At 66.6% G+C, this 55,815-nt stretch carries 51 protein-coding genes; 30 read left to right on the top strand and 21 right to left on the bottom strand.

Annotation, left to right across the window (positions count from 1 at the left end):
- The first annotated feature begins 39 nt into the window (after positions 1–39).
- From ACYZGB_RS00255 to ACYZGB_RS00240, 4 genes are all read left to right on the top strand, one after another.
- Positions 40–1,647, top strand: a complete 1,608-nt coding sequence (locus ACYZGB_RS00255) for a Re/Si-specific NAD(P)(+) transhydrogenase subunit alpha (RefSeq protein WP_462386109.1) — start codon at positions 40–42, stop codon at positions 1,645–1,647.
- A 34-nt stretch (positions 1,648–1,681) separates the two neighbouring features.
- A complete protein-coding gene (gene pntB / locus ACYZGB_RS00250) occupies positions 1,682–3,094 on the top strand; it encodes a Re/Si-specific NAD(P)(+) transhydrogenase subunit beta (RefSeq protein WP_063461708.1) in 1,413 nt (470 codons plus the stop codon).
- Between the two features lie 96 nt (positions 3,095–3,190).
- Positions 3,191–4,870, top strand: coding sequence for a long-chain-fatty-acid--CoA ligase (locus ACYZGB_RS00245; protein ID WP_462386108.1), 1,680 nt, complete (start codon positions 3,191–3,193; stop codon positions 4,868–4,870).
- A gap of 133 nt (positions 4,871–5,003) precedes the next feature.
- A complete protein-coding gene (locus tag ACYZGB_RS00240) occupies positions 5,004–5,759 on the top strand; it encodes a 5'-methylthioadenosine/adenosylhomocysteine nucleosidase (RefSeq protein WP_462386107.1) in 756 nt (251 codons plus the stop codon).
- A 203-nt stretch (positions 5,760–5,962) separates the two neighbouring features.
- Here the strand turns inward: ACYZGB_RS00240 and corA are convergent, their stop codons facing one another.
- The 5 genes from corA to ACYZGB_RS00215 all read right to left on the bottom strand — a co-directional run bounded on the left by corA (position 5,963) and on the right by ACYZGB_RS00215 (position 10,227).
- Positions 5,963–6,949 (bottom strand): magnesium/cobalt transporter CorA, encoded by a 987-nt coding sequence (gene corA / locus ACYZGB_RS00235; RefSeq protein WP_063461711.1) that lies wholly within the window; start codon positions 6,947–6,949, stop codon positions 5,963–5,965.
- A gap of 185 nt (positions 6,950–7,134) precedes the next feature.
- Positions 7,135–7,908: a uracil-DNA glycosylase family protein gene (locus tag ACYZGB_RS00230; RefSeq protein WP_462386106.1), complete on the bottom strand. Its 774-nt coding sequence runs from the start codon at positions 7,906–7,908 to the stop codon at positions 7,135–7,137.
- Positions 7,909–7,954: 46 nt separating this feature from the next.
- Entirely contained in the window at positions 7,955–8,458 is a 504-nt protein-coding gene (gene rimI / locus ACYZGB_RS00225) for a ribosomal protein S18-alanine N-acetyltransferase (RefSeq protein WP_462386105.1), read from the bottom strand.
- Positions 8,455–9,192: a tRNA (adenosine(37)-N6)-threonylcarbamoyltransferase complex dimerization subunit type 1 TsaB gene (tsaB, locus tag ACYZGB_RS00220; protein WP_462386103.1), complete on the bottom strand. Its 738-nt coding sequence runs from the start codon at positions 9,190–9,192 to the stop codon at positions 8,455–8,457. Before tsaB ends, rimI begins: the two co-directional genes overlap by 4 nt.
- Before the next feature lie 39 nt (positions 9,193–9,231).
- Positions 9,232–10,227 carry a DMT family transporter gene (locus tag ACYZGB_RS00215; RefSeq protein WP_462386101.1) on the bottom strand — a complete coding sequence of 332 codons (996 nt, stop codon included), beginning with the start codon at positions 10,225–10,227 and terminating at the stop codon, positions 9,232–9,234.
- Between the two features lie 90 nt (positions 10,228–10,317).
- Here ACYZGB_RS00215 and dacB point away from each other — a divergent pair, with 90 nt between their 5' ends.
- The 3 genes from dacB to ACYZGB_RS00200 all read left to right on the top strand — a co-directional run bounded on the left by dacB (position 10,318) and on the right by ACYZGB_RS00200 (position 13,529).
- Positions 10,318–11,784: a D-alanyl-D-alanine carboxypeptidase/D-alanyl-D-alanine endopeptidase gene (dacB, locus tag ACYZGB_RS00210; RefSeq protein ID WP_462386100.1), complete on the top strand. Its 1,467-nt coding sequence runs from the start codon at positions 10,318–10,320 to the stop codon at positions 11,782–11,784.
- A 44-nt stretch (positions 11,785–11,828) separates the two neighbouring features.
- Positions 11,829–12,098, top strand: coding sequence for a SemiSWEET transporter (locus ACYZGB_RS00205; protein ID WP_063461717.1), 270 nt, complete (start codon positions 11,829–11,831; stop codon positions 12,096–12,098).
- Positions 12,099–12,230: 132 nt separating this feature from the next.
- Positions 12,231–13,529, top strand: a complete 1,299-nt coding sequence (locus ACYZGB_RS00200; RefSeq protein WP_462386099.1) for a lipase family protein — start codon at positions 12,231–12,233, stop codon at positions 13,527–13,529.
- A 124-nt stretch (positions 13,530–13,653) separates the two neighbouring features.
- Here ACYZGB_RS00200 and ACYZGB_RS00195 read toward each other — a convergent pair whose 3' ends face one another.
- From ACYZGB_RS00195 to purE, 4 genes are all read right to left on the bottom strand, one after another.
- Positions 13,654–14,607, bottom strand: a complete 954-nt coding sequence (locus ACYZGB_RS00195) for an SGNH/GDSL hydrolase family protein (protein WP_462386098.1) — start codon at positions 14,605–14,607, stop codon at positions 13,654–13,656.
- A gap of 75 nt (positions 14,608–14,682) precedes the next feature.
- Positions 14,683–15,699 carry an L-threonylcarbamoyladenylate synthase gene (locus tag ACYZGB_RS00190; RefSeq protein WP_462386097.1) on the bottom strand — a complete coding sequence of 339 codons (1,017 nt, stop codon included), beginning with the start codon at positions 15,697–15,699 and terminating at the stop codon, positions 14,683–14,685.
- A gap of 2 nt (positions 15,700–15,701) precedes the next feature.
- Positions 15,702–16,871: a 5-(carboxyamino)imidazole ribonucleotide synthase gene (locus ACYZGB_RS00185; RefSeq protein ID WP_462386096.1), complete on the bottom strand. Its 1,170-nt coding sequence runs from the start codon at positions 16,869–16,871 to the stop codon at positions 15,702–15,704.
- Complete coding sequence (purE, locus tag ACYZGB_RS00180; RefSeq protein ID WP_063461753.1) at positions 16,868–17,362, bottom strand: 5-(carboxyamino)imidazole ribonucleotide mutase; 495 nt, start codon at positions 17,360–17,362, stop codon at positions 16,868–16,870. Before purE ends, ACYZGB_RS00185 begins: the two co-directional genes overlap by 4 nt.
- A gap of 163 nt (positions 17,363–17,525) precedes the next feature.
- On the opposite strand from purE, the gene trxA reads away from it, so the two are divergent.
- Both trxA and ACYZGB_RS00170 read left to right on the top strand, forming a co-directional pair.
- Positions 17,526–18,434 (top strand): thioredoxin, encoded by a 909-nt coding sequence (trxA, locus tag ACYZGB_RS00175; protein WP_462386095.1) that lies wholly within the window; start codon positions 17,526–17,528, stop codon positions 18,432–18,434.
- A 10-nt stretch (positions 18,435–18,444) separates the two neighbouring features.
- Positions 18,445–19,320 (top strand): META domain-containing protein, encoded by an 876-nt coding sequence (locus tag ACYZGB_RS00170; protein ID WP_462386093.1) that lies wholly within the window; start codon positions 18,445–18,447, stop codon positions 19,318–19,320.
- Between the two features lie 48 nt (positions 19,321–19,368).
- Here the strand turns inward: ACYZGB_RS00170 and ACYZGB_RS00165 are convergent, their stop codons facing one another.
- The gene (locus ACYZGB_RS00165) at positions 19,369–20,292 is read right to left on the bottom strand and encodes a phosphoribosylaminoimidazolesuccinocarboxamide synthase (RefSeq protein WP_462386092.1); all 924 of its coding nucleotides are present in this window, start codon (positions 20,290–20,292) and stop codon (positions 19,369–19,371) included.
- A 263-nt stretch (positions 20,293–20,555) separates the two neighbouring features.
- On the opposite strand from ACYZGB_RS00165, the gene ACYZGB_RS00160 reads away from it, so the two are divergent.
- The 4 genes from ACYZGB_RS00160 to hprK all read left to right on the top strand — a co-directional run bounded on the left by ACYZGB_RS00160 (position 20,556) and on the right by hprK (position 23,956).
- Positions 20,556–21,788, top strand: a complete 1,233-nt coding sequence (locus ACYZGB_RS00160) for an MFS transporter (protein WP_462386090.1) — start codon at positions 20,556–20,558, stop codon at positions 21,786–21,788.
- A 237-nt stretch (positions 21,789–22,025) separates the two neighbouring features.
- The gene (hpf, locus tag ACYZGB_RS00155) at positions 22,026–22,361 is read left to right on the top strand and encodes a ribosome hibernation-promoting factor, HPF/YfiA family (protein WP_063461723.1); all 336 of its coding nucleotides are present in this window, start codon (positions 22,026–22,028) and stop codon (positions 22,359–22,361) included.
- 114 nt (positions 22,362–22,475) lie between these two features.
- Positions 22,476–22,943: a PTS sugar transporter subunit IIA gene (locus tag ACYZGB_RS00150; RefSeq protein ID WP_137749207.1), complete on the top strand. Its 468-nt coding sequence runs from the start codon at positions 22,476–22,478 to the stop codon at positions 22,941–22,943.
- A gap of 56 nt (positions 22,944–22,999) precedes the next feature.
- Positions 23,000–23,956 (top strand): HPr(Ser) kinase/phosphatase, encoded by a 957-nt coding sequence (gene hprK / locus ACYZGB_RS00145; protein ID WP_063461725.1) that lies wholly within the window; start codon positions 23,000–23,002, stop codon positions 23,954–23,956.
- Positions 23,957–24,127: 171 nt separating this feature from the next.
- Here the strand turns inward: hprK and fur are convergent, their stop codons facing one another.
- Complete coding sequence (gene fur, locus ACYZGB_RS00140) at positions 24,128–24,547, bottom strand: ferric iron uptake transcriptional regulator (protein ID WP_462386089.1); 420 nt, start codon at positions 24,545–24,547, stop codon at positions 24,128–24,130.
- Between the two features lie 88 nt (positions 24,548–24,635).
- Between fur and ACYZGB_RS00135 the strand changes: the two genes are divergently transcribed.
- The 6 genes from ACYZGB_RS00135 to ACYZGB_RS00110 all read left to right on the top strand — a co-directional run bounded on the left by ACYZGB_RS00135 (position 24,636) and on the right by ACYZGB_RS00110 (position 30,660).
- On the top strand, positions 24,636–25,205 hold the full coding sequence (locus ACYZGB_RS00135) for an outer membrane protein assembly factor BamE (RefSeq protein ID WP_462386088.1): 570 nt from the start codon (positions 24,636–24,638) through the stop codon (positions 25,203–25,205).
- A gap of 65 nt (positions 25,206–25,270) precedes the next feature.
- Positions 25,271–26,107: a 4-hydroxy-tetrahydrodipicolinate reductase gene (gene dapB, locus ACYZGB_RS00130; RefSeq protein ID WP_462386087.1), complete on the top strand. Its 837-nt coding sequence runs from the start codon at positions 25,271–25,273 to the stop codon at positions 26,105–26,107.
- Positions 26,108–26,120: 13 nt separating this feature from the next.
- Entirely contained in the window at positions 26,121–26,912 is a 792-nt protein-coding gene (locus ACYZGB_RS00125) for a MotA/TolQ/ExbB proton channel family protein (protein WP_462386086.1), read from the top strand.
- A complete protein-coding gene (locus tag ACYZGB_RS00120) occupies positions 26,909–27,361 on the top strand; it encodes an ExbD/TolR family protein (RefSeq protein ID WP_462386085.1) in 453 nt (150 codons plus the stop codon). The genes ACYZGB_RS00125 and ACYZGB_RS00120 overlap by 4 nt, the downstream gene beginning before the upstream one ends.
- A 97-nt stretch (positions 27,362–27,458) precedes the next feature.
- Entirely contained in the window at positions 27,459–30,152 is a 2,694-nt protein-coding gene (leuS, locus tag ACYZGB_RS00115) for a leucine--tRNA ligase (protein ID WP_462386084.1), read from the top strand.
- Between the two features lie 4 nt (positions 30,153–30,156).
- Positions 30,157–30,660, top strand: coding sequence for an LPS-assembly lipoprotein LptE (locus ACYZGB_RS00110; protein ID WP_063461731.1), 504 nt, complete (start codon positions 30,157–30,159; stop codon positions 30,658–30,660).
- Positions 30,661–30,753: 93 nt separating this feature from the next.
- Here ACYZGB_RS00110 and ACYZGB_RS00105 read toward each other — a convergent pair whose 3' ends face one another.
- The 8 genes from ACYZGB_RS00105 to ACYZGB_RS00070 form a co-directional block, all read right to left on the bottom strand.
- Positions 30,754–32,241 (bottom strand): N-acyl-D-amino-acid deacylase family protein, encoded by a 1,488-nt coding sequence (locus tag ACYZGB_RS00105; RefSeq protein ID WP_462386082.1) that lies wholly within the window; start codon positions 32,239–32,241, stop codon positions 30,754–30,756.
- Position 32,242: 1 nt separating this feature from the next.
- Entirely contained in the window at positions 32,243–33,205 is a 963-nt protein-coding gene (locus tag ACYZGB_RS00100) for a MurR/RpiR family transcriptional regulator (RefSeq protein WP_462386080.1), read from the bottom strand.
- Positions 33,206–33,207: 2 nt separating this feature from the next.
- Positions 33,208–34,494 (bottom strand): amino acid deaminase, encoded by a 1,287-nt coding sequence (locus tag ACYZGB_RS00095; protein ID WP_462386079.1) that lies wholly within the window; start codon positions 34,492–34,494, stop codon positions 33,208–33,210.
- A complete protein-coding gene (locus tag ACYZGB_RS00090) occupies positions 34,491–35,513 on the bottom strand; it encodes an ABC transporter ATP-binding protein (protein WP_462386078.1) in 1,023 nt (340 codons plus the stop codon). The genes ACYZGB_RS00095 and ACYZGB_RS00090 overlap by 4 nt, the downstream gene beginning before the upstream one ends.
- Positions 35,510–36,577, bottom strand: coding sequence for an ABC transporter ATP-binding protein (locus tag ACYZGB_RS00085; protein WP_462386077.1), 1,068 nt, complete (start codon positions 36,575–36,577; stop codon positions 35,510–35,512). The genes ACYZGB_RS00090 and ACYZGB_RS00085 overlap by 4 nt, the downstream gene beginning before the upstream one ends.
- A complete protein-coding gene (locus tag ACYZGB_RS00080; protein WP_291472781.1) occupies positions 36,574–37,437 on the bottom strand; it encodes an ABC transporter permease in 864 nt (287 codons plus the stop codon). Before ACYZGB_RS00080 ends, ACYZGB_RS00085 begins: the two co-directional genes overlap by 4 nt.
- A complete protein-coding gene (locus ACYZGB_RS00075; protein ID WP_462386076.1) occupies positions 37,434–38,381 on the bottom strand; it encodes an ABC transporter permease in 948 nt (315 codons plus the stop codon). Before ACYZGB_RS00075 ends, ACYZGB_RS00080 begins: the two co-directional genes overlap by 4 nt.
- A gap of 143 nt (positions 38,382–38,524) precedes the next feature.
- Positions 38,525–40,135, bottom strand: coding sequence for an ABC transporter substrate-binding protein (locus tag ACYZGB_RS00070; RefSeq protein WP_462386075.1), 1,611 nt, complete (start codon positions 40,133–40,135; stop codon positions 38,525–38,527).
- Between the two features lie 116 nt (positions 40,136–40,251).
- Here ACYZGB_RS00070 and ACYZGB_RS00065 point away from each other — a divergent pair, with 116 nt between their 5' ends.
- Positions 40,252–40,641 (top strand): RidA family protein, encoded by a 390-nt coding sequence (locus tag ACYZGB_RS00065; protein ID WP_462386073.1) that lies wholly within the window; start codon positions 40,252–40,254, stop codon positions 40,639–40,641.
- Positions 40,642–40,644: 3 nt separating this feature from the next.
- A complete protein-coding gene (locus ACYZGB_RS00060; RefSeq protein ID WP_462386071.1) occupies positions 40,645–41,604 on the top strand; it encodes a sugar kinase in 960 nt (319 codons plus the stop codon).
- A 158-nt stretch (positions 41,605–41,762) separates the two neighbouring features.
- Here the strand turns inward: ACYZGB_RS00060 and rocF are convergent, their stop codons facing one another.
- On the bottom strand, positions 41,763–42,716 hold the full coding sequence (gene rocF, locus ACYZGB_RS00055) for an arginase (protein WP_462386069.1): 954 nt from the start codon (positions 42,714–42,716) through the stop codon (positions 41,763–41,765).
- Between the two features lie 200 nt (positions 42,717–42,916).
- Here rocF and holA point away from each other — a divergent pair, with 200 nt between their 5' ends.
- Together holA and ACYZGB_RS00045 are read left to right on the top strand one after the other, a co-directional pair.
- A complete protein-coding gene (gene holA / locus ACYZGB_RS00050; protein ID WP_462386068.1) occupies positions 42,917–43,972 on the top strand; it encodes a DNA polymerase III subunit delta in 1,056 nt (351 codons plus the stop codon).
- A 222-nt stretch (positions 43,973–44,194) separates the two neighbouring features.
- Positions 44,195–44,602: a hypothetical protein gene (locus tag ACYZGB_RS00045; RefSeq protein ID WP_462386067.1), complete on the top strand. Its 408-nt coding sequence runs from the start codon at positions 44,195–44,197 to the stop codon at positions 44,600–44,602.
- Here ACYZGB_RS00045 and ACYZGB_RS00040 read toward each other — a convergent pair.
- Entirely contained in the window at positions 44,597–44,890 is a 294-nt protein-coding gene (locus ACYZGB_RS00040) for a hypothetical protein (RefSeq protein ID WP_462386065.1), read from the bottom strand. The genes ACYZGB_RS00045 and ACYZGB_RS00040 overlap by 6 nt on opposite strands.
- Positions 44,891–44,953: 63 nt before the next feature.
- Between ACYZGB_RS00040 and ACYZGB_RS00035 the strand changes: the two genes are divergently transcribed.
- From ACYZGB_RS00035 to gshB, 7 genes are all read left to right on the top strand, one after another.
- Positions 44,954–46,234 carry a glutamate-5-semialdehyde dehydrogenase gene (locus tag ACYZGB_RS00035; protein WP_462386063.1) on the top strand — a complete coding sequence of 427 codons (1,281 nt, stop codon included), beginning with the start codon at positions 44,954–44,956 and terminating at the stop codon, positions 46,232–46,234.
- Between the two features lie 61 nt (positions 46,235–46,295).
- Positions 46,296–47,759: a Trk system potassium transporter TrkA gene (trkA, locus tag ACYZGB_RS00030; protein WP_462386062.1), complete on the top strand. Its 1,464-nt coding sequence runs from the start codon at positions 46,296–46,298 to the stop codon at positions 47,757–47,759.
- 175 nt (positions 47,760–47,934) lie between these two features.
- The gene (locus ACYZGB_RS00025) at positions 47,935–49,401 is read left to right on the top strand and encodes a TrkH family potassium uptake protein (RefSeq protein WP_462386060.1); all 1,467 of its coding nucleotides are present in this window, start codon (positions 47,935–47,937) and stop codon (positions 49,399–49,401) included.
- An 88-nt stretch (positions 49,402–49,489) separates the two neighbouring features.
- Complete coding sequence (gene gshA, locus ACYZGB_RS00020; protein WP_094291813.1) at positions 49,490–50,785, top strand: glutamate--cysteine ligase; 1,296 nt, start codon at positions 49,490–49,492, stop codon at positions 50,783–50,785.
- A gap of 340 nt (positions 50,786–51,125) precedes the next feature.
- The gene (locus ACYZGB_RS00015) at positions 51,126–52,994 is read left to right on the top strand and encodes a potassium transporter Kup (RefSeq protein WP_462386057.1); all 1,869 of its coding nucleotides are present in this window, start codon (positions 51,126–51,128) and stop codon (positions 52,992–52,994) included.
- Between the two features lie 141 nt (positions 52,995–53,135).
- Positions 53,136–54,323: a benzoate/H(+) symporter BenE family transporter gene (locus ACYZGB_RS00010; protein WP_462386055.1), complete on the top strand. Its 1,188-nt coding sequence runs from the start codon at positions 53,136–53,138 to the stop codon at positions 54,321–54,323.
- A 52-nt stretch (positions 54,324–54,375) separates the two neighbouring features.
- Positions 54,376–55,332: a glutathione synthase gene (gene gshB, locus ACYZGB_RS00005; RefSeq protein WP_462386053.1), complete on the top strand. Its 957-nt coding sequence runs from the start codon at positions 54,376–54,378 to the stop codon at positions 55,330–55,332.
- The last annotated feature ends 483 nt before the right edge of the window (positions 55,333–55,815 follow it).

Raw genomic sequence — 55,815 nt, 5'->3', positions numbered from 1 at the left:
CTGGAACACAACGATTTCATAACTTCGAGGAGACCTCCCATGCAGACCAGCCCCGTCCCGCAGCCGCAGCGCATAGGCATCCCCAGGGAAACCTTCCCTGGCGAAAAGCGTGTGGCCACCGTGCCCGATGTGGTCGAAAAGCTGGTCAAGCTGGGCTTCACGGTGGCCGTGGAGTCGGGGGCCGGGGAGGCCGCCAACTTCAGCGATGACGCCTACCGCGCCGCAGGGGCGGAGGTGGTGAACGGTGCTGCCGCACTGTGGGCCGGGTCGGACATCGTCTTCAAGGTGCGCCCACCCAGCAGCGACGAAGTGGTGCTGATGCGCGAGGGTTCCACCCTCATCGACTTCATCTGGCCCGCGCAGAACCCGGATCTGATGCAGCAACTGGCGGCGAAAAAGACCACGGTGCTGGCCATCGACTGCCTGCCGCGCACGCTCTCGCGCGCCCAGAAGATGGACGCGCTCACGTCCACCGCAGGCGTCAGCGGCTACCGCGCCGTCATCGAGGCGGCCAACGCCTTTGGCCGGTTCTTCAACGGCCAGATCACGGCCGCAGGCAAGGTGCCACCGGCCAAGGTGTTCATCGCAGGCGCTGGCGTGGCGGGCCTGGCGGCCATCGGCACCGCAGCCAACCTGGGCGCCATCGTGCGGGCCAACGACACGCGCGCCGAGGTGGCCGACCAGGTCAAGTCGCTGGGTGGCGAGTTCGTCAAGGTGGACTATGAGGAGGAAGGTTCGGGCGGCGGCGGCTATGCCAAGGTCATGAGCGAAGGCTTCCAGGCTGCGCAGCGCAAGATGTATGCGGAGCAGGCCAAGGACGCGGACATCATCATCACCACCGCACTGATCCCTGGCAAACCCGCCCCCAAGCTCATCACCGCTGAAATGGTGCAGAGCATGAAGCCCGGCAGCGTGATCGTGGACATGGCCGCCGAGCAGGGCGGCAACTGCGAGCTGACCGTGCCCGGCGAGGCCGTGGTGCGCCACGGCGTGACCATTGTGGGCTACACCGACCTGGCTTCGCGCCTGGCCAAGCAGTCGTCCACGCTGTATGCCACCAACCTGCTGCGCCTGACGGAGGAGCTGTGCAAGGCCAAGGACGGCGTGGCCGTGGTCAACATGGAGGACGATGCGATCCGTGGCCTCACCGTGGTCAAGGACGGCGCCATCACCTGGCCCGCCCCACCGCTCAAGCAGACACCCGCCCCTGCGCCCAAGGCCGCTGCGGCGCCTGTGGAGCAGAAGAAGGGGGGGCATGGCCATGGCAGCAGCGCGCCGCTGCCCGCCAAGACATTGGCGATCCTTTTTGCCGTAGCCGCCGTGGCTTTCTGGTTCATCGGCACCTATGCGCCTGCTGCGTTCCTGGGCCACTTCACCGTGTTCGTGCTGGCCTGCTTCATCGGCTACATGGTGGTGTGGAACGTGACGCCCGCGCTGCACACGCCGCTGATGAGCGTGACCAACGCCATCTCCAGCATCATCGCCATCGGTGCGCTGGTGCAGATCGCACCGCCCGAAGCGGGTGTGAACGGGCGGCCTGACGGGCTCATCCTCTGGCTGGCCTTTGCAGGCACCGTGCTCACGGCCATCAACATGTTCGGCGGCTTTGCGGTCACGCGCCGCATGCTGGCCATGTTCCGCAAGTAACTCCACCACAACAAGAACACAAGGAGCACAGAACATGTCCCAAAGTCTCGCCACCGTTGCCTACCTGGGCGCGGCCATTTTGTTCATCCTGAGCCTGGGCGGGCTCTCCAACCCCGAAACCTCGCGCCGGGGCAATCTGTTCGGTATGGTCGGCATGGCGCTGGCCGTGCTGGCCACCGTGTTTGGCCCACGTGTCAGCGCCTCCGGCATGGCCTGGATCGTGGGCGCGCTGGTGATTGGCGGCGGCATTGGCCTGTATGCGGCCAAGGTCGTCAAGATGACCCAGATGCCCGAGCTGGTCGCACTCATGCACAGCCTGGTGGGCCTGGCCGCCTGCTTGGTGGGGTTTGCGAGTTACGTCGATACCTCGATCCAGCTGCAAGGGGCCGAAAAGATCATCCACGAGGTGGAGATCTACGTCGGCATCCTGATCGGCGCGGTCACGTTCAGCGGCTCGCTGATCGCCTTTGGCAAGCTCAACGGCAAGATCGGCGGCAAGCCGCTGCTGCTGCCCGGCCGCCACTGGATGAATCTGGCCGCGCTGCTGATCGTGATCTGGTTCGGCCGTGAGTTTTTGCGCGCCGAAACGGTGGAGCAGGGCATGTTGCCGCTCACGGTGATGACGGTGATTGCGCTGCTGTTCGGCATCCACATGGTGATGGCCATCGGCGGCGCCGACATGCCGGTGGTGGTGTCCATGCTCAACAGCTATTCGGGCTGGGCGGCGGCGGCCACGGGCTTCATGCTCAGCAACGACCTGCTTATCGTGACCGGTGCGCTGGTGGGCTCTTCGGGCGCCATCCTGTCCTACATCATGTGCAACGCGATGAACCGCAACTTCATCAGCGTGATTGCCGGAGGGTTTGGCTCCGGCGGTGGCGCCCCCGCCAAGAAGGGCGATGCTGCCGAGCCGCAGGGCGAGGTGGTGCCGGTGGCGGCCACGGAAACGGCCGAGCTGCTGCGCGATGCCAAGAGCGTGATCATCGTTCCCGGCTACGGCATGGCCGTGGCCCAGGCGCAGCACACGGTCAACGAGATCGTGAAGACCCTGCGCGAGAAGGGCACGAACGTGCGGTTTGCGATCCACCCGGTGGCAGGCCGCATGCCCGGCCACATGAACGTGCTGCTGGCCGAGGCCAAGGTGCCCTACGACATCGTGATGGAGATGGACGAGATCAACGAAGACTTCCCCGAAGCCGACGTGGCCATGGTCATTGGCGCCAACGACATCGTGAACCCCGCCGCGCAGGACGACCCCACCAGCCCGATTGCCGGCATGCCGGTGCTCGAAGTGTGGAAGGCCAAGACCTCGATCGTGATGAAGCGCTCCATGGCCTCGGGGTATGCGGGGGTGGACAACCCTCTGTTCTACAAGGACAACAACCGCATGCTCTTCGGCGATGCCAAGAAAATGCTCGACGAAGTGCTCGCCGCGCTCAAGGGCTGACGGGCATAATTCACCAGTGGAAAAAAGCACGACCGTGCTGAAAATGGCGGCACGGTCCAATCACCGCCACTAAAAACTTACCAGGAGACAAAACACATGACCGACCGCCCATGGCTGGCCGCCTATCCGCAAGGGGTTCCCGCCGACATCGACACCTCGCAGTACACCTCCCTTGTCGCCCTCATGGACGAGGCGTTCAAGAAGTACGCCGACCGTGTGGCCTACAGCTTCATGGGCAAGGAGGTCACCTACGGCCAGACCGACTCGCTCTCCAGCGCGTTTGCGGCCTATCTGCAGAGCCTGGGCCTGGTCAAGGGCGACCGCGTGGCCATCATGATGCCCAACGTGCCGCAGTACCCCGTTGCCGTGGCCGCCGTGCTGCGCGCAGGGTTTGTGGTGGTCAACGTGAACCCGCTGTACACCCCGCGCGAGCTGGAGCACCAGCTCAAGGACTCGGGCGCCAAGGCGATCGTCATCATCGAGAACTTCGCCGCTACGCTGGAGCAGTGCATTGCGCACACGCCCGTCAAGCATGTGGTGCTGTGCGCCATGGGCGACCAGCTGGGCCTGCTCAAGGGCGCGCTGGTCAACTACGTGGTGCGCAACGTCAAGAAGATGGTGCCCGCCTACAACCTGCCGGGGGCCGTGCGCTTCAACCAGGCCGTGGCCCAGGGCACGCGCAGCACGCTCAAGAAGCCCGACATCAAGCCCGACGACATCGCGCTGCTGCAGTACACCGGCGGCACCACGGGCGTGAGCAAGGGTGCGGTGCTGCTGCACCGCAACATCCTCGCCAACGTGCTGCAGTCCGAGGCCTGGAATTCGCCCGTGATGAGCAAGGTGCCAGCAGGCGAGCAGCCCACGGCCGTGTGCGCGCTGCCGCTGTACCACATCTTCGCGTTCACCGTGAACATGATGCTGAGCATGCGCACGGGCGGCAAGACCATCCTGATCCCCAACCCGCGCGACCTGCCTGCGGTGCTCAAGGAACTGTCCAAGCACACCTTCCACAGCTTCCCGGCCGTGAACACGCTGTTCAACGGCCTGGCCAATCACCCCGACTTCAACACCGTCAACTGGAAGAACCTCAAGGTCTCGGTGGGCGGTGGCATGGCGGTGCAGGGTGCCGTGGCCAAGCTCTGGCTGGAGAAGACCGGCTGCCCCATCTGCGAAGGCTACGGCCTGTCGGAAACCAGCCCCTCGACCAGCTGCAACCCCGTGACGGCGACCGAGTACACCGGCACCATCGGTGTGCCGATCCCGGGCACCTACATGAAGCTCATCGACGATGAGGGCCGCGAGATCACCACGCTGGGCGAGCCGGGCGAAATTGCCATCAAGGGCCCGCAGGTGATGGCGGGCTACTGGCAGCGCCCCGACGAGACGGCCAAGGTCATGACCGACGACGGCTACTTCAAGTCTGGCGACATTGGCATCATGGATGCGCGCGGCTTCTTCAAGATCGTGGACCGCAAGAAGGACATGGTGCTGGTCAGCGGCTTCAACGTGTACCCGAATGAGGTCGAAGAGGTGGTCGCCAACTGCCCCGGCGTGCTCGAATGCGCCGTGGTGGGCGTGCCCGACGAGAAGACCGGCGAGGCCGTGAAGCTTGTCATCGTGAAGAAAGACCCGGCGCTCACCGAAGCCCAGGTCAAGGAGTTCTGCCGCCGCGAACTCACAGGCTACAAGCAGCCCAAGGTGATCGAGTTCCGCACCGAGCTGCCCAAGACCCCCGTGGGCAAGATCCTGCGGCGCGAGCTGCGCGACAAGAAGTAACCCCGGGCGTGGCGGCGCGCGGGCTTTTGCGCGCCACAATCCCCAGGCGGCTTCGGCCGCCTTTTTTCATGGCCGCGCCACGAGCGGCTGCTGCTGTGCGCCCCGGTGCCATGGCAAGTTTGAGGGTTTTTGTATGAGTACCGCCATCCTGAGTGCATTGACCGAAGAGCAAAGCTCCCTGGTCGAGCACCTTGCCCACCCGCAGCGCGTGATGCACGCAGGCCGCGCCTTCTGGCGGGGCGAGCTGCACGACCGGCCGGTGGTGCTGGCGTTGTCGGGCATCGGCAAGGTGGCGGCCGCCACCACGGCCACGGCGCTGATCGAGCATTTTGGTGTGGCACGCATCGTGTTCACCGGGGTGGCCGGGGGGGTGGGGGACGGGGTGAACGTGGGCGACGTGGTGGTGGCGCAGGACTACATCCAGCACGACATGGACGCCTCGCCCCTGTTCCCGCGCTGGGAGTTGCCGGGCTATGCGCGCAGCCGCCTGCCTTGCGACCCGGCCTTGACTGCTCTGCTTTTGGAAGCGGCAAAGGCATGTGTAGCGGGCGGTAGCAGCCCATTTGACTTGAAAAAATCGCCCGGTCAGGTGTCCCACCGCGTGCACCACGGCCTGGTGGCCAGCGGCGACCGCTTTGTCTCGGCCGCTGCCGAATCCACCCAGCTGCGCGAAGCGCTGCGAGGCGCCGGGCACGATGTGCTGGCCGTGGAAATGGAAGGCGCTGCCGTGGCCCAGGTCTGCCAGGACTACGGCCTGCCCTTCGCCGCCGTGCGCACCATCTCCGACCGCGCCGACGACACCGCCCATGGCGACTTCGCACTGTTCGTGCAGACCGTGGCCAGCCGCTATGCCGAACACATGGTGCAGACGTTGCTTCAAAAGCTATAAATTCGATAGCTTAAAAGGCAATATGGACGCGCGCAGAGGCCGATTTTTGCTCAAGTTTTCAGCAAACAATCCGCCTGCGGTGTCCGTCGTAGCAGCACCAGGCCAAGGGCGCGCCCCATACCAGCGCCACCGAGGAACCGGCTTTGCCGGGCCTCGGGTGGCGTCCCCCCTCGGGGGGGAAGGCGCGCAGCGCCACAGGGGGGCTACTTCAACCAGCCGCGCTTGCGGAAGTACCACATGGGCCCCAGCGCACTGGCCAGCATCAGCCCCAGCGCATACGGGTAGCCCAGCGACCAGTCCAGCTCAGGCATGAACTTGAAGTTCATGCCGTACACGCTGGCAATCAGCGTGGGCGGCAGCAGTGCCACGCTGGCCACCGAGAAGATCTTGATGATCTTGTTCTGGTTGATGTTGATGAAACCGACCGTGGCGTCCATCAGGAAGTTGATCTTGTCGAACAAAAACGCCGTGTGGTTGTCCAGCGATTCGATGTCGCGCAGGATCTGGCGGGCCTCCTCGAACTGCTCGGCGTTGAGCATCTTGGAGCGCATCATGAAGCTCACGGCGCGGCGCGTGTCCATCACGTTGCGGCGGATGCGGCCGTTCAAGTCTTCCTGGCGTGCAATGGCGGCCAGCACCTCGCCCGCACGGGCATCGGTCACGTCGCCGGCCAGCACCTGGGTGCTGACCTTTTCCAGCTCGTCGTAGATGCCTTCGAGCGTGTCGGCCGAATACTCGGCGTCGGCGTCGAACAGCTTGAGCAGCACTTCCTTGGCGTCCTCGATGAGGCCGGGCGCGCGGCGCGCGCGCATGCGCAGCAGGCGGAACACGGGCACGTCTTCGTCGTGGATGGAGAACAGCACGCCCCGGCTCTTGAGGTTGGTGTTGTGCTGGTTCAGGATGAAGGCCACGCGCACTGAGCGTGGGTCTTCGTCGTCGTCGATCAAAAAGTCGCTGCGGATGTGCAGCTCGCCGTTGTCTTCTTCGTAGAAGCGGGCGGATTCCTCGATGTCCTCGTCCATCGCATCCTCGGGGATGGACAGTCCGTAGTGCTGTTTGATCCAGCGTTTTTCTTCGAGCGTGGGGGCTTCCAGGTCCACCCAGATCGGCTGGAACTTGGTCAGCTCTTCCAGGGACTCGATTTCTTCCTGGAACAGCCGGCCATTGGCGAGCGTAAAGATGTTGAGCATGGGCTCACTCCCTTGTGTGTGGCAACTGCGGTGTGGGGGTCTGGGTTGCTTTCAACCCCCACCGGCGGGCCGGGGAGCTGAAAGCTACCAACTCGGGTAGGTTTCCAAGGAGCTGTCTCCGTCAAAAATGGACAAGTCGCGGATTATGGCACTGGCAGGGCGCCGGGCGGCCACGCCAGGCGGGATCACGCGCCGCGAGCGCCACGCACCAGGGCCAGTGCGTGGCACAGATCGGCCCAAGCGGCGGCCTTGGTGTCTTGTGAACGCAGCAAAAAGGCCGGGTCGTAGGTCACCACCGCAGGGCAGCCCGCCAGCTGGTGCGGGCCCGCCCGCAGGCGGCCCAGCGGCTCGGTGCGGCCCAGCGCCGCGCGGGCAGCGACATGGCCCAGCACCAGCACCATGGCGGGCCGCAGCGTGGCCACGGCATCGGCCAGGGTGGCGGGGATGTGGGTGCTGGCTTCGGTGCCGGGCGCGGGCCGCTCCAGTGCTGCGAAGTACACGCGCGGGTGCTTGTGCAGCTGCATGGCGCGCAGCATGTTGTCGAGCAGGCGCCCGGCATCGCCGCCCAGTGGGTCGGCGGGGGTCGGGCTCTCCGCCACGATCAGCCAGCCGCTGCCCAGGTCCGCCGGCGTCTGCGCCGGGTCGGCCGTGGGATACAGCGCCCGGGGGGCATGCAGCAGCAACGCCGGGGCGCCCGGGCCTGCGGCAGGCGCGGCCAGTTGGCTGGCGGGTGGTGTGCGTGGTGTGGTGGCGGGCTGGGGCGGTGTGCTGCGGGGCGCTGCCACCACGGGGGCCGGGGCGGGCAGGGGGGCTGCCTGGGGGGCGGCCGGGTGGCGGGCCTCCACAGGGGCGACAGCGGGGGCCGGTGAGGCGGAGGCGGTTGCCGGTGGCGGGCCCCACACGGTGACCCCCATTTCTTGCAGCATGGCGCGCTGGCGCGCATCGAGGTGGAGGCTCATACAGGCAGGCAATCGGTGGGTTCTTGGCGGTTGGGTCAGCGGGCAGTCATAGCCCCAGGCTCATGACCACGGCGTCCTCGCGCTGGCCATGGTCTGCCGGGTAGTAGCGTTTGCGGTCGCCCACGCGGCGGAAGCCGTGGGTCTGGTAGATGGCCTGGGCGCGCAGGTTGCTTGCACGCACCTCCAGCCACAGCCACTGCGCGCCACGCCCGCGTGACCACAGGGCCAGTGCATCGAGCAGCACACGTGCCCAGCCCTGGCGCTGGAACTCGGGGGTGACGGTGATGTTGAGCAGGTGCACCTCGTCCACCCCCATCATGGCCACGAAGTAGCCCAGCAGGTGGTCTCCCGCCATCAGCACCTGCGCCTGGTAGCCCGATGCCAGGGCGTCGGTGAAGTTGCCACGCGTCCAGGGGTGCGAGTAGGCGCGCTGCTCCACCGCCAGCACGGCGTCGAGCCGGTCCAGCGTGAGCGCTTCAAAACGCGCCTCGGGGCGTGCCGAGGCCGTGTCGCCTGCAGCCGAGGAGGAAGGGGTGGGCAAGGCGCTCATGCGGGGCTCGGGGGCGTGGCCACGGCCTGGGCGGCGCGCAGCGCGGCGCGTTCGGCGGTGGTTTGTGCCACTTTATCGCGGATGTAGCGCGGCAGCGCATCGCTGGCGGGCACGGCCGCCCCGGCGGCGATCAGCGCGGGCGCCAGGCGCAGCATCGCGGTGGCGGTGGGCAGGGCGGCGACATGGCGGGCGCCCGCCGCCAGCCGCTCGCCATAGGGCGCTTGGGCATTGCCCGCCACCGTCCAGCCTGCGGGCACCTGCACGGATTCAGGTTTGCCCAGGCCAAAGTCGGCGTCGGCCACCCATTGGCCACTGGCCGCCTGCAATCCCGGCACATATTGGCAGCGCGTGTGGTAGACCTCATCCATGCGCGCATCGAGCACGGCCACCACCTGGGTGCAGCCATGCTGTTGGCGGGCTTCCTCGGCCACGGCGAGCAGGGTGTCCACCGGCAGCACGGGCACGCCCTGGCCGCCGTGCGCACCGAAGGCCAGCCCCTGGGCCACGGCGCAGGCGGTGCGCAGGCCGGTGAACGAGCCGGGGCCCCGCCCGAAGGCGATCACATCCAGCGTGTCGAACGACAGGCCCGCCTGCTCCATCAGAGAGCGCAAGGCAGGAATCAGCGTGGCCGAGGCCTGCGCGCCGCCAGGCCCCTGGTGTTGCCAGACGCCGTCGCCGTGCTGTACGGCGATGGAGAGGGTGTCGGTGCTGGTGTCGAAGGCGAGCAGGTTCATGGGCCGGGGGGTGTCTTGTGCATGTGCGGGAACGTGGTTTCAGGGAACGGCGCGGCGCGGGGCGGCGTTGGCCGGGGCAGCCGGGGCCGGGCTGGCGCGCAGCACGCCCACAAGGATACCGGCGGTCACCAGCAGCAGCCCGGCGACAAGGCTCCAGTGCATGGGCTCGCCCAGAAACAGCACGGCGCCCATGGCAGACAGCCCGGGCACCAGCGCCGTGATCATGGTGGAGCGCACCGGCCCGAAGTGCTGGATCATGCGCGTGAACGCAATGCCCGAGATCACCACCGAGCCCCCGCCCTGGAATGCCATCTGGAAGGCGATCTCGGTCCACGGCGCCTGGGCCAGGTGGCTGGTGACCGCGCCCAGCGCAATCAGCACGGCGTAGGCGGGCACATACACCATGCATGCAAACGCGGTGATGGCGATGGTGGCCTGTACTGCATCCACCGCATGGCGCCGCGCCAGCACGCTGTAGGTGGCCCAACAGGCTGCGGCCAGCATGAACAGTAGGTCTCCTTTCCAGACATCACCGCCCGAAAAGGCCGCCAGCAGGCTGCGCCCTCCCACCAGCAGGTCGCCTGCCACGATCAGCGCTAGCCCGGCGGCGCGCAGGGGCGTGATGTGGTCGCGCAGCAGCCAGGCGGCCAGCAGCGCCGTCCACAGCGGCAGGCTGCCGGGCATGAGCACCGAGGCATGGGTGGCCGGTGCATGGAAGAACCCCGCATAGGCCAGCAGCGCATAGAGCAGGCCGCCAAACAGCCCCAGCAGGGCCGTGGTGCGCAGCGAAAGGGGCGAGATGCCCGCCAGGCTGGAGGGCGGGGCGGATGCCCCCAAAGCCTGCACGCGCCGCCGCACCATCCACCAGCCCCAGGGCAGCAGCACCAGGCTGGCGCCGGTGATGCGCAGCAGGGCAATGTCAAACGGCGTGAGCGTGCGCTGGGCCGAGGCGCGGGCAATGACGATGAAGCCCGTCCAGATGGTGACCGTCACAACGGCTGCCAGCAGGCCCACGGCGCGAGGAGAAAAAGGCATGGGGGGATTATCGGTGGGCGCTGGGGGCGGTGCTGGCGGCGCTCGTGGCGGGGCGCGTGGGCGGCCGGTAGCGGGAGATAGACTTCCGCCATGCTGTCTGTTCCTGTTGTCTGGCGCTGTACCGCGCCGCGTGGTGTGTTGCTTGGGGCCATGTTGTGGCTGGCGTTGGCAGGAGGCGCGGGCGCCCAGGCACCGGCGCCTTCGCCCAGCCCCTTGCCCGCAGAGGTGGAGGCCGCCCTGGCCCGGGCCCGGCTGCCCCGCGAGGCGCTGTCGGTGCTGGTGGTCGATGCCCAGGGCAGCGCACGCACTGCCCCCCGCCTTGCGCACCGTGCCCAGGTGCCCGTCAATCCGGCATCGGTGATGAAGCTGGTGACCACTTACGCCGCGCTGGAGCAGCTGGGCCCGGCCTATGTGTGGAACACCCCGGTCTATCTGCAGGGCACGGTGCAGGACGGCAGCCTGCGTGGCAATGTCTACATCCAGGGCCAGGGTGACCCCAAGCTGGTCATGGAGCGCCTGTGGCTGCTGATGCGGCGCTTGCAGGGCCAGGGCATCCAGGTCATCGTGGGCGACATCGTGCTGGACCGCACGGCGTTCGACCTGCCCGAGCAGGACCCGGCGCGTTTTGATGGCGAGCCGCTGCGCCCCTACAACGCAGCGCCTGATGCCTTGCTGCTTAACTTCAAGTCGTCGGTCATGACCTTTGTGCCCGACGCCGCCACCGGGCTGGCACGCATCCAGTACGACCCGCCGCTGGCTGGGGTGCAGCGCCAGGCCACGGTGGCGCTGGCCGCACCGGGCACCGAATGTGGCGACTGGCGGGGCGCCCTGCGGGCCGAACTGTCCGACCCTGCCAAAGTGGGTTTTCAGGGCGTGTACCCGGCTGCGTGCGGCGAGCGCGCGTGGCCCGTGGCCGCGGCCGACCCGCGCGGTTTTGCGGCGCGTGCGGTGGAGGGCATGTGGCGTGAGCTGGGCGGCAAGCTCACGGGCACGGTGCGCGACGGCAAGGTGCCTGCGGGCCTCAAGCCCGCGTTTGTTGTTACCTCCCCCGCATTGGCCGAGGTGGTGCGCGATGTGAACAAGTACAGCAACAACGTGATGGCGCAGCAGGTGTTCCTGACCCTGGCGCTGCAGAAGAACGGTGTGGCGACCTACGACAGTGCGCGTGAGGCGCTGCGCCAGTGGTGGCAGGGCCGCCTGGGCGACGTGGAGCAGCCCCAGGTGGACAACGGGGCAGGCCTGAGCCGCGATGCCCGCCTGACGGCCCAGGCGCTGGCCCGCATGCTGCAGGTGGCCTGGGCATCCCCGTCCATGCCCGAGCTGCTGGCCTCGCTGCCCATCTCGGGGGTGGATGGCACGCTGCGCCGCAGTCAGAGCCGCGCGGGCACCGCCCACCTCAAGACGGGCAGCCTGCGCGATGTGATGGCCATCGCTGGCTATGTCCACGCAGCCAGCGGACGCCGCTATGTGCTGGTGGCGGTCGTCAACCATGCCAGCGCGGGCGCCGCGCGGCCCGTGCTCGACAGCCTCATCGACTGGACCGCGCGCGACCAGTGACTGGACAACCCAACCCTCGGCGCAGCCCGGCTGCCCCGCCCACCATGCAACTCCCAGAACTCATTGGCTATCTGGCCGCCACCCTCACCACCTGCAGCTTCGTGCCCCAGGCACTGCAGACCTTTCGCACACGGGACGTGAGCGGCATCTCCCTGGGCATGTACAGCGTGTTCACGGCCGGGGTGGCCCTGTGGCTGGTCTACGGGCTGGCCCTGGCCGCCTGGCCCATTGTGGTCGCCAACGCCATCACGCTGGCGCTGGCCGGCACCATTTTGGGCATGAAGGTGCGTTACGGCGTGCGCGGCGCAGGTTGACCAGGGCGGCCGCCCGGCGGCGGCTGTCGCGCAGGTGTCATTGGGCCCGGTTTCACGCGTTATCCCCTATGGATGCTGCAGCGCAGGTGCGCGCACGATGCATCGTTTTTCACTGACCCGAGGGACCCATCCATGAACTACTTCCGTCTTACCTGTGTTGCCGCCGCTGCGCTTGTGCTTGTTGCCTGCGGGGGCTCCGACGACCCGGTGCGTGGCGCACTGATTGACCCGCCCGCCACGGTGACCACGCTAACCGCTGCGCAGATCGACGCGAGCACGTCCAGCGCAGGGCTGCAGGCCCTCACCGGCAAGGCCAAGTGCGATGTGAAGGTGGTGGCGCTGAACTACGCCACCGTGGGCGCCAAGAGCGGTGAAAACACCAACGCATCGGGCGTGATGCTGGTGCCCGGCGGCAGCTGCACCACGGCAGCGCCGCTGGTGGCCTATGCCAAGGGCACCGATGTGCAGAAGCCCCGCACGCTGGCCAACCCGCAAGACACCGAAACCTTCCTGCTGGCCGCCATGTACGCAGCCCAGGGCTATGCCGTGGTGGCCACCGACTACCTGGGTTTTGCCAAGTCCACTTACAGCTACCACCCTTACCTGCATGCCGACTCCGAAGCCACCTCTGTGATCGACTCGGTGCGTGCCGCGCGCAACGCAGCGGGCACCGTGGGGGCCAATCTGTCGGGCAAGGTCATGTTCACGGGGTACTCGCAAGGCGGGCATTCGTCGATGGCGGCCCACCGTGCCGCCGAGCGTGACTACGGCGCGGAGTTCAACGTGGTGGCGGGCGCCCACCTGGCGGGCCCCTACAACCTGTCGGGTTCGCTGCGTATTCCCGATGCGATTGCGGGCGTGCAGTTCTTTGTGCCCTACCTCGTGACCTCGTGGCAGAAGGTCTATGGCAATGTGTACACCGACGTGAAGCAGGTCTTCAAGGCGCCGTACTCGGGCTATATCGAGAACCTGCTGCCCAACCCCACGATGAACTACACCACACTGCTCACCTCGGGCACTCTGCCTGCGGGCACGCCCAATCAGGCGCGTGACGCGCTGTTCCAGTCCGACTTCATCACGGGCTCGCAGACCAGCACCACCCACCCGCTGTACCTGGCGGCCAAGAAGAACGACCTGCTCGGCTGGAGCCCCAAGGCGCGTGTGCTGCTGTGCGGCGGTGCGGGCGACCCCACGGTGCCCCCCGCCGTACACCAGGCCGTCATGAAGGCCGACTTCGACAGCCGGGGCCTGACCAACGTGAGTTCGGTGGACGTGGACGCCGCCATCCAGGCCACCTTCGGCCCCGGCGGCAAGGCGCCCACCGACCCCACCTCGGCAGCATTCGCCACCTATTACGGCGCCTACCACGGCACCTACGAGCCACCGTTCTGCCACGCACAGGCCCGTGCCGTGTTCGACACGGTCAAGTAAACCGCCTGGGGCCCCCTGGACCCTGTGCCCCTGTGGTGCAAAGCAAAAAGCCGACCCGAGGGTCGGCTTTTTTGTGGCTGCAGTCCTGGCACATCCGCGCGCGGCGGCCAGGAATCCAGTCCTGTTACCAGCGTGCGCGCAGGCGGTCGTAGGCGTAGGTGCCGAACTGGCGCTGGGCCGACGGGGTCAGGTACACGGAGTCGGCAAACACGTAGGCGGCCTGGTTGGCGCCCGACAGCAGCGTGGAGCTGTTGCACAGGGCGGAGTTGACCTTGCCTGCGCCGATGCCGATGCCGTTGTTCGCGTCCACCGAGGTGCACACGGCCGTGGTGGCGTTGTTGAAGCCGTAGTTGCCGGGCACGCTGGTGTACAGGTTCACGTAGTAGGCCGAGTCCACGTACAGCACGTTGGCGCCCAGGTCCACGATGCCCACCAGCAGGCCATCGTTGAAGCGGCTGCTCGCGTCGGTCAGCAGGGCTTCGCGGCCAATCGATTTGGCCCAGGGACTCTTGCTCAGGTCGTACGTGCCGGTCACCACCACATACTTGGCACCGGCCGCCACCAAGCGGCGCACCTGGGCGGCCAGGTCTTCACCCGCCTTGCGCGCGGCGGCCACCATGGCGGCCTCGGTCTGCGTGCCTGCGGTCACGGCGGCCATGCCGGCGATGACGTCGCTGACACCACCGCTCACGATCACCACGTCGGTGTTGGCAAAGCTTCCGCCCGCCAGGAAGGTGTCGATCTGCTCGGTGATGGTGCGGGTGCTGGCGTTGCCTGCGGCGTCGGGCTTGGCGCTGACGCGGGCGTTGCCCGTGGCGTAGCTGGTGCCGCCTGCGGATGCAGGGGTGAGGGTCTTGCCGTAGTTGGCGACCACCTGCAGGGTCCAGTTGTTGACGCTGCCGTCGTTGACGGTGTAGCGCGAGCCGTTTTGTCCCACATCACTCATGGCATCGCCAAACGCGATGAAGCGCTGGGGCGTGATGGCCGATTCAGTGGTGCTGGAACCGCAGGCCGCGAGCAACGCGGCCGATGCACATGCGGCGACCATGACGGTGCGGCGCATCCAATTTGCTGCCATGTATTTCTCCAGAAAAGTGGGGGGTAGTTTAACGACGCAAAGTCAACGCATGTAAAGCAGCGTCTGCGTGGCCGATCAGGCCGCCGCCGCGCGCTGCAGGCGGTCGCGAACCCCCTCCCAATCCGGGCTGGCAGGGGGGGTCTCGATCCAGATCAGTTTCACGCCCTCGTCGTCAAAGCCGCGCAGCACGGCAAACAGCTGCTGGGCGGTGGCGGCGGCATCGTCGGGCATGCGCCGCAGTACGAGCCGGGACGAGTGCGAGCGCAGCGCAGAGCGGGCATAAACGGCGATGTGGGCTGCGTCGGCGCCCAGCAGGTCCAGGCTGGTCTGCAGGGCCTTGGCGTCCATGAGCCGCACCTTGGCGGCGGGGGCGTAGTGGGCCTCCAGCGTGCCGGAAGCGCGGGGGGTGAGGGCGGGCAGGTCTTCCTTGGACAGCGGCGCAATGCCGCAGGCCGCAGCGATCTGCGCGCGCGTGATCGCGCCGGGGCGCAGCAGCACGGGCACGCCGCGGGTGCAGTCCACGATGGTGCTTTCAATGCCCACGCCACAGGGGCCGCCGTCCAGCACCAGCAGGTCGGTGCCTAGCTCGTCCTGTACATGCTGGGCGGTGGTGGGGCTCACACGGCCAAAGCGGTTGGCGCTGGGGGCGGCAACGCCCCACACGGGCGGCCCCCCCTGGTCGGTGCCGTCGATGGGTGCCGCACAGGCCTCCAGCAGCGCGTGCGCGACCGGGTGCGCCGGGCAGCGCAGGCCCACGCTGTCCTGCCCCCCTGTGGCCGCCGTGGCCACACCGGGCAGGCGGGGCAGGATGAGCGTCAGCGGGCCGGGCCAGAAGGCATCGACCAGCTTCTGCGCGAAGCCGGGCACCTCGCTGGCAAAGTGCGCAATGCCCTGGGCATTGGCCACATGCACGATCAGCGGGTGGTCGCTGGGGCGCCCCTTGGCTGCAAAAATCTGCGCCACGGCCGCGTCGCTGCCGGCGTCGGCGGCCAGGCCGTACACGGTTTCGGTGGGCAGGCCCAGCAGCGCGCCGCTGCGCACCGCGCGCGCTGCGGCGGCGATGGCCGAAGGATCTTTGCCGTCAAGGATCATGGTCAGAACGCGTCAATGCCCAGCAGTGCAGCCGCCTTCAGGGCGGTGGCGCGCGCGGCGTCGGGCGTGGCGCCGGTCACGTTGAGGTGGCCCATCTTGCGACCGCGCTTGGCATCGCGCTTGCCGTACAGGTGCAAATGGGTGCCGGGCAGGGCCAGCACCTGGTCCCACGGGGGCGTCTGTTCGGTGTCGCTCTGGGCAAACCACAGGTCACCCAGCAGGTTGAGCATCACGGCGGGGCTGTGCTGGCGGGGCTGGGTCAGCGGCAGGCGGGCCATGGTGCGCACCTGCAGCTCGAACTGCGACACATCGCAGGCGTTTTGGCTGTAGTGGCCGCTGTTGTGTGGGCGCGGGGCGATCTCGTTGACCACCAGGCTGCCATCCTGCAGAACAAAGAATTCCACACACAGCACGCCCACGTACTGCAGGCCTTCTGCTACAGATTTCGTAGCTGCTACCGCTTGTGCAGCAAGCGCAGAAGGCAAATTTTCTTCATACACCTCGGTCACGGCCAGGATGCCGTCGCGGTGCAGGTTGCGCTGCACGGGCAGGTGCACCATGGCGCCATCAGCACCGCGCGCCACGATCACCGAGCATTCCAGCGCCAGCGGCAGCATTTTCTCCAGCACGCAGGGCACCTTGCCCACCGCATCCCAGGCGGCGGCCAGCTCAGCGGTGGTCTTTACGCGCACCTGGCCCTTGCCGTCGTAGCCCATGCGGGCGGTCTTGAGGATGCCTGGCAGCAGATCCTGCGAGGTCGCGGCGAGTTGTTCGGCCGTCTCGATGACCGCGTAGGGCGCGCAGGGCACGCCACAGGCCACGAAGTGGGCCTTCTCGCGGGCGCGGTCCTGCGCCACGGACACCGCACTGGCGGCGGGCGACACGGGCCGCTGTGCGGCCAGCGTGGCCAGCGCGGCGGCGGGCACGTTCTCGAATTCGGTGGTCACCGCATCGGCCACGCGCGCCAGTGCGGCCAGGCCCTGCGGATCTTCGTAGTCCGTCTGGATATGGTGGTGGCTCACCAGCCCGGCAGGGCTGGTGGGGTCGGCGTCGAGCACGGCCGTGAAGTAGCCCATGGCCTGGGCCTGGTGCACGAACATGCGGCCCAGCTGGCCGCCACCGAGCACGCCCAGCGTGCTGCCGGGCAAGAGGGGCGTGGCAACGTCACTCATGCGGCGGGCGGCAGGGTCATGTTGCGGGCCACCTCGGTCTGCTCGGCGCGGAAGGCTTCCAGCCGCTGGCGCAGTTCGGGGCTTTCATTGGCCAGCAGGGCCACGGCAAACAGGGCCGCGTTGGCGGCGCCCGCCGTACCGATGGCGAATGTGGCCACGGGGATGCCCTTGGGCATCTGCACGATGCTGTGCAGCGAATCCACCCCCTGCAGGTGGCGGCTGGCCACGGGCACGCCCAGCACGGGCACGGGGGTCTTGGCGGCGATCATGCCGGGCAGGTGGGCGGCACCGCCCGCGCCGGCAATGATGGCCTTCAGGCCCCGGCTGGCGGCGCTTTCGGCATAGGCGAACATGTCGTCGGGCATGCGGTGGGCCGAGACCACGCGGGCCTCGTGGGCGATGCCGAACTGTTCAAGAATCTGCACTGCATGCTGCATGGTGTCCCAGTCGCTGCTGGAACCCATGACCACGCCGATCTGGATGGGTTTCATGGTGGTTTGGGGGCGGCGGCAGTGCGCAGGGCCTGCCGCACCGCTGTGGGTGGAACCCGCGATTTTACTTTTTGCGCTTCCCTGCGCGGCCTGGGGCTGTTTCCATGCGCCAAAATAGCGCGAACCCACCAGCTCCACCGGCCTTGGCCCGGCACCCACCACCATGATTGACGTCACCGTAGAGAACTTTGAAGCCGAGGTGGTTGCCGCCTCGATGAACGTGCCCGTGCTGGTGGACTTCTGGGCGCCCTGGTGTGGCCCCTGCAAGTCGCTGGGCCCGGTGCTGGAAAAGCTCGAAACCGAATACGCAGGCCGCTTCAAGCTCGCCAAGATCGACTCCGACCAGGAGCAGCAGCTTGCCGGGATGTTCGGCATCCGCAGCATTCCCACCTGCGTGCTGCTCATGAACGGACAGCCCGTGGACGGCTTCATGGGCGCCCTGCCTGAAGGCCAGGTGCGCGCCTTCCTCGACAAGCATGTGCCCACCGCCGAAGAAATGGTGGCCGAAGCCGAGGAAGAAGAGGCCCAGGAGGCCCTGGCCGATGGCGACACGGGCACGGCCCTCGAAAAACTGCAGCACGCGGTGGTGACCGACCCGTCCAACGACGATGCACGTTTCGACTACGTCAAGCTGTTGCTGCAGCTGCGCCGCGAGGACGACGCCAAGGTCGCGTTTGCCCCCGTCATCGCCAAAGCCGCCGTGTCGCGCAAGCTCGGCGCGCTCAAGACTTGGATGGATGCTATTGATTTTGTAGCTATTGGTGCATATGGGGAGCGCGCAGAGGCCGATTTTGAGGCAAAAATCACCGCCAACAAACGCGATTTCGACACCCGCTACGCCCGCGCCCGCTGGCTGATGGCCCAGCAACGCTGGACCGATGCCATGGACGAGCTGCTGGAAATCCTCATGCGCGACAAGGCCTGGAGCGAGGAGATCGCCCGCAAGACCTATGTCGCCATCCTCGAAGTCATCGAGGCCCCCAAACCCAAGGTGGCCGAGGGCCAGATCCCGCCCGAAGACCCGGTGGTGGCCACGTACCGGCGCCGGTTGTCGAGTGTGGTGCTGAGCTGAAAGCCTGCGGATGGGGGCGCGGCTGAACGGCGTGCAGGCGTTCATCACCTGGATGCTGTTGCCGTGTCGGCCCCTGCTGGCCGGGGGGTTGCATGGCGCGGCGATTGCCCGGCTGTCCGCTGTGGCACTGTGCTGCAGCTTCCTGCTGGGGTGCGCCGGCCGACCGCCTGCCCCCGATGCCATTGTTTCGGGCGTGGCCCTGGCCCGAGAGCGCGTGGTGCTGCCCCCGGAGGCCGTGTTCGAGGCCACGCTGCTGGATGTCACCCACCCTGACGTGGCCCCGGTGGTGCTGGGCCGCCAGCGCAGCACCCCTGCCGGGCAGGCGCCTTTTGCGATCTGGATTCCCTACCCTTCTTCACGGTTTGTGCCCAAGGGCCGCTACGAGGTGCGCGCCACGGTGACCCTGGAGGGGCGCCTGCTGCTGGCGACGGACAAGCGCCATCCGGTGCCGCAGGACGCTGCATTTCGCCGCGTGGATGTTCAGTTGCAGCGGTTGCTGCCTCAAGCCGCCACGGTGGAAGCCAGTGTGCCCTTGGTGCTGACCTACTGGCGGCTGGTCGAGATAGAGGGCGAGGCCGTGGGGCGCCCGCCAGAGGGGGCGGTTACCCCGCACCTGGTGTTGCAAGCGGATGAGCCACGAGTGGCAGGCTCGGGCGGGTGCAACCGGTTTCTTGCGGACTACGCGTTGCAAGGCGGGCGGCTGCGTTTTGAGCGCCTGGTCTCCAACATCGCGCTGTGCTTACCAGCCAGCGGGACGGAAACGCGGTTTTTCGAGGCGTTGCTGGCGGTGCAGAGTTTCCGGCAACAAGGATCGCAGTTGGTGCTGCGGGGCGGCGAAGGGCAGACACTGCTGCGCTTCGAGTCCGCAGAGACATTTCTGGACTGACCGCCCTGCAATGGGGGCGGAGGCAAGCGCCGACGGCGCCCGCCAGATTCAGCGGGCGGTCAGCCGCTCCAGCGCTTCGCGGTACTTGGCGGCCGTCTTCTCGATCACCTCCTGTGGCAGGCGCGGCGCGGGAGCAGTCTTGTCCCAGAGCTTGCCGCCCACCTTGGCCTGTTCCAGCCAGTCGCGCACGAACTGTTTGTCGTAGCTGGGCGGGTTGGCGCCCTGGGCCAGCGCGTCGGCGTAGCCTTCCACGGGCCAGTAGCGTGAGCTGTCAGGGGTGAGCACCTCGTCCATCAGCACCAGCGTGCCATCGGGCGCCAGGCCGAACTCGAATTTTGTGTCGGCAATGATCATGCCCTTGGTGAGTGCGATCTCGGCAGCGGCCTGGTAGATCGCGATGCTCAGGTCGCGGATGCGGGTGGCCAGGTCCAGGCCAATCATCTCCACCGTGCGCTCGAAGGTGATGTTTTCGTCGTGCTCGCCCACGGCCGCCTTGGCGGCGGGCGTGTAGATGGGGGCGGGCAGCTTGGCCGCGTTGGTCAGGCCTTCGGGCAGCGGCACGCCGCAGACCGAGCGCGATTCCTGGTACTCCTTCCAGCCGCTGCCAGCCAGGTAGCCGCGCACCACGGCTTCCACCGGGATGGGCTTCAGGCGCTGCACCAGCATCGAGCGGCCACGCACCTGGGCCACTTCCTCGGGCTTGACCACGCTCTCGGGGGCGTCGCCTGTGAGGTGGTTGGGGCAGATGTGGCCGAGCTTGTCGAACCAGAACAGCGCCATCTGCGTGAGCAACTCGCCCTTGCCAGGGATGGGTTCGCCCATGATCACGTCGAAGGCCGAGAGGCGGTCGCTGGCCACCATCAGGATGCGGTCGTCGCCCACGGCGTAGTTGTCGCGCACCTTGCCGCGTGCCAGCAGGGGCAGCGACGTGAGGGCAGAGGTGTGCAGGGCGTTGGAGCTGGGCTGGGTCATGGTGTCGGTGTGGGCGGTCGATATCCGCAGCGGGCAATCCGAAGAAGAACGGGTGGGGCGAAGCGCTTGCGGGCGGGGCCCGGCGCAACCCAAGGATTTTACGCGCCGGGCCCGGGCGCGCCTGCAAGGCCCCGGGTGCGGGCAAAAACGGGGGGGCGCAGGTGGCGCGGGGCTGCGTGGTGCGTAGGGGCGGGACGGGGTAAGCGCCCTTGGGGCACACTGTGCGGCCCTGACTTTGACCGGGCCACCTGCGGCCTTTGCCTGTGTCCACCACGACTGCCCCTGCGCTCACTCCCCGCCGCGAACTCTGGCTGCTGCTGACCCTGGCTGGCATCCAGTTCACCCACATCCTCGACTTCATGATCATGATGCCGCTCGGGCCGCAGTTCACGCGGCTGTTCGCCATCAGCGACGCGCAGTTTGGCCTGCTGGTGTCGGCCTACACGCTGTCGGCGGGGGCGTCGGGGCTGCTCGCTTCCACCTACATCGACCGGTTTGGCCGCAAGCGGCTGCTGCTGGTGCTGTATGTGCTGTTCGGGCTGGCGACGCTGGCCTGCGGCGTGGCGCCCACCTACGGCACGCTCATGGCGGCGCGCATCCTGGCGGGGGCGTTTGGCGGCGTGCTGTCGGCCCTGTCGCAGACCATCGTGGCGGACGTGGTTCCGTTCGAGCGGCGCGGGCGGGCGATGGGGATCGTCATGACTTCGTTTGCGGTGTCCACTGTGGCGGGGGTGCCCCTGGGGCTGATCCTGGCTGAGCATGGAGGCTGGAACCTGCCCTTCATCGCCATCGCGGCCTTGGTCGGGGTGCTGGCCATCCAGGCCGCCCGCACGTTGCCGCCCTTGACGGCCCATGTGCAGGCGGCGGGTGGCCGCTCGGCGTTCTCGGGCATTGCGCAGGTGCTGGCCGACCCGAACCACCGCTGGGCTTTTGTGTACTCAGCGCTGCTGGTGTCCACGGGGTTCACGGTGATTCCCTACATCACCATCTACATGCAGGCCAATGCCGGGGTGCGGGCCGACCAGATTCCGCTGGCTTATCTGTGCGGGGGCATCGCCACGTTGTTCTCCGCGCGCTGGTTTGGCCGCTGGACCGACCGCTGGGGCAAGGTGCGCACCTTCCGCGCCTTGGTGCTGGCCTCGGTGCCGTGTCTGCTCGGAATCACGCTGTGCCAGTGGCTGCCGCTCTGGGGCGTGCTGCTGGTGTCCACCCTGATGTTCGCCTTCGTGAGCGGACGCATGATTCCGGGGATGGCCATCGTCACCTCGGCGGCGCAGCCCGCCTTGCGGGGCACGTTCATGACCCTGAATGCGTCGGTGCAGTCTGCCGCCATGGGGGTGGCGTCTTTTGTGGGCGGGGTGTTGATCAGCCGCGATGCGCAGGGGCTGGTACAGAACTACTGGGTGGCCGCGCTGGTGGGCATTTCGGCCGGTGTACTGTCGATGCTGGTGGTGGGGCGCCTGCATCTGCACGGGGCCACCCCTGCGGCGCGCTAGAGGGGCATGGGCGGTGTACGGCTTCTGGCCCCCTTGCGAACTTGCTCATTGTGCGCGCTTTTTGGGGGCTTGGCACCTTGGCAGGCATAACCCAGCGGGCCGGGGCGGTATGGGATTGCTTTTCGGGGAGGGCAGGGGCATAGTGAACTCACGTCAACGGATGCATCCAAGTTCGCCGAGCCGCTCCTCTGATCCAGGGCGGCGTTTTTCCCACCGAGAGCTACAGGAGACTTATTTATGAACTTGACGATCAGCGGTCACCACCTCGAAGTTACCCCCGCCTTGCGCAGCTATGTCACCACCAAGCTGGATCGGATCACCCGCCATTTTGACCAAGTTGTTGATGTCAAGGTACTGCTGACGGTAGAGAAGCAAAAGGAAAAGGAAAAGAGACAGCGAGCGGAATGCAACATCCACGTGAAGGGCAACGACCTGTTTGCCGAAAGCTCCCACGCAGACCTCTATGCCGCAGTGGACGAGTTGGTGGACAAGATGGACCGCCAGGTGGTGCGCCACAAGGATCGCTTGCAGGACCACCACCACGAAGCCGCCAAGCGCGAACTGCACGCTTGATGCGCCAGCCCTGAGCTTGGCACAGCAGCCGCCCCCTCCCGGGCGGTTTTTTTGTTGCCCGACGCGCCGTGCTCAGGGTTTTCGCCAATATGTGCATAATTGTTACCCTTGACCATGAACCGACTCGCCTCCATCCTGCCCTCCGCTCAAGTGCTTGTGAGTGTTGACGCCACCAGCAAGAAGCGTGCTTTTGAAGAAGCGGGTCTGCTGTTCGAAAGCCAGCACGGCCTCTCGCGGGCGCTGATCACCGACAGCCTGTTTGCGCGTGAGCGCCTGGGCTCCACGGGGCTCGGCCATGGCGTGGCCATCCCGCACGGGCGCATCAAGGGCCTGAAGGCGCCCATGGCGGCTGTGTTCCAGCTGCTCAATCCCATCGGTTTTGATGCCCCTGACGAGTTGCCGGTGGGCTTGCTGATCTTTTTGCTGGTGCCCGAGGCTGCCACGCAGAAGCACCTGGAAATCCTCTCCGAAATTGCCGAGTTGCTGAGCGACTCGGCCCTGCGCGAAAAGCTCAAGGCCTGCACCGATGCCGCCGAGTTGCACGGCATGATTGCAGGCTGGCAGTCCACGCAGGCCGCCTGATCTCCCGCCCCACGCGCTGTGGCCCCTCCTCTGATCTGATTGAGCACTGACCTGCCGTGAAGCCCAATGTTGTCAGTGCCGATGTGCTTTTCGAGGAATTCCGTGGCCTCCTGAAATGGGAGTGGGTCGCGGGTCTGGGGGCATCGGAGCGGCGGTTTGATGAAGTGGCCGTGCGTTCTGCACGGTCCGGGGCCGATCTGGTCGGTTACCTCAACTACATCCACCCCTACCGCGTCCAGATTCTGGGCGAACGCGAAATCGCGTACCTGAGCAACGCGTCACCCGACGACTGCAAGCGCCGCATTGCGCGCATCGTGACGCTGGAGCCGCCCGTGCTGGTGCTGGCCGACAACCAGACCGCGCCCGATGCGCTGGTGTCCATGTGCGAGCGTGCGCAGATTCCGATGTTCTCCACGCACGAGTCGTCGGCGTTTGTCATCGACGTGCTCCGCGCCTACCTGTCCAAGCACTTTGCCGACCGCACCACCATGCACGGCGTGTTCATGGACATCCTGGGCCTGGGCGTGCTGATCACCGGCGAATCGGGCCTGGGCAAGAGCGAGCTGGGTCTGGAGCTGATCTCGCGCGGCAATGGCCTGGTGGCCGACGATGCCGTGGACTTTTTCCGCATCAACCAGACCACCATCGAGGGCAAGTGCCCCGAGCTGCTGCAGAACCTGCTGGAAGTGCGCGGCATCGGACTATTGGACATCCGCGCCATCTTTGGCGAGACGGCCGTTCGCCGCAAGATGCGCCTCAAGCTCATCGTGCACCTGGTGCGCAAAGAGACGCTGGAGCGCGACTACGAACGCCTGCCCTACGAGCCGCTCACTCAGGACGTGCTGGGCGTGCCCGTGCTCAAGGTCGTGATCCAGGTGGTGGCCGGCCGCAACATCGCCGTGCTGGTCGAAGCCGCTGTGCGCAACACCATCCTGCAGCTGCGCGGCATTGACACCTACCAGGAATTCGTCGAACGCCACCGTCGCGCCATGGAGCGCGACACGGGGGGTTAGTTTGCTCTTTATTTGATAGCTGCTTGCGCTTGATGGATAGGCGCTGGCGGCAATTCAGACCACAATCCTTCCAAAACTGGCGCGCCCGACGCCAGTGCTCCCGCGCAAGGGCCGCCCCGCCGCGCTGGGGGCGTCCCCCTTCAGGGGGATGGCGCGAAGCGACTCAGGGGGTTACCCTTTTTTTGCGCAGGTGGCGCATTGGCCGTACAGCGCCATCGTGTGGTCCTGCACCAGCCACCCCTTGGCCTTGGCCACGGCGTGCTGGCGCTTTTCGATCTCGGCGTCGTAGAACTCTTCCACCTTGCCGCAGGACGTGCAGATGAAGTGGTCGTGGTGCTGGCCCTCATTGAGCTCGTACACCGCCTTGCCGCTTTCGAAGTTGCTGCGGATCAGGATGCCCGCCTGCTCGAACTGCGTGAGCACCCGGTACACGGTGGCCAGGCCAATGTCCGAGCGCTCCTCCAGCAGCACGCGGAACACGTCTTCGGCCGTCATGTGGCGCTGCGTGCCTTTCTGGAAGATCTCCATGATCTTCAGGCGGGGCAGCGTGGCCTTGAGTCCCGTGCTTTTGAGTTCGTCGATATTGGTCATGGCATGCTCCTTCGGGTGCTGGCCCCCACCTCAAGGCCTGGGGGGCAGCCGCTACAATGCGGCGATCATATCCTCAGCCCTTTTACCCATGCCCGTCAAAGCCCGTTGCAGCGCCCGCCTGGGCCTGGTCCTGTTGATCGGCGCCAGCATGGCCGCCCTGGCCGGTTGTGGCAGCCTCGATGGCGCCAGCAGCCGCATCGCCGGCATCGTGAAGCCCTACAAGGTCGATGTGGTGCAGGGCAACTTTGTGTCGCGCGAGCAGGTACAAGCCCTGCAGCCCGGCATGAGCCGCCAGCAGGTGCGCGAAATCCTGGGCACGCCCCTGGTCACCAGCCTGTTCCATGCCGACCGCTGGGAGTATGTGTTCACTCTCAAGCGCCCGGGGGAAGACATCCAGACCCGCAAGCTGACTGCGTTTTTCAAGGGCGATGTGCTGGACCGTTCCGAGGGCGACGAAATGCCTTCCGAAACGGAGTTCGTCGCCACGCTGGGTGCCCGGGATGGCGCCAAGGGCAAGGTGCCCACGCTGGAAGCCACGCCGGAGCAGCTCTCCAAATACCCGGCAGCCGCCCGCCCGGCCCCCGCGCCCGCTGCGGCATCCACGGCGCCCATGCCTACCACTACCAGTTACCCGCCGCTCGACGCGCCTGCGCGCTGATGCCAGTGGCCCCCCGCAGCACAGGGTGCGATCTCTGAGCTGCCACCCAACCGAACAGGATTTTCATGACAGGGACACCAACACCCGCCGCCGTGACCACCCCTTGCCGCGTGGCTGTGGCCGGCGCGTCGGGCCGCATGGGCCGCATGCTGATCGAAGCCATCCGCGCCAGCGACGACTGCGTGCTGGCCGGTGCACTCGACATCGCCGCCAGCCCCGCCGTGGGCTCGGACGCTACCGCCTTTCTGGGCCATGCGAGTGGCGTGGCCATCACGGCCGACATCGCGGCAGGCCTCAAGAACGCCGACGTGCTGATCGACTTCACCCGCCCTGAAGGCACGCTGGCCCACCTGGCCGTGTGCAGCCAGCTGGGCGTGAAGGCCGTCATCGGCACCACCGGCTTTACCGACGCGCAAAAGGCCGAACTTGACGCCTACGCACAGCGCACCGCCATCATGTTCTCGCCCAACATGAGCGTGGGCGTGAACGTCACGCTCAAGCTGCTGCAGATGGCTGCCAAGGCCATGGCCACCGGCTACGACATCGAGATCATCGAAGCCCACCACCGCCACAAGGTGGATGCGCCTTCGGGCACCGCGCTCAAGATGGGGGAGGTGATTGCCGAAGCCCTGGGCCGCGATCTCAAGGACTGCGCCGTGTACGCCCGCGAAGGCGTGACGGGCGAGCGCGACCCCTCCAGCATCGGCTTTGCTGCCATCCGTGGCGGCGACATCGTGGGCGATCACACCGTGCTGTTTGCCGGCATTGGCGAGCGCATTGAGGTCACCCACAAGTCCTCCAGCCGCGCCACGTATGCGCAGGGCGCCTTGCGCGCCGTGCGTTTCCTGGCGGCCCACAAGACCGGCATGTTCGACATGTTCGACGTGCTGGGCTTGAACTGATCCGTCGATTTCCATGGACGCCCTCCACTGGTGGCGCCAGGGCGATGCCGTGACCCAGGGCGCGGCCCTGGTGCTGCTGGTCATGTCGGTGGCGAGCTGGGTGGTTATCGTCTGGAAGCTGCGGCTCATGCGCCAGGCCACGGCCGATGTGGCGCGTTGCACAGCGGCGTTCTGGCAGGCGCCCTCCATGGAAGTCGCCACCCAGCGTCTGCAGTCTTTTGACCGCTCTGCGCTGGTCCTGCCTCTGGTTGTTGCTGCAAATTCAATAGCAATCCCGTCCATGCCCGACGCGCCGGCCTCGCTGGCCAGCGCGGGCAGCCTGTCCCAGCGGCTCACGCGGGTGCTGCGCGACGCATTGCACGAAGTGCTCGGGCGCCTGCAGTTCGGGCAGGTGCTGCTGGCCACGGTGGGCTCCACCGCACCGTTTGTGGGGCTGCTGGGCACGGTGTGGGGCATCTACCATGCGCTCACCGCCATGGCAGGTGCAGGGCAGATCACCATCGACCGCGTTTCCGGCCCCGTGGGCGAGGCCCTGGTCATGACCGCTGCCGGGTTGGCGGTGGCCATTCCTGCCGTGCTGGCCTACAACGTGTTTGGCCGCTTGATTGGCCGCATCGAGGCCGACCTGGAAGGTTTTGCGCGCGATCTGCGCGAACTGCTCATCGACACGGCGCCTGTCCAGAGCTTGGCTGGCACCACAGAAGGCATGAGCAAGGCGGGCCGACCCGCCGCCGGACCGCCCCAAGGCGGGGCAGCCTCCGTGGGGGGCAGCGAGCCACGCGCAGCGGGGAGCGTGGGGGCATGAGTTTCGGACGACTCGAACGCACCACCGGGCCGCAGCCCATGAGCGACATCAACATGACGCCGCTGGTGGACGTGATGCTGGTGCTGGTGGTCATCTTCATCCTCACGGCACCGCTGCTGGCCAGCTCCATCCGGCTGGACCTGCCGCGCACCGAGGGCGCCACGCCCGGCACGGCCCCGCAATTCGTCACGCTGGTGGTGAATGCCTCGGGCCAGGCCTTTCTGGATGATCAGCCCCTGTCGCAGGCCGCCCTGGCCGAGCGCCTGCGCCGCATTGGCGCCGAGCGGCCCGACACCGAAATCCAGCTGCGCGCCGACGCTGCCGTGCCCTATGGCCGCGTGGTCGAAGTCATGGGCGCAGCCCACCTGGCGGGGCTGCAGCGCATCGGATTTGTGGCCGAACCGGCAGCCAAGCCCGCCCCACCTGCCGCCCCAGCCCTGTCGCGCTGACGCGCGTTGGCGGGTGGCCCGCCTTCGCCGGGCCCTGACCGCCTAAAATCCCTGCAGCGCGGCCAGCGGCTGCACTCTTCTCTCACCCCGAGCCCCCATGCAAGACAAATACTCTCCCCAAGACGTCGAGCGCGCCGCGCACGACCACTGGACCGCCACCGACGCCTACCGCGTGACGGAAGACACCAGCAAGAAGAAGTTCTACGCCTGCTCGATGCTGCCCTACCCCAGCGGCAAGCTGCACATGGGCCATGTGCGCAACTACACCATCAACGACATGCTCACGCGCTACCTGCGCATGAACGGCCACAACGTCCTGATGCCCATGGGCTGGGACGCGTTCGGTCTGCCCGCTGAAAACGCCGCGCTGAAAAACGGTGTGCCGCCTGCCAAGTGGACGTACGAAAACATCGCGTACATGAAGAAGCAGATGCAGGCCATGGGCCTGGCCATCGACTGGAGCCGCGAAGTCGCCACCTGCGACCCCGAGTACTACAAGTGGAACCAGTGGCTGTTCCTGAAGATGCTGGAAAAGGGCATTGCCTACCGCAAGACCCAGGTCGTGAACTGGGACCCGGTGGACCAGACTGTGCTGGCCAACGAGCAGGTGATCGACGGCAAGGGCTGGCGCACCGGTGCCACGGTCGAGAAGCGTGAGATCCCTGGCTACTACCTCAAGATCACCGACTACGCCGAAGAGCTGCTGGGTTTTGTGACCGGCGACAAGCTGCCCGGCTGGCCCGAGCGTGTGAAGCTGATGCAGGAAAACTGGATCGGCAAGAGCGAAGGCGTGCGCTTTGCGTTCACGCACGACATTGCGGGCGACGACGGCGCGCTGATCGGCGACGGCAAGATGTACGTGTTCACCACGCGCGCCGACACCATCATGGGCGTGACCTTCTGCGCCGTGGCGCCCGAGCACCCGCTGGCCGCACATGCCGCCAAAACCAACCCTGCGCTCCAAGCCTTCATCGAAGAGTGCAAGAGCGGCGGCACCACCGAGGCCGAGCTAGCCACGCAAGAGAAGAAGGGCGTGCCCACGGGCTTGTTCGTCACGCACCCGCTCACCGACGAAAAGGTCGAGGTCTGGGTCGGCAACTACGTGCTCATGGGCTACGGCGACGGCGCCGTGATGGGCGTGCCCGCGCACGACGAACGCGACTTTGCCTTCGCCCTCAAGTACGGCATCGAGATCAAGCAGGTGGTGCTGGTGGATGGTGAGACGCTCAACTACCACCAGTGGCAGGACTGGTACGGCGACAAGCAGCGCGGCGTCACCATCAACTCCGACAGCTTCAGCGGCCTGAACTACAAGGATGCCGTGAACGCCGTGGCCCATGCATTGCAGCAAAAGGGCCTGGGCGAGAAGAAGACGACCTGGCGCCTGCGCGACTGGGGTGTGAGCCGCCAGCGCTACTGGGGCACGCCGATCCCCATCATCCATTGCGATGAACACGGTGCCGTGCCCGTGCCCGAGAAGGATCTGCCGGTGGTGCTGCCCACCGACTGCGTGCCCGACGGCTCGGGCAATCCGCTGCACAAGCACGAAGGCTTCCACGCTGGCGTGACCTGCCCCGTGTGTGGCAAGGCTGCGCGCCGCGAGACGGACACCATGGACACCTTCGTGGACAGCTCGTGGTACTTCATGCGGTATTGCGACCCCAAGAACGCCGATGCTATGGTGGCCGGTGGTGCGGATTACTGGATGCCGATGGACCAGTACATCGGCGGCATCGAACACGCCATCCTGCACCTGCTGTACGCCCGCTTCTGGACCAAGGTCATGCGCGACCTGGGCTTGGTGAAAGTGGACGAGCCCTTCACCAAACTGCTAACGCAAGGCATGGTGCTCAACCACATCTACAGCCGCCGCACCGCCAAGGGCGGCAAGGACTACTTCTGGCCGCACGACGTGGAGCATGTGCTCGATGAAGGCGGCAAGATCATCGGCGCCAAGCTCAAGAACGAAGCCACCAGCGGCGATGGCATGCTCAGCGTGGGCACACCCATCGACTACGAGGGCGTGGGCACCATGTCCAAGTCCAAGAACAACGGCGTGGACCCGCAGGACCTGATTGAGAAGTACGGCGCCGACACCGCTCGCCTGTACACCATGTTCACCGCCCCACCCGAAGCCACGCTGGAGTGGAACGATGCGGCCGTGGAAGGCAGCTACCGCTTCCTGCGCCGTGTGTGGAACTTCGGCGTGAAGCTCGCCGCCATTGACCGCGATGCCGCCATGGCCAGCGTGGCCGGTGCCAGCAGCCTGCAGGACGTGCAGTTTGGTAAAGAGGCCAAGGCCCTGCGCCTGGAAATCCACAACGTGCTCAAGCAGGTGGACTACGACTACCAGCGCATGCAGTACAACACCGTGGTGTCGGGTGCGATGAAGATGATCAACGCGCTCGAAGACTTCAAGGCCACCGATTCGGCCGGTGCCCAGGTGGCGCTGATCGAAGGTTTTGGCATCCTGCTGCGCAGCTTGTACCCTGCCACGCCCCACATCGCCCACAGCCTGTGGGAAGGCCTGGGCTACGCGGGTGCGCTGGGCGATCTGCTCGACGCGCCCTGGCCGCAGGTGGATGCCGGTGCGCTGGTGCAGGACGAGATCGAACTCATGCTGCAGGTCAACGGCAAGCTGCGTGGCTCCATCCTGGTGCCCGCGCAGGCCGACAAGGCCGAGATCGAGCGCATCGCGCTGGCCAGCGAAGCCTTTGTGGCCCAGGCCGCAGGCGCTCATCCGAAGCGCGTGATTGTGGTGCCGGGCCGCCTGGTGAACGTGGTGGTCTGACCCCATGAACAAACGCACCCTGCTCAGCCTGGCCCCCGTGGCCCTGTTGTCTGCCTGCGGATTCCGGCTGCGCGGCGTGCCGGAGTTCGGCTTCAACTCACTCTACATTGCCGCCCCTGCCAGCTCGCCGCTGGCACGGGAGCTGCAGCGCACGCTGGAGGGATCGGGCGGCCAGCTGCAGCTGCTGCGCGACCCGGCGGCCATGCCCACGGCCGAAGCCATTCTGGATTTGCTGCAGGAGCAGCAGGAGCGTGCGGTGGTGGGGCTCAATGCCTCGGGCCAGGTGCGCGAGCTGCAGTTGCGCCTGCGCATCAAGTTCCGCCTGCGCACCCCTGCGGGCGCGGAACTGATTCCCGAGACCGAGCTGCTGCAGCAGCGCGACATCAGCTACAACGAAACCATCGCCCTGGCCAAGGAGGCCGAAGAGGCGCTGCTCTACCGCAACATGCGGACCGACCTGGTGCAGCAGCTCATGCGGCGCCTGTCGCTCACCCGTCCGGCCAAGTAGCGGGGCTCAAAAAAAGGGTTAAAAAATGCCGTCTGCGCGCGGTGAGTATGACTTTTAAGCTATATTTTTTATAGCTAACGAGGCGCTCCTACGCTACGGCGTCCCTCCTAGGGGCGCGCTCTGGCGCTGCACAAAACGGCCTGCCCTCGCCCCTGTGGCGCGCTGCGCAGCGGTGTAGCTCAGCACACCGTTCACCCACACCTGTTCGATGCCCGCGCTGAATTGCTGGGGCTGCTCAAACGTCGCGAGGTCGCGCACGCGCTCAGGGTCCAACACCACCACATCGGCCATGTGGCCGACCTGCAGCAAGCCGCGTCCGCCGAGGCGAAAGCGCTGGGCCGACAGGCCTGTCATCTTGTGCACGGCTTCTTCGAGCCGCAGCAGGCCCTTGTCGCGCCAGTAGCAGGCCAGCACGCGCGGAAAGGCGCCCCACAGGCGCGGGTGCGGGCGCTCGTCGTGTGGCAGCCCGTCCGATCCGATCATGGACAGCGGGTGCGTTATCACGCGCTCCACATCGTCCTCGCGCATCTGAAAGTAGCAGGCCCCGCCGGGTTGGAGGCGCACGGCGGCCTCTTGCTGGGGCACACCCCACTCGCGCGCAATGTCCGCCAGGTAGCGCCCGGCCATCTCGGGGTGGGGCTGGCTGCCGGTGATGAGGATGTCGATGATGCCGTCCACCAAGTCTTCGCGCAGCACAGTGGAGCCTGCGGTGTAGGGGTACACGTCCATCGCAATCTCCTGGCCCTGTGCCAGGTGGTCGATCAGTGGCAGCGTCTCGCGCGTGCGGCCCCAGTTGGCAGGCCCGGCGCATTTGTGGTGCGAGATGACCAGCGGCAGGCCCGACTGGCGGGCGGTGAGCGCAGCCTCTTGCAGCGCAGGCAGGATGCCCGCCAACTCGTCGCGGATGTGCGTGGCATACACGCCGCCGTGGCGCGCCGCGACCGATGCCACGGCCACCAGTTCCTCCACATCGGCCGCATACGCCTCGCTGTAGAAGATGCCCGACGACAGACCCAGGGCCCCGGCGGCCATGGCTTCTTCCATGTCGGCGGCCATGGCTGCGCGCTCGTCGGCGGTGGCGGTCTGCCGCAGGTCGGCCAGGTGGCGCATGCGCAGCGCCGTGTGTCCCATCAGCGCGGCCACGTTCACGGCGGGCTGGGCGGCGTTCACGGCGCGGGCGTAGTCGGCCATGCTGGCGTGGCGAAACTGCAGGCGCCCCAGCAGTGAGAGCGGGGCCAGCGGGCTGTCGGTGACCACGGGAGCCAGCGAAATGCCGCAGTTGCCCACGATGACGGTGGTGATGCCCTGCGAGAGCTTGGGCAGCATGGTGGGTGCGTCCAGCACAGCGGCGTCGTCGTGGGTGTGCACGTCGATGAAGCCGGGGGCGATCACGCGGCCGGTGCAGTCCACCTCGGTGAAGTGTTCGCAGGCCCGGGCACGGGCCAGGGCGGCGGGGGCGATATGGCCTGGCTCGGCCAGTGCGGTGATGCGGTCGCCTTCAATCAGCAGATCGCCCACCCAGCCGGGGCGGGGCGTGCCGTCCACGATGCGGCCATTGCTCAGCAGCGTTGCATGCGCCATGTCATTCCTCTGCGGCCTGGCCGCGCGATGGGTCAGGGGCTTGGCTGGCGGCGCTGGAGTGGCTCTGGCCCGCGTGGCTGTCAAACGCGCCGACGTATTCGGCGCTGTCAAAACCGTGCTTGCGCAGCAGCTGCTTGAACTGCTGCAGCCCGCGTGTGGCCACGGGGCCGAGCTTTTGCGCCAGGCGCACGGTCAGGATCTCAATCACCACCAGGTGGGCCAGATAGGCCTCGGTGCCCACGCGCATCACGGCGTCTTGCGGCACGGACACGGCCAGCACCAGGTCGGCCACCTCCGCCAGCGGCGTGCCGGGCTGGGTCAGCGCCACCACGGTGGCGCCCTGCGAGCGGGCAAACCGCGCCGCCTCCAGCGCATAGGGCATGCGGCCCACGTGCGAGATTACAAAGGCCACGCCATCGGGCCCCAGCGTGCTGGCCGACACGAGCTGCTGGTGCGCATCAAAAATCGCGTTGGCCGTGCAGCCCAGGCGGAATAGGCGGCTTTGCAGCTCGCTGGCCATGAAGGTGGAGGCGGCACCGACTGAGTAGCAGTCGATGCGCCGCGCCTGCGCCAGCCGCTCGGCCACGCGGTCGAGCACTTCGGCGTCGAGGTTGCGGCCCAGCTCGGTCAGCGACGACACGGCCGCGTGCACGATCTTGCTGGCTACGTCCTGCGCGCTGTCATCGGCCAGCACGCTGCGGTGCAGGTGCGAGCCCGACACAGCCAGATCCTGCGCCAGGGCGACCATGAATTCGCGCACCGAGTCGTGGCCAAAGCTGCGGCAGGTGCGCACGATGGTGGGCATGGACACACCCGCCTGCTGGGCCAGTTGTTCCACGGTGGCGACCACGGCGGCACGCGGGTCGTCCAGCACCACACGCACCACGCTGCGCTGCGCCTCGGGCAGGTCGGGCTGGCGCTCGCGCAGTTGCTGCAGCAGGCTGGTAGGGGTAGCTTTGGACATGGTCAAAAACGGGTGCTGATGGCGCGGGTGATGGTGCCTGCGTCGTCCACGACGGGCAGCCAGCGCCATTTGTCAAAAGTGGTGCAGGGGTGCGAGATGCCCAGGGCCACCCGGTCGCCCACGGCAGGGGCAGGGCCTGCCGCGGGGTCGTAGCGCAGGTAGGCGTGGTGGTCGTTGAGCGCGCTCACCGTCCACCCGGTGGGGGTGCTGGCAGCGCGGCGCTCGTGGCGCGGCGCCCAGCGCACGGGCACGGGCATCTCCAGATCGTACGAGACATCGCGCCGCCCGCCGGTGAGCAGGGCCAGCCCAGGCTCGGGCACCGATTGCACCAGGGTCCAGACTTCGAGCGCGGGGCGCAGCGAGGCGTCCAGTCCCTCGCGCTGCTCCACATGCTTCAGAAAGCGCTGGTAGTTGCCATGGTCGTGCGTGATGTAGCAGCCCGAGCGCAGCACGCCCAGCACGGGCTTGGAAAGCCCTTGGGTGCGCAGCAGCGGAATGACGAGGTCGAACACCGCCGAGCCGCCTGCGGTGAGCAGGATCTCCGCATCGGCAAACAGGTCCTGTGCGTCGCAGGCGCGGGCTACCTCGGTCACGCGGCGCACCAGCGCCGTGACCTCGCGCGCATCGTGATCGCTGTCACAGCGGGCCACGCCGCCTTCGTAGCATTCCACGCCGCCCAGCTGCACGGCGGGCGATTGGGCCATGGCCTGGGCCAGCGCCAGGGCTTCTTCCAGCGTGCGGCAACCGGTGCGCTGGCCTTGCACGCCCATCTCTAGCAGGGTGTCCAGGCGCCGTTCACCGCGCGCGGTGTGGCCACGCCGCTCGGCCCAGTCTTCAATGCAGCGCAGCTGCGCCAGGCTGTCGATGAGGAACCACACGCGCAGGTCGGCGTGGCGCTGCAGCAGCGCGTGCAGCCCGTCCAGGTCGGCATCGCACAGCACCTGGTTGGCAATGATGGCGCGGCGCGCACCGGCCTCCACCCCCACGCTGAGCTGGTACACGGTGGCAAAGGTCAGCCCCCAGGCGCCTGCCTGCAATTGCTGCGCAAACAGCTCGGGCGACAGCGTGGTCTTGCCGTGCGGGGCCAGGGCCACGCCCTTGCGCTCGGCATAGGCCTGCATCCAGGCCAGGTTGTGGGCCAGGGCGCTTTCGCGGATGACGGCAATGGGCAAGGGCAGATCGCCCGCCAGCACATTCCAGCCGCGCTGGCCCAGGTCGGCGGGGCGGCTGGGCGCGGCGTGCAGCGGGTAGCCCTTGCAACGGTGGTCAAGCAGGAATTCGTCGGTCATGGTGCGGGGTGAGAGGGTGCGGTTTTCCAGCAGGCGTGCAGATGGCCGGGGGCCACCTCGCGCAGTTGCATGTCGGCGCTGGCGCAGCGCGCCTCGGCCTCTGGGCAGCGGGTGCGGAACACGCAGCCCGAGGGCGGATTGGCCGGGCTGGGCAGGTCGCCCTGCAGCAGCGCAATGCTGCGGCGCTGGGCGGGGTCGGGGATGGGGGCTGCGGCCAGCAGGGCCTGGGTGTAGGGGTGCTGGGGCTGGGCGTACAGCGCCTCGGTGGGGGCGATCTCCATCACCCGGCCCAGGTACAGCACTACCACGCGGTCGCACAGGTACTCCACCACGTCCAGGTCGTGCGAGATGAACAGCAGCGTCAGGCCCAGTTGCTCCTTCAGTTCGCCCAGCAGGTTCACCACCTGCGCCTGGATGGACACGTCCAGCGCCGACAGCGGCTCGTCGGCCACGATGAACTGGGGCTCCACCGCCAGCGCGCGGGCAATGCCGATGCGCTGGCGCTGCCCGCCCGAGAACTCGTGCGGAAAGCGCTCGGCATGTTCGGGCCTGAGGCCCACCTGTTCCAGCAACTGGTGGATGCGCGGCAGGCGCGCGGCGCCCTTGGCCAGGCCGTGCGTATCCAGCGCCTCGGCCAGCACATCGCGGATGCGCATGCGCGGGTTCAGGCTGGCGTAGGGGTCCTGAAAAATGATCTGGATCTGCGAGCGCAGCGGCCGGTATTGCGATTGCGAGAGTTGGGCCAGGTCTTGCGGTGCGGGGCCGCCGTGGTAGCGCATGGCACCGCTCGTCGGGTCCACCAGGCGCGTGAGCAGGCGGCCAATGGTGCTTTTGCCCGAGCCCGATTCGCCCACCAGGCCCAGGGTCTCGCCCCGGCGGATGGTGAAGCTCACATCGTCCACCGCGCGCACGGGGTGCGGGCCGCTGCCAAAGTGTTTGCGCAGGTGGGCAATCTCCAGCAGCGGTGTGGTGGTGTCGGTCGGTGCCATGGGCTGTGGGGTGTTCAGGACGGCGTTCATGCGCTCACCTCGGTGGGTTCGGTGTGCAACTCGCGGTGCAGGCAGCGCACCATGCGGCGTGGGCCGGTGGCTTCCAGCGCAGGCATGGCGTGGGTGCAGTCGGCCTGCTGGCGTGTGCAGCGCGGCGCAAAGGCACAGCCGGGCGGGGGCGCGAGGGGGCTTGATACCTGGCCCGGAATCGCCACCAGCTTGCGCCGACCGGCAGCTATTGCATGGTCAGTTGCCTGCGCTTGCCGCCGCGCCACACCGGGCAGGCAGGCCAGCAGGCCGCGTGTGTAGGGGTGCTCGGGCCGTGCAAACAGGTCGTGCACGCGGGCCGATTCGACAATGCGCCCGGCGTACATCACGGCCACGGCGTCGGCGTATTGCGCCACCACGCCCAGGTTGTGCGTGACGAACAGCATGCTCATGCCGGTCTCTTTCTGCAGCCGCCCCATCAGCGCCAATATCTGCGCCTGGATGGTCACGTCCAGCGCCGTGGTGGGCTCGTCGGCGATCAGCAGCGTGGGGTTGCAGGCCATGGCCAGCGCAATCATCACGCGCTGGCGCATGCCGCCCGAGAGCTGGTGCGGGTACTCGTGCACGCGCTGCGCGGCCGCCGGGATCTCGACCAGCTCCAGCATGCGGCGGGCGTGTGCCAGCGCGGCGCTGCGGTCCATCTTCAGGTGCAGGCGGGCCGACTCGGCAATCTGCTCGCCCACTGTCAGCACCGGGTTCAGACTGGTCATGGGCTCCTGGAAGATCATCGCCAGCTCGTTGCCGCGCAGCGTGCGCTTCTCGGCCTCGGACATCGCCAGCACATCGACCTTGCGGCCGTCGCGCTGCACAAACCAGGCCTGGCCCGTGACCTGTGCCTGCGAGGTGCGGGCGTGCAGGCCCATGAGGGTGAGGCTGGTGACAGACTTGCCCGAGCCCGACTCGCCCACTAGCGCCAGCGTCTCGCCGGGGTGGATGGCGAAGGACACATCGGCCACGCTCTGGATGCGGCCCGCATCGGTGGCAAAAGAGGTGGACAGGCCGCTGACTTCGAGCCGGGGTGCGGCGCTCATCGTGGGGGAGGTCATACGGTCTTCTTCAGTTTGGGGTCGAGCAGGTCGCGCACGCCGTCGCCCAGCATTTGCAGCGACAGGGCCGTGAGCACAATGGCCACGCCGGGGGCAAAAATGGTCCAGAAGGCCTTGTCGGCGTAGTCCAGGCTGCCCGCGATCATGGTGCCCCAGGTGGGAATATCGGGCGGCACGCCCACGCCCAGAAAGGACAGGCCCGCCTCGGCCAGGATGGCGTAGGCAAAGATGAAGGTCACCTGCACCAGGATGGGCGACATCAGGTTGGGCAGGATGTGGCGCCACAGGATGAGGTGCGTGCGCACGCCCAGGGCGCGGGCCGCGTCCACAAACAGCAGCTCGCGCAGCACCAGCGTGGTGGCGCGCACCACCCGCGCCACGCGCGGGGTGTAGACGATGACCAGCGCCAGCATCACGTTCCACAGCGACACGCCCAGGATGGACACCAGCGCAATGCCCAGCAGGATGTCGGGGAAGGACATCATCGCGTCCACCACGCGCATCAGCGGGGCGTCGAGCTTGCGGAAAAAACCCGCAAACATGCCCAGCAGCGTGCCCAGCAGCACGGCGCCTGCGGCGGTGACCAGACCAATCAGCAGCGAGTAGCGCGCGCCGTGCACGATGCGCAGCAGCACATCGCGGCCCAGCTCGTCGGTGCCCGCCCAGTGCGTGCCTGAAGGCGCGTGCAGCCGCTCGCTGATGGACAGGGCGTTGGGGTCCGCATCAGACACCCAGGGGAAGACGACAGCGATGCTGGCCACCAGTGTTATCACGATGGCTGAGGCCAGCACCACCTTGCGGGCGAACAGGCGGCGCAGCACGGCCCGCAGGCGGTGCCAGAAGGAAGGGCTCGGGTTCATGGGGCTTCCAGGCGGATACGGGGGTCCACCAGCGTGTACAGAAAGTCGATGGCCAGGTTGATGAAGACGTAGATGGCGGCAATCACCAGCAGCGTGCCCTGGATCACGGGGTAGTCGCGCCGCAGCACGGCCCGCACCACCAAGTTGCCTACACCGGGCAGGTTGAAGACGGTCTCGGTCACCACGGTGCCGCCAATCATCAGCGCCATGGTCAGCCCCAGCACAGTGACGATGGGCACCAGCGCATTGCGCAGCACATGCTTGACCATGATGGTGCCTTCGGGCAGGCCCTTGGCGCGGGCGGTGCGCACGTAGTCTTCGCCCAGGATGTCGAGCATGGAGGCGCGTGTGAAGCGGATGATGAGCGCCGAGTTGAGCAGGCCCAGCACCAGCGCGGGCAGCATGAGGTGTGACAGCCGCTCGCCCAGCGTGGCCGTGGGGTCGCCGTAGCCCGAGGCCGGAAACCACCCCAGCTTGACCGCAAACAGCTGGATGAGGATGAGGCCCAGCCAGAAACTGGGCACACTCGCGCCCAGCATGGCCACGCCGCTCACGGCCTGGTCGGTGGCGCTGCCGCGCCAGACGGCGGCTGCCATGCCGCAGGGCACGCCCACCAGCGCCGCAATGCCCACGGCAAACAGCGCCAGGAACAACGTGGGCTCGGCCCGCTCCAGCAGGGCCTGGGCCACGGGGCGCTGCAGGAACAGTGACTGCCCCAGGTTGCCCTGCAGCAGCTCGCCCACCCACAGCCCAAACTGCACGGGCAAGGGTTTGTCCAGCCCATACTGCGCGCGGGCCTGGGCAATGTCGGCGGCGGTGGCCTGGTCGCCCAGCAGCAGCGCCACCGGGTCGCCCGAGGCCAGCCGCGTGAGGCAGAACACCAGCACCGCCACCAGGGCCAGCACCACCACGGCGCCGCCCAGGCGCTTCAACAGAAATCGCATGTTTGTCTCTTCGAAAAATCCCTAGGCACCATCGTGCGCAGCGCTGCCCCGGCCCCAGGCCAGTGCCACCGTGGAACCGGCTTTGCCGGGCCACGGGTGGCGCCCCCTGGAGAGGGGGGATCCGCAGGCGCATCGGGGGGGAGTCAGTTCTTCAAGCCGGTGTTCCAGAAGAACGGCCAGATGGCGGGCGTGTAGCCCGACAGCTTGGCCGAGCGTGCCGACAGGCCGTTGAACTTGCCCACCTCGATGAACGGCACTTCGTCGTACACCACCTGCTGCACCTTGCCCCACAGCGGGCCGCGCTTGGCGGGGTCGGTCTCCTGGTTGAACGCGGCCAGGGTGGATTTCTTGGCGTCAGACTCCCACCAGCCAGGCGCACCGTCACCCAGCTGCGGGGGCGAGAGCATGGGCTCGGGGAACAGGCCCGAGTGCGTGAAGTACACGTCCCACAGCTTGGGGTCGTTGCGGCGCTGCACCAGCGTGGCCCAGTCCACCACCTGCAGCTCGGTCTTGAAGCCCGCCTTCTTGAGCTGCTCGGACATCACCAGCGCCATGTTGTAGTGGAACTCGTACTGGCGGCTGGCCATGATGCGCACGGGCTGGCCGCCGTAGCTGGCCTTGGCCGCCTGCTCTTTGGCGGCTTGCGGGTTGCGCTCGTTGTAGAGCTTGCTGCCCGCGTCCGAGTAGTAGGGCGTGCCCTTGGGGAAGAAGTTGGGTTCCACCACAAAGAAGCGGTTGTCGCCAAAGCCTGCGGCCAGCAGTTCGCCTGTGCCCACGGCGGTTTGCACCGCGCGGCGCAGCGGCTGCGAGGCCAGCACGCCTTCCTTGGTGTTGAACACGATGTACGGAAAGCCAAAGTTCTTGGTCACGATGGGCACCACGGCCGGGGCGCCTTTTTCGATGCGGCCAATAGCCTCCACGGGCAGTAGATCGGCGTACTGGAACTGGCCCGAGAGCGCGCCTTCGACGCGTGTGTTGGCGCTGGGCACGGGCACAAAGCGCAGCTCATCAAGCAGCGCCTCGCGCTTGCCTGCGTAGCCGCTGGCGGCTTCCTTGCGGCTGGCGTAGCCGTCAAAACGCACCAGCACGGTGAATTGGTCGGGGCGGCGTTCCTTGAACTGGTAGGGGCCGGTGCCGACGAAGTCCTTGAGCTGGGGCGCAATGCTTTCCTTGGCCATGATGGCGGCCATGCCGCTGGGCAGGGCCAGCTGGGCCAGCAGCGGTGCGTAAGGATTTTTCAGCTTCAGCTCCACGGCCAGTGCGCCCTTGGCGGTGAGCGAGGCCACTTCCTTGCCCACGGCCTTGCCACGGGGGTTCAGCTCCATCCAGCGCTGCAGCGAGGCCACCACGTCATCGGCCATCATCTCGCGGCCGCTGTGGAACTTCACGCCCTTGCGCAGGGGGATGGTGTAGGTCAGCCCGTCTTTGGAGACGGTGGGCAGGCCCTCGGCCAGCATGGGGGCGATGGCCCAGTTGGCGTCGAAGGTGTACAGCGGCTCGTACACGTGCTGCATGATGGTGCCCACCAGGTCGGCGGTGCTCACCATGGGGTCCAGGCCCTGGGGCTCGCCCACCATGGCGAGGTTGGCGGCGCCGCCCTTGGACGGGGTGGCGGGGGCCGTTTGGGCCCAGCTGGCGCTGCAGGCCAGGGTGAGGGCCGCGGTCAGCGCCGTTGCACCCAGCAGCTTGCGGCGGCCCCGCAGCTCAGGCGTTGGCAGCGGATGCTGCACCAGGTTGGTTCCAGACGTTTGCATTGCACACCTCGAAGTAATATGTTTACACAAAAAGCACATTCGATGCCAGAATTGCGAATGAGATGGGCATTTCTGGAAGGAAGTGTGTAATATCTTTACTCAAAGGAGCGTTTTTCATGTCAGTAGAAACCCTCGGCCAAGCGCCGCTCGCGTCCGATCGCCTCGCACGCCCCCTCTCGCCCGCCACCCGTGCAGGCGACTTCGTTTTTGTCTCGGGCCAGGTGCCCACCGACGACCTGGGCCAGGTCATCGTCGGCGGTATCGAGGCGCAGACGCGCCAGGTGTTCCAGCGCGTCAAAGACGCCCTGGCCCTGGCCGACTGCACGCTGGCCGATGTGGCCAAGGTCAGCGTCTGGCTGGCCGATGCGCGGGACTTCGGCAGCTTCAACCGCGTGTACATGGAGTGTTTTGGTGACCACCGCCCCGCACGCTCCACGGTCGAGTCGCGCCTGATGATCGACGCCAAGGTCGAGATCGACGTGACGGCCTACAAGCCGCGCGGCTGAGCCATGACCGCAGCCAAGCAAGCCGTGTGGGACGTGGTGGCGCTGGGCGAGGCGCTGGTGGAGTTCAACCAGACCCGCCCTGGCGAGCCGCAGTACCTGCAGGGCTTTGGGGGCGACACCAGCAACGCGGTGATCGCCGCCGCCCGCGCGGGCGCACGCACCGCGTACCTCACACGCCTGGGCAGCGATGCCTTTGGTCAGGCGCTGCTGGACCTGTGGGCGCGCGAAGGCGTGGACACCACGGCGGTGGAACGCGCTGCGCAGCACCCCACGGGCATCTACTTTGTGACGCATGGCGCAGCGGGGCACGAGTTCAGCTACCTGCGCGCGGGCTCGGCCGCCAGCCGCATGGCACCCGCGTGGTTGCAGGATGCATCGGCGAATGGGCCGGCCGCCGTGCTGCAGCAGTGCCGCATCCTGCATGTGTCGGGCATCTCGCTGGCAGTGTCGGCCTCGGCGTGCGACACGGCTTACCAGGCCATGCGCGTGGCCCGGGCGGCCGGTGCGCGCGTGGCGTTCGACCCCAACCTGCGCCTCAAGCTCTGGCCGCTGGCACGGGCGCGGGCCTGCATCGCGCATGCGGTGTCGCTGTGCGACATCTTCCTGCCGGGGCTCGATGACATGGCCGCGCTGCTGGGTCTGCACGATGCCGATGCGATTGCCGACTGGGGCCACGCGCAGGGCGCGGCCACGGTGGTCGTCAAGCTGGGGGCCGATGGGGTGCTGCTGAGCAGCGCCGACCCCGCCGTGCCACGCCAGCGTGTGGCGGGCCGCAGCGTGGCGCTGGTGGATGCCACCGGCGCGGGCGACTGCTTTGACGGCAACCTGCTCGCGCGCCTGGCGCTGGGTGACGACCTGGCCGCTGCGGTGCGCTATGCCAATGCTGCCGCATCGCTCACCGTGCAGGGCTTTGGCGCGGTGGCGCCGCTGCCCACTGCGCAGCAGGTGCGGGCGCTGCTGTAACGCTGGGCCGCTGTGCTCACCCGTTCGGGCGGCGGCCCGTGGCCTGAATGGGTGGGGCAGCGAGTTTTTAAAGCAAAAATGGCCGTTACCGCGCGGCCATCATGTCTTTGTAGCTATCAAATTAATAGTATATGGGCCTGCGCCCGCTGTGCCGTGCGCTACACAGGCCGTGTGCGCATCAGCGTGCTCTTGCCAAACAGCGACTCCACCAGGTCCACCGCCAGCACGGCGGTCTTGTTGCGCACGTCCAGGGCTGGGTTCAGCTCCACGATGTCGAGCGAAGCCAGGCGGCCGCTGTCGGCAATCATCTCCATGCACAGCTGTGCCTCGCGGTAGGTGGGGCCGCCGGGCACGGTGGTGCCCACGCCGGGTGCAATGTCGGGGTCCAGAAAGTCGACGTCAAAGCTCACATGCAGGTGGGTGTGGGCGTCCATGCCCGCCAGCGCGCGCTCCATCACCTGGCGCATGCCCACCTCGTCGATGGCGCGCATGTCAAACACCTCCAGACCCTGCTCGTGCACAAAGCGCTTTTCGCCCGCATCCACGCTGCGGATGCCGATCTGCCGGATTTGTGAAGGGTGCAGCGCCGGGCCACCGCCGGGCATCGCCGCTAGCTGGGTCAGCTCGGCCGGGCCAAAGCCGCACAGGCAGGCCACGGGCATGCCGTGCACATTGCCGCTGGGTGTGAGTTCGCTGGTGTTGAAGTCGGCATGTGCATCCAGCCACAGCACGCGCAGCTTCTTGCCGCTTTCAGTGCAGTGGCGGGCCACGGCGCTGATGCTGCCCAGGCCCAGGCTGTGGTCGCCGCCCAGCAGGATGGGCAGGTGGCCCAGCTGCAGCTCGGCATGCACGGCGTCGTACACCAGCCGGTTCCACTGCGCCACTTCGGGCAGGTGGCGGTATCCGTCCACCGGGGGCAGCCAGGGGTTGGAGGGGCCGCCCAGGTTGCCCCGGTCAAACACCTGCAGCCCGTGCAGCTCCAGCGCTGCCTGCAGCCCCGCCACGCGCAGGGCCTCGGGGCCCATCGACGCACCGCGCGCGCCCGCGCCAATGTCGGTGGGCGCGCCAATCAGGCTGGTGGGCTGGGCGCTGCGCAGGGTGTTGGGGGGCATGGTCAAGGCTTTCTGGACAGGGTGGACAAGGGCAGTGGCCAGGCCGCAACGCGGGCGGTGGCGCCCGGGCATTCTCGGGGCTTTGGGTGCCAATGAACAGTGCGCGGGCTGACCAGTCCGCCATGGCCTCTGTGCACTGTGCGGGTGCACACTGGCCATTTGCACAAAACCTGGCGGGGCAAGGCGATAAACTTTGCCGCATGCAAGTCGCCCTGGCCCAACTCTCATCGCATCTTCAACGGGGCCTGTCGCCGCTTTATGTATTGCATGGCGACGAACCCTTGCTGCAGCAAGAGGCCGCCGACGCCATCCGGGCCACGGCCCGCGCCCAGGGCTATACCGAGCGCAGCAGCTACACCGTGGCGGGCGCCCATTTCGACTGGAGCGCCGTGTTGGCCGCCGGTGGCTCGCTCAGCCTGTTTGCCGACAAGCAGATCGTCGAGATCCGCATCCCCTCGGGCAAGCCCGGCAAGGACGGCAGCGTGGCTCTGCAACAAGTGGCCGAATCGGCCCGTGGCAACGACAGCACCCTTACTCTGGTCATGCTGCCGCGCCTGGACAAGGCCACCAAGACCGGCGCCTGGTTCGCTGCACTCGAATCCAGCGGCACCTCCATCCAGATCGACCCCATCGAGCGCGGCATGCTGCCCCAGTGGATCGCCCAGCGCCTGGCTGCGCAGGGCCAGCGCGTGGTGGCGGGCGAGGAAGGCCAGCGCACGCTGCAGTTTTTTGCCGACCGCGTGGAGGGCAACCTGCTGGCCGCGCACCAGGAAATACAAAAGCTCGCGCTGCTGCACCCGGCGGGAGAGCTCACGCAGGCCCAGGTCGAGGCCGCCGTGCTCAACGTGGCGCGCTACGACGTGTTCAAGCTCTCTGAATCCGTGCTCTCAGGCCACACCGCCCGCGTTCAGCGCATGCTCGACGGCCTGCAGGCCGAGGGCGAGGCCGAGGTGCTGGTGCACTGGGCCCTGGCCGAAGACATCCGCGCCCTGAAACGCGTGAAAGACGCCATGAACGCCGGCCGCCCCCTGCCCATGGCCCTGCGCGAAAACCGGGTGTGGGGCGCCAAGGAAAAGCTGTACGAACGCATTCTGCCCAGGGCCAGCGACGCGGCGCTGGCGCGCCTGCTGCAGTCGGCGCACACTGTGGACGGCATCGTCAAAGGCCTCAAGCAGCCCGACTGGCCGCAGGATGGCTGGCAGGCGCTGCAAAGGCTGGCGCTGCAGGTGTGCCGGTTGACGCAGGCGGCGCGGTGATGGTTGTGCGGCAGGGTTAGGCGCGCCAAGGCCCTCTTCCTAAATGCCGTTTTTAGCCTGTCGAGGCACCAAAAAGGGATGAGTCAAGCAATGACACCTGACGGGGAATCTCCTACATCAGCCCTGATAGAAGCGTTGGCGACATACGATGCATCAACGAGGCAAGAGCGAGCCGAGCGCATCCGGTGGGTTGGGCAGCATTCTTCACTCCCGCCTGTAGTCATGGGTCGCACCGAGACAATGCAGTTGCTGAGCGAAGCGCGAGAGGTGTTTGTCAACGGCCACTTCGCGGCCACGTTGTTTCTTGCAGTCTCCGTTGTCGAGCATTCATTGATGGAGGAGTGTCAGCAGCGTGGACTTCTCAAAAGTAGCCCCCCATTGGGCAAACTACTGAAAGTTGCCAAAGACCATAGCGTGGTGAGCAATGACATGTTCATCGACTTGCAGCTTTTGGTTTTTCGTCGCAACCCATATGCGCATTTGAAAGAGCCAGGTCACGAGCACGGTTTGGGTTATCGAATCCGAGACGAGCACCGCCACCCAGCCCTGATCCTTCAGCAAGACGCAGAGATGGCCATCGAGCTCATGTACAAAGTGTTTCGCTCCACTTTGCGCGAAGCCCGCTCATGAACTGGTTGGGGCTCCGATGGCGCCCCGCGCCTTCTCTACCCACATCTGCAAATTCGCCACCAGATCCTTCTGGCTGAACGAGCAGCTTTCCTCTGAAAACAGCGCGCTCGATTCCAGCCGGTCCAGCAGGTTCAGCAGCACCTCGCCATAGCGCGGGGGCAGGGCGGCGAGCAGGGCCGTCTGCTGGCGGGCCAGGGTGCTCAGGGTGGCGGCGGTGTGGTCGCCGCGTTCAAAGGCCTGCAGGGCTTCGGTCAGGGTGGCGAGCTGGGCGGGGGCGGTGGTGGTCATGGCCAGGGATGTGCGAGTAGGGCAAGGCCGCAAGGGTAAAGCCAAGTGCGGCAAAATCGCTGGATGAACGCCCTCCACGTCGCCGAATACACGCATTCTCTCGGTCTCCAGGCCAAAACGGCCTCTGTGCTGATGGCCAAAGCGCCTGCAGCTATCAAAAACAAAGCACTCAAGGCGCTGGCACGGCTGCTGCGCGAGAACGTGGATGCGCTGCAGATCGACAACGCCCGCGATCTGGAGCGCGCCCGCGCCGCCGGGCTGGCCGAGCCCATGGTGGACCGCCTGAAACTCAGCCCCAAGGTGCTGGAGACCTGCGCCGAAGGCTGCGAGCAGCTCGCTGCCATGCCCGACATCATTGGCGAGATCCTGGGCATGAAGCAGCAGCCCAGCGGCATCCGTGTGGGGCAGATGCGCGTGCCGATCGGTGTGTTCGGCATGATCTACGAGAGCCGCCCCAACGTGACCATCGAGGCGGCCAGCCTCAGCATCAAGAGCGGTAACGCCTGCATCCTGCGTGGCGGCTCCGAGGCGATCGACTCGAACAAGGCGCTGGCCAAGCTGGTGCAGCAGGCGCTGGCCGAAGCCGGCCTGCCGCAGGACGCGGTGCAGCTGGTGCAGACCACCGACCGCGAGGCCGTGGGCCAGCTGATTGCCATGCCGCAGTTTGTGGACGTGATCATCCCGCGCGGCGGCAAGGGGCTGATCGAGCGCATCAGCCGCGATGCCAAGGTGCCCGTGATCAAGCACCTGGACGGCAACTGCCACACCTATGTGGACGACCCCTGCGACATCGCCATGGCGGTGAAGGTGGCTGACAACGCCAAGACCAACAAGTACAGCCCCTGCAACGCGAGCGAAGGCCTGCTGGTGGCGCGTGGTGTTGCGGCCGAATTCTTGCCCCGGATCGGCGCGGTGTATGCCGCCAAGGGCGTGGAGATGCGCGGCTGCCCTGAGTCGCTGGCCATCCTTCAATCGGTGGCTGGCGCCCAGCTGGTGCCCGCCACCGAGCAGGACTGGAGCGAGGAATACCTGGCGCCGATCATCAGCGTGAAGATCGTGGCAGGTGTGGACGAGGCCATTGCCCACATCAACCACTATTCGAGCCACCACACCGACGCCATCCTGACGACGAACCATGTTCATGCCCAGCGCTTCCTGCGCGAGGTGGATTCGGCCAGCGTGATGGTGAATGCGAGCACGCGGTTCGCCGATGGCTTCGAGTACGGGCTGGGCGCCGAGATCGGCATCAGCACCGACAAATTCCACGCGCGTGGGCCGGTGGGCATCGAGGGGCTGACCTCGCTCAAGTACGTGGTGCTGGGCGAAGGCGAAGTGCGAGGCTGATTTGCTATTCATTTGATAGCTATCAACGCATATCAGTCGCGCGCAGAGGCCCTATTTCTCTATGAAAATCATCATCCTCGGCGCGGGCCGTGTGGGCCAGAGCGTGGCAGACAGCCTGGTGTCGGAGCGCAACGACATCACGGTGATCGACACCGACGCCGCGCGCCTGCGCGACCTGGAGTCGCGCTTTGACCTGCGCGGGGTGGTGGGCAACGGCATCGAGCCTGCCGTGCTGGCCGAGGCGGGTGCCGAGGACACCGACCTGCTGATCGCCTGCGCCGCGCAGGACGAGACCAACCTGGTGTGCTGCAAGATTGCGCAGCTGCTGTTCAACATCCCCAAGCGCATTGCGCGGGTGCGCTCCAGCGGCTTTCAGGGCGACGACCGGCTGGTGGGCCCCGAGGGTTTTGCGGTGGACCGCATCATCTGCCCCGAAGAATCGCTTACCCGCTACATCGGCAAGCTCATCGACTACCCCGAAGCCATGCAGGTGCGCGAGTTTGCCGGTGGCCGCGCCTGCCTGGTGTCGGGCCGCGCCCGGCCCGGCGCGCCCATGGTGGGCCCCTCGATTGGCGAGCTGCGCGAGCGCGCGCCCGAGATGGCGATGCGCATGGTGGCCATCTACCGCCGTTTTGCCGACGAGCCCGACCGCTTCATCGCCTGCGACGGCGCCACCCGCATCGAGCCGGGCGACGAGGTGTTTGTGCTGGCGGCGCATGAGCACATCGCCCAGGTGCTGGCGGCCCTGCACCGCCCGGCATCGCAGCCGCTGAAGCCCGTGCGCCGCATCATGATTGCGGGCGGCGGCGGGGTGGGCCTGCGCCTGGCGCGGCAGCTGGCGCAGACGCCGGGGCGTTTTCACACCAAGATCATCGAGGGCGATGCAGAGCGCTGCGTGGCGCTGGCGTCGGCGCTGCCCTCAGACGTGCTGGTGCTGCAGGGCGATACCACCGACGAGGACCTGCTGGGCGATGAGGGCATCGAGGAGGTGGACCTGTTCCTCGCGCTCACCGACGACGACGAGGACAACATCATGTCCTGCCTGCTGGCCAAGCGCATGGGCGCCAGCCGCGTGCTGGCCCTCATCAACCGGCGCAGCTATGCCGACCTGATGCACGGCACGCAGATCGACATTGCGCTGTCGCCCGCGCAGGCGATGTTGGGCGAGCTGCTGGCCTATGTGCGCCAGGGCGACGTGCAGGCGGTGCACAGCCTGCGCCGTGGGGTGGCCGAGGCGCTGGAGATCGTGGCGCGCGGCGACCGCAAGAGTTCGCGCGTGGTCGGCCGCAAGGTCAGCGATCTCCAACTGCCGCGTGATGTGCACATTGGCCTGATCGTGCGCGGGCTGCCGGATGCCTCTGACCCCACGGGAGCAACCACCGCCAGCCTCCGCGAGCCCGAGGTCATCATCCCGCGCAGCGCGACGGTGATCGAGAGCAACGACCATGTGGTGTTTTTCCTGCCCAACAAGCGGCTGGTGCGCGACGTGGAAAAGCTCTTCCGCGTGAGCGCGACTTTCTTTTGATGCACCCCCCTGAGTCGCTTCGCGCCTTCCCCCCGCTCTCGCAGCGCTGCGCGCTGCGGGCAGGGGGACGCCGCCAGCGCGGCGGGGCGGCCCTTGCGCGGCGGCCCTCCCCTGGGCTGCGCCAGTATCGACGGCTGTATGCGATGTCGGCTGCCATGGACCAAGGGGGCCCGTCATGACGGACATGTTTCCCGTTCTGCGCGTGCTGGGCATTCTGGTGATGATCTTCTCGCTGACCATGGGGCTGCCGCTGGCGGTGTCGCTGTGGACGCGCGATGGCGTCTGGCATGTGTACCCGCTGTCCATGGGCGCCACGCTGTTGGCGGGCGCGTGGCTGTGGTGGCGGCTGCGGCTGTTTCGGCAAGAGCTGCAGCCGCGCCACGGCGTGATGCTGGTGTCGCTGGTGTGGATGCTGCTGCCCCTGTCGGCCGCGCTGCCGCTGATGCTGGCCGGGCACCACACCGGGCACCCGCTGTCGTTCACGCATGCCTATTTCGAGGCCGTGTCGGGGCTCACCACCACGGGCTCCACTGTGCTCGCCGGGCTGGATGCGCTGCCGGTGTCGGTCAATGTGTGGCGCACCTTTTTGCAGTGGATGGGCGGCATGGGCATCCTGATCCTGGCCGTGGCCGTGCTACCGCTGCTGGGCGTGGGCGGCAGCCAGCTGTTCAAGGCCGAGGCGGCGGGGCCGCTCAAGGACACCAAGCTCACGCCGCGCATGACCGGGACGGCCAAGGGGCTCTGGGGCGTGTACGCGCTGTTTTCGGTGCTGTGTGGCCTGGCCTACTGGGCCGGGGGCATGGCGCCGCTGGATGCGCTGATGCACATGTTCACCACCGTGAGCCTGGGCGGGCTGTCGTCGCACGACTTGAGCTTTGGCTACTTCCAGTCGCCCCTGCTGGAGGTGATCTGCATCTTCTTCATGCTGGTGGCCAGCTGCAACTTTGCGCTGTACTTTGTGGCGTTTCGCAAGGGCCACTGGGGTGGTTTCTGGCGTGACCCGGAGCTGCGGGCCACGCTGTTTGCGCTGATCGGCGGCGGGCTGGTGGTGGCGCTGCTGCTGTGGGCCAAGGGCGTGTATGGGCCGCTCGATGCGCTGCGCCACGGCGTGTTCAACCTGGTGTCGCTGGCCACCACCACCGGCTACGCCACGGTGGACTACCTCGCCTGGCCGGTGTTTGCGCCCGTTTTCATGCTGCTGCTGTCGGGCGTGGCCACCAGCGCGGGCTCGACGGGCGGCGGGATCAAGATGGTGCGCATGCTCATCCTGGTCAAGCAGGCGCGCCGCGAGATGAATCGCCTGGTGCATCCGCGTGTGGTGCAGCCTTTGCGGCTGGGCGATGCCGTGGTCGACAACCGCGTGATCTTTTCGGTGCTGGCCTTCATGCTGGTATACGGCGGCACGGTGTTTGGCCTGTCGATGGTGTTGCTACTCACCGATCTGGACCCGGTGACCGCGTTTTCGGTGGTTTTGGCCAGCGTCAACTGTGCAGGCCCGGGCCTGGGCAGCGTGGGCCCTGCGTCCAACTACGCGGTGCTGACCGATTTCCAGATCTGGGTGTGCACACTGGCCATGCTGCTGGGGCGGCTGGAGATTTTGAGTTTCATGGCCTTGCTCTCCCCTGCTTTCTGGCGCCGCTGACATTGCTTTGCGTGGTCATGCCTTGCGAAACCGGAAGGCGGCCCCAAATCCCTACAATTCGTCCGCAATTTGCTTCCCGAGGGCATCTATGGTTCCGCATCTCATCACGGCCCTCACGGGGCCGATCAACGAACTCGAACAGCGCGTTCTCGACTCGATGCCCGCTATCGAACGCTGGTTCCGCCTGGAATGGATGGAGCACACGCCGCCGTTCTACACGTCGGTGGATATCCGCAATGCGGGCTTCAAGCTTGCGCCCGTGGACACCAACCTCTACCCCGGCGGCTGGAACAACCTGACCAAGGAGATGCTGCCCCTGGCCGTGCAGGCCGCCATGGCTGCCATCGAGAAGATCTGCCCTGAGGCGCGCAACCTCTTGATCATCCCGGAGAACCACACGCGCAACACCTTCTACCTGGCCAACGTGGTGCAGCTGCAGCGCATCTTCAACATGGCGGGCCTGAACGTGCGTGTGGGCTCCATCAGCCCCGAGATCAAGAAGCCCACGCTGATCGAGCTGCCCAATGGCGATACCGTGACGCTGGAGCCCGTGGTGCGCACCAAGCGCCGCCTGGGGCTCAAGGATTTCGACCCCTGCACCATCCTGCTCAACAATGACCTGTCGGCTGGCCCGCCGGGCATCCTGGAAGACATTCACGAGCAGTACCTGCTGCCCCCGCTGCATGCGGGCTGGAGCGTGCGCCGCAAGAGCACCCACTTCAAGAACTACGAAGAGGTGGCCAAGCGCTTCGGCAAGATGCTGGGCATCGACCCCTGGCTCATCAACCCCATGTACAGCCAGTGCGACGGCGTGGACTTTGCTGAAGACAAAGGCATGGACAAGCTGCAGACCACGGTGGATGCCTTGCTGACCAAGGTGCGCCGCAAGTACAAGGAATACGGCATCAACGAAAAGCCGTTTGTGATCGTCAAGGCCAACAACGGCACCTACGGCATGGGCATCATGACCGTGCGCGATGCCAAGGAGCTGGATGCGGTCAACCGCAAGACCAAGAACAAGATGGCCGTCATCAAGGACGGCCAGCCGGTCAACGACCTCATCATCCAGGAAGGTGTGCTGACGCAGGAGCGTGTGCACGAGGCCGTGGCCGAACCCGTGGTCTACATGATGGACCGCTACGTGGTGGGCGGCTTCTACCGCATGCATGCCGAGCGCGGTGTGGACGAAAACCTGAATGCGCCCGGTGCGAGCTTCGTACCCCTGGCCTTTGAGCACAGCACCCACATGCCGCAGCCCGGCGTGCGCCCCGGGGTGAGTGCGCCCAACCGCTTCTATATGTATGGCGTGGTGGCGCGCTTGGCGATGCTGGCGGCCAGCTACGAGCTGGAGGCGACCAATCCCGACGCCGAGGTGTACGACTAGTCGTTGAGTCGCCTGCGGCGTTTTCCCTCAGGGGGCGGGGCGCCCCCAGTGTCCGAAAGCGAAGTGCTGCCGGTGCTGCGGGGTGGTCCTTGCGCGGCTCAGCTGCTGGTAGGTGCATGCCAGTCTTGCAGGTCTCACCCAGGTTTAACGTACCGATGAGTGGCGCAAGGTGGGTGCGCCTGCCACGCCCGCACCTGCCTGCCAAGGAGGGCTGCGAGGGCCAGTTGCTGCGTCGCAACATTGGGCGGATGCCTCCAGGCGCTTGATCTGGCACAGGCGCACAATAGCGTTCCCAAAAGTAACAGAACCCCGGCGGCCCCGCGCATGCCGGGTGCGGTCAGTGCAAAGCTCAAAATCTTCGCTCGCAGCGCTCACGCTGGGCGCTATCGGTGTGGTGTACGGCGACATCGGCACCAGCGTGCTGTATGCCGTCAAAGAGGTGTTTGGCTCCGGCCATGTGCCTTTCACCCCGGACAACATCTATGGAATCCTGTCGATCTTGTTTTGGACGCTCACGGTCATCGTCTCGCTGAAGTATGTGGTGCTGGTGCTGCGCGCCGACAACCACGGTGAGGGCGGCCTGATCGCCATGCTGGCGCTGGCCTCGCAGGCGGTTAAGGACAAGCCCCGGCTGCGCGGCGTGTTGCTGGCGGTCGGTATCTTCGGTACCTCCCTCTTTTACGGCGATGGGGTCATCACTCCGGCGATCACCGTGCTCTCTGCAGTTGAAGGGTTGGAGGTGGTGTCGCCCCATTTCAAGCAATATGTTGTCCCTATCACCCTCGCTGTACTGCTGTGCTTATTTGTGGTGCAGAAACGCGGCACCGGCGGCATCGGAAAGTTCTTCGGGCCCATCACATTGGTCTGGTTCATCGCCATAGCCACCTTGGGGGTGTCGCACATCATTGGCCATCCTGAAATCCTTTGGGCTTTGAGTCCGCACCATGCGTTGCGTTTCATGTGGGGCAATCCCGGGACCACTTTCATCATTCTGGGCGCGGTGGTGCTGAGCGTGACGGGCGCTGAGGCGCTGTATGCTGATCTCGGTCACTTTGGCAAGCGTCCCATCCGCATGGCGTGGTTTGGGGTTGTCATGCCTGCGCTCACGCTCAACTACTTCGGTCAAGGTGCGCTGTTGCTCGCTGAGCCCGACGCAGTAAAAAATCCGTTTTTCATGATGGCGCCGGATTGGGCGTTGATTCCCCTGGTGGGTTTGGCCACCATGGCTTCGGTAATTGCGTCCCAAGCCCTGATCACTGGCGCCTTCAGCGTGACCAAGCAGGTCATCCAGCTGGGCTATCTGCCGCGCCTGAACATCCAGCACACCAGCGTGCGCGACACGGGGCAGATCTACATGCCGCTCGTGAACTGGGGGTTGTTTGCCGCCATCGTGCTCGCAGTGGTGATGTTCCGCTCGTCCAGCAACCTGGCTGCCGCCTATGGCATTGCCGTGACGCTGGACATGCTGATCACCACCACGCTCACCTTCTTTGTAATCCGCTACGGCTGGCGCTACCCGCTGGCGCTGTGTATCGCGGCCACGGGCTGCTTCTTTGTGGTGGATCTGGCGTTCTTCGCCTCCAACATGCTCAAGCTGTTCCAGGGTGGCTGGTTCCCGCTCATGATCGGCGGCATCGTGTTCGCCTTCATGATGACCTGGAAGGAAGGACGCCGTCTGCTCAACGACAAGCTGCGCGCCGATGCGATTGACCTCAAGGACTTCTTGGAGTCGGTGTTCATCAGCCCGCCTACACGTGTGGACGGCACGGCGGTCTTCCTGACCGCCGATACCGGCTCCGTGCCCAACGCGCTGCTGCACAACCTCAAGCACAACAAGGTGCTGCATCAGCAGAACCTGTTTGTCACGGTGCACAACCACGAGACGCCCTGGATCGGCCTGGACAAGCGCCTGCAGGTCGAATCCCTGGGCCACGACTGCTGGCAGGTGGTGATCCACTACGGCTTCAAGAACGACCCCGACGTGCCGCGCGCCTTGGAGTTGCTGCGCGGCCGGGGCTGCGAGCTGGAGGCCATGACCACCAGCTACTTCCTCTCGCGCGACACGGTCATCCCCACCATGGGTGGCGGCATGGCGCCATGGCGCGAAAAGCTGTTTGCCCAGATGCACCACAACGCCAGCGGCGCGGCGGACTTCCTGCACCTGCCCAACAACGCGGTGGTGGAGCTGGGGTCCAAGATCGAGATCTGAGCGGATTCTTTGAGGTTTTTTGGCCTCTTGCGCGCGACCATCAAGTCAAGTTTGCTATCAAATATGTAGCAAATGGCGTTTGGCGCTGCGGGCGGGCCCTCACGCAGGCGGCTGCGGGGGCGCAGTGCCAGAATCCAGCCCATGCAATTTTTCAAAGACCTGAGCCTCTCGACCTTTGTCGCGGGGTTTGTGGCGGTGCTGGTGGGTTTCACCAGTTCGGTGGCCATCGTGTTCCAGGCGGCGCAGGCGTTTGACGCCACGCCCGCGCAGGTCACCTCGTGGATGTGGGCGCTGGGCCTGGGCATGGGCCTGTGTTCGCTGGTCCCCTCATTGATCTTGCGGCAGCCCGTCATGGTGGCCTGGTCTACCCCCGGCGCCGCTGTGCTGGCCACTGCCGGTTTGGCCGGGGGCTTCAGCATGGGTGAGGCCGTGGGGGCGTTCATGGTGAGTGCTGTGCTCATCGCCCTGGCGGGAGTCACGCGTTGGTTCGAGCGCGTGATGAACCGCATCCCGATGGAGATCGCTGCTGCCTTGCTGGCCGGTGTGCTGGCGCGGTTCGGTCTGCAGGCGTTTGCGGCGGCCCAGACGGCGCTTCCGCTGGTGCTGCTCATGCTGTTGGTGTACCTGGTCAGCCGCCGCTGGCTGGCGCGGTATGCCGTGGTCATCACGCTGGCGGTGGCCGTGGCGTATGTGGCGGCCCGTGGGCAAATGGCCTGGTCGGCGGTGCAGCTGGAGCTGGCGCTGCCGGTGTTCATGGCGCCCGAGTTCAGCGTGGCGGCCCTGGTGAGCCTGGCGATTCCGCTGTTTGTGGTCACCATGGCCTCGCAGAACCTGCCGGGCGTGGCGGTGATCCGCGCGTCGGGCTACGACCTGCCGGTGTCCCGCCTCATCACGCTCACCGGGCTGGCCACCCTGGTCCTGGCACCGTTTGGCGCCTTTGCACTGAACTTCAGTGCCATCACCGCCGCCATGTGCATGGGCCCGGAGGCGCATGAAGACCGCAGCCGGCGCTATACCGCTGCCGTGTGCTGTGGCGCGTTGTACGTGGCCATCGGGCTGTTTGGTGCTGTCATCACTGGGCTGCTGACAGCCTTCCCCAAGGAACTGGTTGTGGCCATTGCGGGGCTGGCGTTGCTGGGCACCATCGGCAACGGCCTGGCCGTTGCGTTGCGGGACGAGTCCCACCGGGAGGCAGCGCTCATCACGTTCCTGGTCACGCTCAGCGGTGTGGTGGTGGCCGGTGTGGGGTCCGCCTTCTGGGGCGTGGTCGCAGGCAGCATTGCCTTATTTGTGCAACAGTACAGGCGTTCGCAGGCGGGGCGCGCCTAGTCTCGTTCGCTGCCTGGGTCGCTGGCCCCATCCATTTCTCTGATCCGACACCATGAAACTGCTTTTCATTGCCGACCCGCTGTACAGCTTCAAGATCTACAAGGACACCACCTTTGCCATGATGCGCGAGGCGCAGCGGCGCGGTCACACCCTGGCGGTGTGCGAGCCGCAGCATGTCACCTGGCAACGGGGTGGCAAGGTGACGGCCCGGGTCCGGGACATCCATCTCACGGGAGATGCAGACCACTGGTATGACGCCCAGCCAGAGCGCAGCGCCGTGCTGGCCGATTTCGACGCGGTGCTCATGCGCAAGGACCCGCCCTTCGACAGCGAATACTTCTATGCCACCCACCTGCTGGAGCAGGCCGAACGCGAAGGCGCCCGGGTGTTCAACAAGCCCCGGGCCCTGCGCGACCACCCGGAAAAGCTGGCGATCATGGAGTTTCCCCAGTTCATCGGCCCCACGCTCGTTACGCGCGACGCTGCAGACATCCAGCGCTTTCATGCAGAGCACCAGGACATCATCCTCAAACCGCTGGACGGCATGGGTGGCATGGGCATCTTCCGCGTCGGGCCCGATGGCCTCAATCTGGGCAGCATCACCGAAACCCTGAACCGCCACGGCGCGCAGAGCGTGATGGTGCAGAAGTTCCTGCCCGAGATCGTCGATGGGGACAAGCGCGTGCTCATCATCGGCGGCAAGCCCGTGCCCTTCTGTCTGGCCCGCATCCCGCAGGGCAGCGAAGTGCGTGGCAACCTCGCGGCGGGTGGCAAGGGCGTGGCCCGGCCCTTGTCAGCACGCGACCGCGAGATCGGGGAGGCCCTGGGGCCTATCTTGCTGGAGCGGGGCTTGTTGTTGGCGGGGGTGGATGTGATTGGTGACTGCGTCACCGAGATCAATGTCACCAGTCCCACCTGCTTCCAGGAGATCTTCGACCAGACGGGTTGTGATGTTGCCTGCCTGTTTGTGGATGCGCTCGAAGCCGCTGTTGCCGCCCATCAGGGCTGAGTCGCCTGAATCAGGGCAACTCTTCTCAAGCTCCTTCAACCCGTGCTATAGTCGAGGGCTTCGCTTCTAAAGCACTTTCCCCGGATGATCTGATGGTTTTGGGTTGTGTTCGGTGGCTGGTGGTGGTGCTCTTTGGGGGGCTGTGCTGCTGGCGATCGAGGGGGTTGAAGAAAAGTTTTGTTTTGTTGTCTGGGTGCTTAAAAACTCGGTATAGAATACAAGGCTTCGCTGAGTAAAGCGGGTTGTTGGCAGGTGCTGATGGCTTCGAAAGAAAAGCAAAAAGTTTGACAGTTCTTAAAAAACTGTGCTAGAATTCAAGGCTCAGCTGATCGCAGCTAAGTCGGGAAAACGAGGAGAGACTTCGGTTTTTGTGAGTGATCCGGTTCATTAAAAATATACAGCCGATAAGCGTGGGCGTTTGATGGCGAGTGCCAAGTTCTTTGGAACTAGTGCTTAGCACTACAAACGCTCATGAGAGAGAAG

The sequence above is a fragment of the Acidovorax sp. Q11 genome, assembly GCF_054950075.1.
This window is presented reverse-complemented; position numbering and strand designations above follow the sequence as displayed.

Excerpts from the sequence above, each read along its gene's own strand:
- ACYZGB_RS00255 (WP_462386109.1), top strand. The coding sequence starts at position 40 with ATGCAGACCAGCCCCGTCCCGCAGCCGCAGCGCATAGGCATCCCCAGG.
- pntB (WP_063461708.1), top strand. The coding sequence starts at position 1,682 with ATGTCCCAAAGTCTCGCCACCGTTGCCTACCTGGGCGCGGCCATTTTG.
- ACYZGB_RS00245 (WP_462386108.1), top strand. The coding sequence starts at position 3,191 with ATGACCGACCGCCCATGGCTGGCCGCCTATCCGCAAGGGGTTCCCGCC.
- ACYZGB_RS00240 (WP_462386107.1), top strand. The coding sequence starts at position 5,004 with ATGAGTACCGCCATCCTGAGTGCATTGACCGAAGAGCAAAGCTCCCTG.
- corA (WP_063461711.1), bottom strand. The coding sequence starts at position 6,949 with ATGCTCAACATCTTTACGCTCGCCAATGGCCGGCTGTTCCAGGAAGAA.
- ACYZGB_RS00230 (WP_462386106.1), bottom strand. The coding sequence starts at position 7,908 with ATGAGCCTCCACCTCGATGCGCGCCAGCGCGCCATGCTGCAAGAAATG.
- rimI (WP_462386105.1), bottom strand. The coding sequence starts at position 8,458 with ATGAGCGCCTTGCCCACCCCTTCCTCCTCGGCTGCAGGCGACACGGCC.
- tsaB (WP_462386103.1), bottom strand. The coding sequence starts at position 9,192 with ATGAACCTGCTCGCCTTCGACACCAGCACCGACACCCTCTCCATCGCC.
- ACYZGB_RS00215 (WP_462386101.1), bottom strand. The coding sequence starts at position 10,227 with ATGCCTTTTTCTCCTCGCGCCGTGGGCCTGCTGGCAGCCGTTGTGACG.
- dacB (WP_462386100.1), top strand. The coding sequence starts at position 10,318 with ATGCTGTCTGTTCCTGTTGTCTGGCGCTGTACCGCGCCGCGTGGTGTG.
- ACYZGB_RS00205 (WP_063461717.1), top strand. The coding sequence starts at position 11,829 with ATGCAACTCCCAGAACTCATTGGCTATCTGGCCGCCACCCTCACCACC.
- ACYZGB_RS00200 (WP_462386099.1), top strand. The coding sequence starts at position 12,231 with ATGAACTACTTCCGTCTTACCTGTGTTGCCGCCGCTGCGCTTGTGCTT.
- ACYZGB_RS00195 (WP_462386098.1), bottom strand. The coding sequence starts at position 14,607 with ATGGCAGCAAATTGGATGCGCCGCACCGTCATGGTCGCCGCATGTGCA.
- ACYZGB_RS00190 (WP_462386097.1), bottom strand. The coding sequence starts at position 15,699 with ATGATCCTTGACGGCAAAGATCCTTCGGCCATCGCCGCCGCAGCGCGC.
- ACYZGB_RS00185 (WP_462386096.1), bottom strand. The coding sequence starts at position 16,871 with ATGAGTGACGTTGCCACGCCCCTCTTGCCCGGCAGCACGCTGGGCGTG.
- purE (WP_063461753.1), bottom strand. The coding sequence starts at position 17,362 with ATGAAACCCATCCAGATCGGCGTGGTCATGGGTTCCAGCAGCGACTGG.
- trxA (WP_462386095.1), top strand. The coding sequence starts at position 17,526 with ATGATTGACGTCACCGTAGAGAACTTTGAAGCCGAGGTGGTTGCCGCC.
- ACYZGB_RS00170 (WP_462386093.1), top strand. The coding sequence starts at position 18,445 with ATGGGGGCGCGGCTGAACGGCGTGCAGGCGTTCATCACCTGGATGCTG.
- ACYZGB_RS00165 (WP_462386092.1), bottom strand. The coding sequence starts at position 20,292 with ATGACCCAGCCCAGCTCCAACGCCCTGCACACCTCTGCCCTCACGTCG.
- hpf (WP_063461723.1), top strand. The coding sequence starts at position 22,026 with ATGAACTTGACGATCAGCGGTCACCACCTCGAAGTTACCCCCGCCTTG.
- ACYZGB_RS00150 (WP_137749207.1), top strand. The coding sequence starts at position 22,476 with ATGAACCGACTCGCCTCCATCCTGCCCTCCGCTCAAGTGCTTGTGAGT.
- fur (WP_462386089.1), bottom strand. The coding sequence starts at position 24,547 with ATGACCAATATCGACGAACTCAAAAGCACGGGACTCAAGGCCACGCTG.
- ACYZGB_RS00135 (WP_462386088.1), top strand. The coding sequence starts at position 24,636 with ATGCCCGTCAAAGCCCGTTGCAGCGCCCGCCTGGGCCTGGTCCTGTTG.
- dapB (WP_462386087.1), top strand. The coding sequence starts at position 25,271 with ATGACAGGGACACCAACACCCGCCGCCGTGACCACCCCTTGCCGCGTG.
- ACYZGB_RS00125 (WP_462386086.1), top strand. The coding sequence starts at position 26,121 with ATGGACGCCCTCCACTGGTGGCGCCAGGGCGATGCCGTGACCCAGGGC.
- ACYZGB_RS00120 (WP_462386085.1), top strand. The coding sequence starts at position 26,909 with ATGAGTTTCGGACGACTCGAACGCACCACCGGGCCGCAGCCCATGAGC.
- leuS (WP_462386084.1), top strand. The coding sequence starts at position 27,459 with ATGCAAGACAAATACTCTCCCCAAGACGTCGAGCGCGCCGCGCACGAC.
- ACYZGB_RS00110 (WP_063461731.1), top strand. The coding sequence starts at position 30,157 with ATGAACAAACGCACCCTGCTCAGCCTGGCCCCCGTGGCCCTGTTGTCT.
- ACYZGB_RS00105 (WP_462386082.1), bottom strand. The coding sequence starts at position 32,241 with ATGGCGCATGCAACGCTGCTGAGCAATGGCCGCATCGTGGACGGCACG.
- ACYZGB_RS00100 (WP_462386080.1), bottom strand. The coding sequence starts at position 33,205 with ATGTCCAAAGCTACCCCTACCAGCCTGCTGCAGCAACTGCGCGAGCGC.
- ACYZGB_RS00095 (WP_462386079.1), bottom strand. The coding sequence starts at position 34,494 with ATGACCGACGAATTCCTGCTTGACCACCGTTGCAAGGGCTACCCGCTG.
- ACYZGB_RS00090 (WP_462386078.1), bottom strand. The coding sequence starts at position 35,513 with ATGAACGCCGTCCTGAACACCCCACAGCCCATGGCACCGACCGACACC.
- ACYZGB_RS00085 (WP_462386077.1), bottom strand. The coding sequence starts at position 36,577 with ATGACCTCCCCCACGATGAGCGCCGCACCCCGGCTCGAAGTCAGCGGC.
- ACYZGB_RS00080 (WP_291472781.1), bottom strand. The coding sequence starts at position 37,437 with ATGAACCCGAGCCCTTCCTTCTGGCACCGCCTGCGGGCCGTGCTGCGC.
- ACYZGB_RS00075 (WP_462386076.1), bottom strand. The coding sequence starts at position 38,381 with ATGCGATTTCTGTTGAAGCGCCTGGGCGGCGCCGTGGTGGTGCTGGCC.
- ACYZGB_RS00070 (WP_462386075.1), bottom strand. The coding sequence starts at position 40,135 with ATGCAAACGTCTGGAACCAACCTGGTGCAGCATCCGCTGCCAACGCCT.
- ACYZGB_RS00065 (WP_462386073.1), top strand. The coding sequence starts at position 40,252 with ATGTCAGTAGAAACCCTCGGCCAAGCGCCGCTCGCGTCCGATCGCCTC.
- ACYZGB_RS00060 (WP_462386071.1), top strand. The coding sequence starts at position 40,645 with ATGACCGCAGCCAAGCAAGCCGTGTGGGACGTGGTGGCGCTGGGCGAG.
- rocF (WP_462386069.1), bottom strand. The coding sequence starts at position 42,716 with ATGCCCCCCAACACCCTGCGCAGCGCCCAGCCCACCAGCCTGATTGGC.
- holA (WP_462386068.1), top strand. The coding sequence starts at position 42,917 with ATGCAAGTCGCCCTGGCCCAACTCTCATCGCATCTTCAACGGGGCCTG.
- ACYZGB_RS00045 (WP_462386067.1), top strand. The coding sequence starts at position 44,195 with ATGGGTCGCACCGAGACAATGCAGTTGCTGAGCGAAGCGCGAGAGGTG.
- ACYZGB_RS00040 (WP_462386065.1), bottom strand. The coding sequence starts at position 44,890 with ATGACCACCACCGCCCCCGCCCAGCTCGCCACCCTGACCGAAGCCCTG.
- ACYZGB_RS00035 (WP_462386063.1), top strand. The coding sequence starts at position 44,954 with ATGAACGCCCTCCACGTCGCCGAATACACGCATTCTCTCGGTCTCCAG.
- trkA (WP_462386062.1), top strand. The coding sequence starts at position 46,296 with ATGAAAATCATCATCCTCGGCGCGGGCCGTGTGGGCCAGAGCGTGGCA.
- ACYZGB_RS00025 (WP_462386060.1), top strand. The coding sequence starts at position 47,935 with ATGACGGACATGTTTCCCGTTCTGCGCGTGCTGGGCATTCTGGTGATG.
- gshA (WP_094291813.1), top strand. The coding sequence starts at position 49,490 with ATGGTTCCGCATCTCATCACGGCCCTCACGGGGCCGATCAACGAACTC.
- ACYZGB_RS00010 (WP_462386055.1), top strand. The coding sequence starts at position 53,136 with ATGCAATTTTTCAAAGACCTGAGCCTCTCGACCTTTGTCGCGGGGTTT.
- gshB (WP_462386053.1), top strand. The coding sequence starts at position 54,376 with ATGAAACTGCTTTTCATTGCCGACCCGCTGTACAGCTTCAAGATCTAC.